We start from the raw sequence: 53,367 nt of genomic DNA on the forward strand, positions 1-53,367 counted from the left end.
TGCCGTCGACCTGGCGGAGGTCGGAGACCGACCGGAAGCCGCCGTGCTGGTCGCGGTGGTCGAGGATCCGCTGGGCGAGCACCGGGCCCACGCCGGGCAGCGCGTCGAGCTGGGCCAGGGTGGCGGTGTTCAGGTTGACCGGACCGCTTCCCGGTGCCGCGCCGCCGGCCGCGGGTCCGCCACCGCCGGCGGCCGGGGCGCCCTGGCCGGGTGGGGCGGTGACGCCGACCAGGATCAGCTCGCCGTCGGTGACCTTGCGGGCCGGGTTGAGCAGGGCGACGTCGACGCCGGGCAGCGCGCCGCCGGCCGCCTCGATGGCGTCGGCCACCCGCGCGCCGGCCGGGAGGCGGACGAGGCCGGGACGGCGGACCTTGCCGGCCAGCGCGACCACCACCTGACCGGTGGAGCCGGTGGGCGCGGGCGCGGAGGACTCCGGTGCGCTGACCGCCGCGACCGGACGGACCGGCTCGGCGTGCGGCCGGGACCGCCAGGCCCACACTCCCGCGACCAGGACCACCACGGCCGCCACCACCGCGAGGGCCCGGACACCACGCCGGCCGGGGTCGAAGGCGCCCGGACCGGGCAGCCGGGACGCCAGGGAGGGCCTTGGGTCAGCGGCATTGTCGGGCGCGGCAGGCGGGGCCTCGTCGACCCGGCTCGCCGCCGGCCACCGCTCGCCGGCTTCGGGGTCCACCCGATCCGACTCCGCCGCAGAGCCGGAGGCACGCTCGGGAATCGGCCCCGGGAACGATCCGACTGGCGGCGAATCAGGAGCGGAGACAGCCCGGCTGCGCGGCGGCAGGTCCGGGTCGAGACCCGGACCGGGCCGGATGACCGGCGGCATGGCGGCACGCTCGGGCGGGGCGAGAACGTCGACCGGCTCGAACAGCCGGGCCAGCCGCCGCCGTACCGTCGTCTCCTCGTCGTCTGACACGGCTGGAAGCTACGGCGTCACCCGGGCCCGGGGCCGGCATCAGCGCTCGCCTGTGGACGACGGGCTGCCCTGTGGACGACCCTCCAGATCACCTCCACCTGTGCTACGCCCTGTCGCGGAGGACTTGCCGACGTGGGTCCGGTGGGGCTCACGTCGAGCCGTCGCGGCGGGACATCGTGACCGCCCCGGCTCGTCGATAATGATCGCCATGACGATCCGGTACGCCGAGGTGCTCAGCCCGCTGCGTGCGGCGTACGACTCGCACGCGGCGTGGCGTGACGCGCTCACCAAGGAGCCGTGGAAGGTAGCGGAACGGCAGGCGTTCCGTGACCGGCTGGCACCGGGCGCGCGGCTGCTGGAGATTGGTGCCGGCACCGGACAGGACAGCGCCTGGTTCCAGCAGGAGGGCTTCGCCGTCGTCGCGGCTGACCTCTCGCCGGTGATGGTCGAGCACTGCCGGGCCAAGGGCATCGAGGCCCACGTCATGGACTTCCTGCAGCTGGACTTCCCGGCCAGCTCGTTCGACGCGGTGTTCGCGATGAACTGCCTGCTGCACGTGCCCAACCACGACCTGCCCGCGGTCCTGGCGGCGATCCGGGTGGTCCTGCGCCCCGGCGGGTTGTTCTTCGTCGGCGTGTACGGAGGCAACGAGAGCGCCGAAGGTCCCATCAGCGGCGACGATCACAAGCCACCGCGCTTCTTCTCGTTCCGCACCGACGAGCAACTGCTCGCCTTCGCCGCCGCGTCGTTCGACGTCGTGGACTTCCATTCCGTGGACGTCGGCGGCGGCCACCGGTTCCAGTCGCTGACGCTGCGCCGCCCAGACCTCGACTAGCGGGGAGCCGGCGACCTGCCTGGCTCACCGCCGCGAACGACCTGCTAGCGGGCCGGGGACAGCTCCCAGGCGAAGCGGAGTACGGCGTCGGTGACCGCGACCGGGTTGTCGAAGTTGGCCAGGTGCGCGGCGCCCGGGATCAGCTCGATGCGGGTGCCGGGGCGGGCGGCGGCGAACTCCCGCTCCCCCGAGCGGAACAGCCGGTCCCGCTCCCCGTTGAGGATGAGCACCGGGGCGCGCACCGCCGCCAGGCTCGACGCGTCAAACCGGCCCATGACGTCGCGCCAGGCGACCGGGAGGGTGTGGAAGGCGTACCCGTCGGCGATGGTGGCGTCGACGACCTCGGGTGGGTAGAGGCGGCGCAGCAGCCGGTCGTTCCAGCGGGTGAGCCGTGCGGCCGGCAGCCGGGCGACCAGCGACGCCACCAGCCGGTACGGCACGGCCAGCGGTCCGGTGGTGGCCACGCTCGCACCCATCAGCACCAACCCGGCCAGCAGATCCGGGTGCCGGCGGGCGAAGTGCAGCGAGACGTACCCGCCGAGGGAGTGCCCCACCACCATGGCCGGGCCGGCGTCGAGGTCGCGGACCGCCTCCGCCACGACGTCGGCGGCCCGGTCGAGGCTCCAGGGTTCGGCCGCGCGGCGGCCGTGCCCGGGCAGGTCGACGGCCGCGACCGGGAACTCGGCGGCGAGGGCGGGCAGTTGCGGCTGCCACTGGCCGCTGGCGAAGCGGGTGCCGTGCACCAGGACGATGGCGGGCCGATCCACAGTGCTCATTCTGCCTCCGGGTCCCGGGCCGAGCGCCGCCGGGCCTCACCCGGTCGACCGTGCCTCCGGGTCCGGGCCGAGCGCCGCCCGACCCCCGTCCACCGGCAGGGTCACGCCGTTGACGAAGGCCGCCCCCGCCGACAGCAGGAAGGCCACCACCTCGGCGACCTCCCCGGTACGCCCGATCCGGCCCACCGGGTGCAGCCGGGCCAGTTCCGCCTCGACCCGGTCCGCCTCGACGGGGTCGAGGCCGGCCAGGAAGGCGGCGTGCCGTTCGGTGTGGATCGAGCCGAGCGCGACGGCGTTGGTGCGAATCCCCCGGCCGCCGTAGTCCACGGCGAGGGCCCGGGTCAGCCCCTCGACGGCGGCCTTGGCGGTGGCGTACGGCAGGGCGCCCGGCACCGCCCGGCGGGCCTGGTGGGAGGAGACGTTGACGATCGCACCGCCGGTGCCGGCGGCCAGGAACCGGCGTACGGCCGTGCCGGCGCCGACCACGGCGGGGCGCAGGTTGGCGGCGATCAGGTCGAACACCTCCCCCGCCGGCGCGCGGTGCAGGGCGGCGTCCCGGAACACGGCGGCGTTGTTGACCCACCCGGCCAGTGGGGCGGCCGCCTCGGCGAGGTCGGCGGCCCGCCCGGTGACCTGCTCGTCGGCGGCGTCGCCGGCCACGGGGCGCAGCCGGTCGGCGGCCGGGTGCCCGGCCAACCAGTGCAGCGCGGCCTCGTCCCGCTCGACCACGACTACGGTGCCCCCGTCGATCACGAGCCGCTCGACGACGGCCCGCCCGACACCCCGGCCGCCCCCGGTGACCACGTAGGACCGAGCGTTCATCCGACCACCCGCGGCCCGGCGATCTTGGCGAGTTGCCGTTCGACAGGAACGGAAACTCTCCAAGATCGGACCAGCCGAGGCCGGCCGACCAGGGCGGCGGCCACGGCAGCGACCGCGACGACCACGCTGACCGCGCCGACCAGGTCAGCGGTCACCGCAGCGACCGCGACGACCACGCTGACCGGGACAGCGGCCACGGCAGCGAACGCGATCATGAGCGGCGGTGGACGACCACGCAGGCCAGGCCGGGGCCGGCGTGCGCGGCGATCACCGCGCCGGCCTCGGTGACGTACGTGTCGTGCAGCCGGTCGCCCAGCCGCTCGGTGAGCGCGGTCAGCAACTGTTCGGCGCGCTGCGGAGCGGCCAGGTGGTGCACGGCGAGGTCGACCTCGGCATCGCCGGCCGCTTCGACCGCGAGGTCGATGAGGCGCGCCACGCCCCGGCTGGCGGTGCGGACCTTGTCCCGCACCACGATCGTGCCGTCCGGCATGTGCATGATCGGCTTGACCGACAGGGCGGTGCCGAGCAGCGCCTCGGCCGCGTTGATCCGACCGCCCCGGCGCAGGAACTCCAGGGTGTCGACGTAGAAGAAGATGGTGGTCCGGCCGACGGCGTCGAGCGCCGCTTGGCGTACCCCGTCAAGGTCCGCGCCCCCGGCGGCGGCCGCGGCGGCGGCGAGCACCGGGAAGCCCAGGCCCATGCCCGTGGAGCGGCTGTCGACCACGGTGACCCGGTCGTCGCCGACCTCGGCGGCGGCCAGTCGGGCGGCCTCGACGGTGCCGGACAGTTCGGCTGAGAGGTGCACCGAGACGACGCCCTCGGCGCCGTCGGCGAGCAGCTGCCGGTAGACCTGCGCGAACTGTTCCGGGGCCGGCCGGGAGGTGCTGACCGTGACGCGCCGGCCGCTCAGTACGCGGGTGGCTTCCTCCGGGAACGTCTCGACGCCTTCCAGCCCTTCGGCCCCGTTGAGCACGACGGTCAGCGGGACGACGGTGAGCCGGTGCGCGCGGACCAGCTCAGGCGGCAGGTAGGCGGTGGAGTCGGTGACGACCGCGACGGGCATGCCCGGCACGCTAGCCGATGTCACGGCGGCGCGCCGGGGCCGAACGGCTCAGACCGCGTCGGTGAGTGCGGGCTGGGTGATCAGCCCGACGTTGTGCGCCCGCAGGTGCCAGCCCCGGACGTCGTCGTGACGCAGCTCGGTCCAGTGGCAGTTGGCCAGCGACCCGAGGCTGCGCAGCACGGCGTGGTCCCAGCCGAGCAGGTGGCCGACGCCCTGCCGGGCGCCGCCGCCGTGCGTGGTGACCACCACGGTGCCGCCGGCGGCCAGGTCGGCCGCCTCCTGGAACGCGGTGCCGAGCCGCTTGCCCAGGTCGTCGAGGCTCTCGATGCCGGCGCCGGGGTCGGGGTCGCCGGCCCGCCAGCGGGTGTACTCGTCGGGGAAGCGCTCGGCGACCTCGGTGAGGGCCAGGCCCTGCCACTGGCCGAAGTACCGTTCGCGCAGCCGGGCGTCGGAGCGGACCGGCAGCCCGGTCAGCGCGGCGAGCGCGGCGGCGGTGTCGGCGGCCCGGCGCAGGTCGCTGGCGACGATGGCGTCCGGGCGCAGCGCGGCCAGCACCGGCGCGGCGGTCCGGGCCTGCTCGCGGCCGAGGTCGTTGAGCGGCACGTCGGTCTGCCCCTGGACCCGGCCGGCGGCGTTCCAGTCGGTGTTGCCGTGCCGCCAGATGATCAGGCGGGTCATTCGGCGGTGGCGCTGCCGGCGGCCGAGTCGGCGAGGTCCCGGTCCACGAACGGAATCTGCGGGCAGTCCTTCCAGAGCCGGTCGAGGGCGTAGAACTCGCGCTCCTCGGTGTGCTGCACGTGGACCACGATGTCGACGTAGTCGAGCAGCACCCAGCGGCCACCCCGCTCGCCCTCGCGGCGGACCGGCTTGGCCTTCTCCGGCAGCTCCAGCAGGCGCTCCTCGATGGCGTCGACGATGGCGAGCACCTGACGCTCGTTCGGAGCGGCGGCCAGCAGGAACGCGTCGGTGATCGCGAGCTGGTCGCCCACGTCGATGATGACGATGTCCTGTGCCTTCTTGTCGGCCGCGGCCTGGGCGGCGGCCATCGCCAGCTCGTGCGCGCGTTCGGAAACTGTCACCGTTCTCCTTCGATCAACCGTGCGACCCTCCAAGCCTCTCACACCCGGCGGCGCGACGACTTGTCAGTTCTGGTCGATTACGCGGACAAACGCTCACGTTCCGGGCGGAATCACCGCTGGTAGAGCCGCCGTTTGGCGATGTACTGCACCACACCGTCCGGGATGAGGTACCAGACCGGCTCACCCCGGGCGACCCGGGCACGGCAGTCGGTCGAGGAGATCGCCATCGCGGGCACCTGCACCAGGCTGACCGAGTCGGCGGGCAGGTGCTTGTCGGAAAGCTCGAAGCCGGGGCGGGTCACCCCGATGAAGTGGGCCAGTTCGAGGACCTCGTCCAGGTCCTTCCACGAGAGGATGCGCTCCAGGGCGTCCGCGCCCGTGATGAAGAAGAGCTGCACCTTCGGGCCGTACTCGGCCTGGAGGTCGCGCAGCGTGTCGACCGTGTAGGTGGGGCCGCCCCGGTCGATGTCGACCCGGCTGACCTGGAATCGGGGGTTGGACGCGGTGGCGATCACCGTCATGAGGTAGCGGTCCTCGGCCGGGCTGACCGGTTCGTCCGCCTTCTGCCACGGCTGCCCGGTGGGCACGAAGACCACCTCGTCCAGGCCGAACCGGTCCGCCACCTCGCTGGCCGCCACCAGGTGCCCGTGGTGGATGGGGTCGAAGGTGCCGCCCATGATCCCGATCCGCCGGATGTCTTCCTCCACCCCGCGATCGTAGGCCGGGGCCCGGCGAGCGGCCGCCGGGGCCGCCGGGCCGTCCCACGGACCGCGCCGGGCAGGGGTACGCCCCGCCCGGCGCGGTCGCCACGTCAGGCGCCCGCGGCGGCCACCGCCGTCCGGGCGACCAGGGCGCGGCGCAGGTCGTCGTCGAGGTCGACGACCCGCCGGCGCAGCCCCGGCGTGAGGTCGTCGCGGGCCAGCAGCGCCGCGGCCAGTTCCCGGGTGGGCTGGGCCACGGCGTAGCGGGGGAAGGCCAGGGTGGCGACCCGGTCCGCCGTCCACGGGGTACGCAGCCGCGCCGCCGCCGGCATGTCGGCGAAGTACCGCTCGACGTAGCCGGCCGTCAGCTCGGCCTGCTCGGGCTGCCAGAAGCCCTCCGCGGTCGCCTCGACGAGGCGGTTGGAGAGGTCGGTGTTGCTTGTCACGATCTCCCAGGCGGCCCGCTTGGCCTCGGCGTCGGGCAGCGCGGCCCGGCAGCTCGCGGCCCGCTCCGCCCCGGTGGCGCTGCGGTCGGCCGCCGCCTCGGCGGCGATCTCCGGCTCGCCGGCCGCGCCGAGCACCACGAGCCGGTGCAGCAGCGCCCAGCGCAGGTCGGCGTCGACCGCCAGCCCTTCCGGCACGCCCTCGCCGCCCAGCCAGCCGGCGAGCAGCCCGGTGTCGGTGGTGGCCCCGATCAGCCCGCGGGCCGCGGCGAGTTGCAGCGAGCCGCCGGCCGGGGCGCCGGCCAGCAGGGTGGCGCAGGCCCCGGCGATCCGGAGCAGGGCCGCGTCCCGGGCCAGCGGGTCGAGGTAGCGGTCGACCAGGTTGCGACTGAGGCTGAGCACGTCCTCCGCGATGATCACCTCGGTCTCGGCCGGCAGTGCCGCGGCGATGAGGGAGACCAGCGAGGTCACCGGCCGTTCGCCGTCGGTGGCCGCGTCCAGGGCCTCGCCCCAGAGCAGCGCCCGGGCCAGCGGGTCGGCCAGCCCCGGGAGCACCATGGGCACCGCGTCCGCCGAAGCGGGGTCGAGCCGGATCTTGGCGAAGGTGAGGTCACCGGCGTTGGGCAGCAGCAGGCCGGTGGCCGGCTGCCCGACCAGCTCGGCCAGCACCGTGCGGCCCTGGTCGGCGGCCGGGTCGAGGTCAACCTCGAAGTGGCGGGCCGGGGCGTCGGGGGCGTGGCGGGCCACGCCGATGCGGTGCGGGCGCAGCACCGGGTACGCCTCCGGCGCGGTCTGCACCACCGCCGCCTCCGCCCACCGGCCGTCGGCGTTCACCGCGGTCTCCATCCGCAGCGTGTTGACCTGCGGGCGGCGCAGCCAGCGCTCGGCCCAGTCGGCCAGGTCCCGCCCGCTGGCGGCGCTCAGGCTCTCCAGCAGGTCGGTGAGGGTGGCGTTGCCGAACCGGTGCTTGGCGAAGTGCGCGTTCAGGCCGGCCAGGAAGGGCTCGTCGCCCACCCAGGCGACCAGCTGGCGCAGGACACTGGCGCCCTTGGCGTAGGAGATGCCGTCGAAGTTCAGCAGCGCCTGGGCCGCGTCGGTGACCTCCTCGGGGGCCACCGGGTGGGTGGAGGGCCGCTGGTCGGCCGCGTAGCCCCAGGCCTTGCGGCGCATGGCGAAGGTGGTCCACGCCTGGGTGAAACGGGTGGCCTCGGCGGTGACCCGGGTGCCCAGGTACTCCGCGAAGGACTCGTTCAGCCAGAGGTCGTCCCACCAGCGCATGGTGACCAGGTCGCCGAACCACATGTGCGCCATCTCGTGCGCGATGGTGGTGGCCCGCAGCTCCCGCTGGGTGTCGGTGACCGCCGAGCGGAAGACGTAGTCGTCGCGCAGGGTCACCAGGCCCGGATTCTCCATGGCGCCGGCGTTGAACTCGGGGACGAACGCCTGGTCGTACTTGCCGAACGGGTAGCGCTCGGCGAAGAGCTGGTGGAACCGGTCGAGGCACTGCTTGGTGACGGTGAAGATCTCCTCGGCGTCGGCGTCCAGGTGCGCGGCGAGGGACTTCCGGCAGTAGACGGCGAGCGGGATGCCGTCGTGCTCGTCCTCCCGGACGTGCCAGGGGCCGGCGATCAGCGTGACGAAGTACGTGGCCAGCGGCGCGGTGGGCGCGAACTCCCAGCGCCCCGGCGCCGGCCGGTCGGCGACCTGGCCGTTGGCCGCCACCGTCCACTCCGGCGGGGCGGTGACCGCGAGGGTCACCGGGGCCTTGAGGTCGGGCTGGTCGAACGCGGCGAAGATGCGCTGCACGTCGTCGAGGAAGGACATGGCGTAGAGGTAGGTCTCGCCGTCGGCCGGGTCGACGAAGCGGTGCACCCCCTCACCGGTGTTGGAGTAGGCCATCTCGGCGCTGACGGTCAGCGTGTTGGTCGCGGCCAGCCCGGTCAGCGGCAGGCGGTTGTCGTCCAGCAGCGCCGGGTCGAGGTCGCGGTCGTTGAGGCGTACCCCGAGGAGTCGGTGGGGTTTGACCTCGGCGAAGGTCTCGGCGCCGGGGGTCGCCCGGAACCGGATGGTGACGGTGGAGCGGAACCGCTCGGCGTCGCCGGTCAGGTCGAGGTCCACCTGGTAGGACTCGACGGTAATCAACGCGCCACGCGCGGTCGCCTCTACACGGCTCAGGCTCGGCATCCGCTTATCCTGCCCGATGGGGTCCGAGTGGGCTCCCCCGTTACCCCTGGCAATGGAGGAACAACGATGGGTCAGCACCCCAAGGGCGACTTCGACCTGTCCCGGGCGGTCTGGCAGCGGGCCGATGGCGACACGTCCGACAGCGCGGTCGAGGTGGCGTTCGTCGACGACTTGATCGGGATGCGCAACTCGGCCGAGCCGGACGGGCCGGTGCTGGTCTTCACGCAGGACGAGTGGGACGCGTTCGTGGCGGGCGCCCAGGACGGCGAGTTCGACCTGAGCTGAGCCCGGGCGCTCAGTCACCGTCGCCCCAGCCGAGCCCGCCGGGGCCGGGCGCGTGGTGGAAGCCCGGATGGCCCGCCACGTCCGCGCAGCGCTCGCCGTCGGGGCCGACCGCCCCGCAGAAGAGCCGCTGCGCGCGGTGCCAGGCGTCGGCCGGGGAGAGCGCCGCCGCGCCGAGCGCCAGCTCCGGGCGGAGCAGGCCGAGCGCCTCGGCGTACGCGACGGCCAGCTCCCGCGCGATGGCGGTGTCGGCCGCCTCGAAGCCGAGGTGCACGGTGAAGTGCCGGGGCGGCCGGGCCCCGGCGCGCCGGGACGGCGCGATCAGCGGCTCCTCCCGGTCGCCGTGCCGCAGCCCGGTCACCGCCCGCCGGTGCCGCCGGTGTGCCGCTCTGTCGTTCCGCATCCGTCCTCCCCGTCGCCGATGGCCGCCCCGCCGGGGTCCTGCCGGCGGGGGCGGGACCGGCCGCCGCCGGCCCCGCCTCGAAGACAACCAGCTTTTCCGCGCCCTGGGAGGGGCCAGCTTCCGCGCTCTCCGCCGGCCCCTCCCCCGGCGCCCGCCGCCACGACCGCCGAACCACGAGGCCACGAGGCACGGGACGTGGACCCGGGACCGCCGGCGGCGCGGACGCGCGGGGCAGCGCCCGGGTGATGCGGGACCGCCGGCGGCGCGGACGCGCGGGGCCGCCGGCGGCGCGGACGCGCGGGGCCGCGCCGAGGATTTGGGTGCGCCGGCCGGGGTAGGTAGCGCAGCGACCGTGCAGGGCCGCCGAGCCGCGTCAGGAGCAGCTGATGAGCACCATCCCGAGCGACCGCAGCCCGGAGAACACGCTGGCGTTCCTCCGCGAGGGCTACCGGTTCGTCGGCGCGCGGTGCGACCGCCTCGGCAGCGACATCTTCCAGACCCGGCTGCTGCTGGAGCCGACCATCTGCCTGCGCGGCCGCCCGGCCGCCGAGCTGTTCTACGACAACGAGCGCTTCGTCCGGCGCGGCGCCATGCCGATGCGCGGGCAGCGCACCCTGACCGGGGTCGGCGGCGTGCAGGGCCTCGACGGCGCGGTGCACCGGGACCGCAAGGCGATGTTCATGTCGATCATGACGCCGGCGGCGATCCGCCACCTCGGGCAGCTCTTCGACGACGAGTGGCGGGCCCGGATCCCGGCGTGGGCCGAGTCGGGACCGGTGGTGCTCTACGACGAGGTGGCCCGGATGCTGACCCGGGCGGTCTGGGCCTGGGCCGGGGTGCCGCTGGCCGACGCCGACGTGCCGCGCCGGACCGCCGGTATGCACGCGATGATCGAGGGTCCGGCCGCGGTCGGGCGCCGGTACTGGCGGGGCCTGCTCGGCCGCCGCCGCGCGGAACGGTGGGCCGGCGACGTGATCGAGCGGGTGCGCTCCGGCGCGCTGCCCGCGCCGGAGGGCAGCGCGCTGCGGGTGATCGCCGGGCACCGGGACCGGCAGGGCATCCTGCTGCCCCGCCGGATCGCCGCGGTGGAACTGCTCAACGTGCTCCGCCCCACCGTCGCGGTGGACCGCTTCGTGGTCTTCGCCGGGCTGGCGCTGCACGACCACCCGCACTGGCGGGACCGGGTGCGCGGCGACGACGCGGCGACCGAGAGCTTCGTGCAGGAGGTCCGCCGCTACTACCCGTTCTTCCCCCTGGCCGCGGCCCGGGTCCGGCGCTCGTTCGAGTGGCAGGGGTACGCCTTCCCGCAGGGCCGGCGGGTGCTGCTCGACCTCTACGGCACCAACCACCACCCGCGGCTCTGGCCGGAGCCGGAGCAGTTCCGGCCGGAGCGGTTCGACGGCTGGCGGGACGACCCGCACGGGCTGGTGCCGCAGGGCGGCGGCGACCACCTCACCGGCCACCGCTGCGCCGGCGAGTGGATCACGATCGAGCTGATGAAACGGGCGGTCGGCAACCTGACCGGGTCGATGAGCTACCGGGTGCCGCCGCAGAACCTGGCGCTGGACCTGGGGCGGATGCCCGCCCTGCCGCCCAGCGGCCTGGTCATCGACGGGGTACGCCGGACCGCGTGATCAGCGCAGCACGGAGACCGGCCCGGACCAGCCGGCGCCGGTCTCACCCGGGGGTGTGACAGGCGGTCACCCGGCGACCACGAGCGCCTGCGGGGCGGCCTGCTTCATCCGGGTACGGAGCCACTTGAGCTGGATCGACGTCTCCTGCTCGCACGCCTTGACCACGCCGAGCAGGTCCTCGTCACGGGCCCCGTACGCGGCCTGCCCGACCACGGTCCAGCAGATGTCGCACTCGGCGGCCATCAGGTAGAGGTCCTGGAGGTCGCGGAGCAGCCCGATCGGCCCGGTCCGGGTGCCGGAGAACAGCTCGGAGTGCAGCCGGTCCGGCTCGGCCGGGGCCTCCTCGGCGTACCGGCGGGCGAAGGGGGCCAGCTTCTCCGCGTGCCCGCGGCACTGGGTGGCCAGCTTCTCGCAGGTGTGGAAGACGTCCGGCTCGTCCGCGTGCGCCTTCCCCACCTCGGTGAACGCGTCACCGAGGCGCTCCTGGGCCTTGTGCAGCAGGCCGAGATAGTGGGCCAGGTGCATGTCACTCCCCCCTCGACGGCGCCTCGGCGGCCGGGCCGCCGACCGTGGCCGGGATCCCGGAGCCCTCCGGCGGGGCGGAACCGCCCACCGTCGGCGCGGGTGAGGGCCGGCCGCCGGAGTCGGCCTCCTTCACCACCCGCACCGCCGCCACCTTGAAGATCGGCTGCTTGGAGACCGGGTCCCAGGCGGTGATGGTCAGCTCGTTGGCCGCCCGGTCGTGCCGCCCCTCGCCCGGGGCGGCCCCGTCGGCCGCGTCCCAGTAGCCGTAGTGGAAGGGGAGGAAGACCACGCCGCGGCGTACCCCGCAGATGCGGGCCCGGGCGCGGACGACGCCGCGCGGCGACTCGATCCGCACCAGGTCCCCCTCGCCGACGCCGAGCGGTTCGGCGTCGGCCGGGTTGAGCTCCACCCACGACTCGGGGGCGGCGTGCACGAGCTGGGCGGCCCGGCCGGTCTTGGTCCGGGTGTGGAACTGGTAGACGGTCCGCCCGGTGGTGAGCAGCAGCGGGAATTCTCCGCTCGGCACCTCCGGGGACGGCTGGTACGCCGCGGCGTGCAGGAACGCGCGCCCGCCGGGCTGTTTGGCGCGGTACTCCTCGGGCAGCAGCTCGGCCCCGGTGGCCAGGTCGTGGCCGTACGACTCGCAGTAGTCCGGGTCGGTGTTGAACACCCCGTCGGTGTAGAGCCGCTCGGTGCCGTCCGGGTGCTCGTCGGTGCACGGCCACTGGATGCCGCCGGTGCGCAGCTTGTCGTAGGTGATCGCGGTGTAGTCGCAGGGCCGGCCGCGCGAGCACTCCTTCCACGCCTCGAACACCTCCTCCGGCCCGGTCCAGGTGATCAGCGGGTTCCCGTCGGAGTCCCGGAAGTCCATCCGGCGCGCGTAGTCGAGGAAGATGTCCAGGTCGGGCCGGGCCTCGCCGGGCGGCTCGACCGCCTTGTCGGAGATGTGCACGGTCCGGTCGACGCTGGTGAAGGTGCCGGTCTTCTCACCCCAGGTGGCGGCCGGCAGCACCACGTCGGCCAGCTCGGCGGTCTCGGTCAGGAAGAGGTCCTGCACCACCACGAACAGCTCGGGGTTCGCCAGGATCCGGCGGATCCGGGCCAGGTCGGGCAGGGAGACCGCCGGGTTGGTGGCCGAGATCCAGAGCAGCTTGATCGAGCCCTGCTCGGCGTACCGGAAGATCTGCATGGCGTGCGTCGGCGGCGCCCAGTGGGGGATCCGGTCGACCTCGACGTTCCACAGCCGGGCCAGCTCGGCGATGTGTTCCTCGTTGGCCCAGTTGCGCAGGCCGGGCAGGTCGCCGTCGGCGCCGCACTCGCGGTTGTTCTGCGCGGTGGGCTGCCCGTTCATCTGGTAGAGCCCGGCGCCGGGTCGCCCCAGCATGCCGCGGATGAGGTGCAGGTTGTTCACCTGGCAGGACGCCGCGGTGGCCTGGTTGGACTGGTAGAAGCCCTGGAGGACGGTGGAGAGCAGCCGCTCCGAGCGCCCGAGCAGCTCGGCGGCGCGCTCGATGTCCGCGGCCCGCAGGTCGCAGATCTCGGCCACCTTGGCGACCGGGTAGTCCTCCACCACCTGGCACAGCTCCTCGAAGCCGAGCGTGTGGGCCTCGACGTACGCCTCGTCGTACCAGCCGCGGTGGATCACCTCCCGGAGCAGGCCGTTGAGCAGCGCCTGGTTGGTGCCGTTGCGCAGCGCCAGGTGCACGTCGGCCTCCCGGGCCACCGGGGTGGCGCGCGGGTCGACGGCGAGCATCGCCGGCGGGTTCGGCCCGCGCCGCCGGTCCAGCATGCGCATCCAGAGCACCGTCTGGGTCTCCGCGACGTTGTGCCCCCACAGCGCGATCGCGTCGCAGTGGTCCACGTCGGTGTACGAGCCGGGCTGCCCGTCGGTGCCGAAGGACGCCTTGAGCGCCGCTGCGGCGGTGGCGGTGCAGAGCCGGGTGTTGCCGTCCATGTGCGGGGTGCCGAGCCCGGCCTTCCCGATCACGCTGAGCGTGTAGTACTCCTCCAGGAAGAGCTGCCCGCTGGTGTAGAAGCCGAAGTGGCCCCAGCCGCCCGGGCCGTCCAGCAGCTCCCGGGACCGGGCCACGATCCGGCCCATGGCGGTGTCCCAGTCGGTCTCGACGAGCCGGTCCCCCTCCCGGACCAGCGGCCGGCGCAGCCGGTCCGGGCTGTGGTTGGCCTGCCAGCCGTAGAGGTCCTTCGGGTCGACCCGGCCGTGGTTGACGCGGTCGCCGGAGCGGCCGCGGACGCCGACGATCCGGTCGTCCGCCACGGCGATGTCCATGGCGTCGCCGTTGGAGTGCAGGATGGAGGCGCTCGGCACCCAGCGCTGCACGTCGGCCTCGGTGTGCCCGTCGGCCAGGAAGGTGTCCACCCGCACCGGCCAGCGCTCCCCCGGCCCGTACGGCGTGCGCGGCCCCCAGGGGTCGGCGATCCGGTCCACCATCGCTCATCCCTCCCTCGGCGCCGCCCAGAGCGGCATCGGTCGGCCGGCCGCCCGGTTGAACAGCAGGTCCACCACGGTCACCAGCAGTACGGCGGCGAAGGCGACGACGAGCTGGCCGGGGGTGTGCAGGAGGCCGAGGCTCACGATCAGTGTGGTGGCGCCGGCCGGCGGGTGCGCGGCCTTCAGCAGCACCAGCACCGCGGCGGTGACCGCGAGCGAGCCGGCCGCGGCCACGATCCGCGCCCCGGACACTCCCTCCTGGAGTGCCGACGGATGATCGGCGAGGCCGGTGGCCAGCAGGAACGCGTACCCGGCGAGCAACGCCACGAGGTGCCCGAGGACGGTGTTGCGGGGCGAGGACTCCGGCTTGCCGGGCTGCTCGACGTGCAGCATGATCGCCGGCCCGAGGCTGGGGAACAGCCACGGCTGCCGGGTCAGCAGGGCCACCGCGCCGGCCACCACCACGGCGACCGCGCTGCCGGCGAAGGCCCGCGCGGCGGGCCGGGACGGCGTCTCATCGATCTCGGCGGGCATGTGGACGCTGTACCCCGCCCCGGGATTTCGAATCGACGCACGTCCCGGCGATCCCGCGCCGGTCAGGCCGCCTGCGGGTGCAGCACGGTGCGCAGGCAGCCGTCCTCCTTCTTCTGGAAGATCTCGTAGCCCCGGGCGCCCTCCTCCAGCGACATCGGGTGGGTGGCCAGGTAGCCCGGGTCGATCTCGCCGATGGCGACCCGGTCCAGCAGCATCGGGATGTAGCGCTGGGCGTGCATCTGCCCCATCCGCAGCACGAGCGCCTTGTTCATGGCCGCGCCGAGCGGGAACTTGTCGACCAGGCCGCCGTACACCCCGACGATGCTCACCGTGCCGCCCTTGCGGCACGCCATGATGGCCTGCCGGACCGAGGTCGGCCGGTCGGACTGGAGCCGGGCGCTCTGCTTCGCCTTGTCGTACGCGTAGGCCGGCCCGACGTCGTGCGACTCCATGCCGACCGCCTCGATGCAGGCGTCCGGCCCGCGCCCGGCGGTCATCTCGCGCAGCGCCTCCAGCACGTCGGTCTCCGCGTAGTTGATCGTCTCCACGCCGAGTCGCTGCGTCGCGGTGGCCAGCCGTTCCGGCAGCCGGTCGATGACGATGACCCGCTCGGCGCCGAGGATCTGCGCAGACCGGGCGGCCATCTGCCCCACCCCGCCGGCGCCCCAGACGGCGACCACCTCGCCGCCCTTGAGGCCGCAGAAGTCGGCCGCCATCCAGCCGGTCGGCATGGCGTCGGAGGCGAACACCACCGAGTCGTCCGGCACCCCGTCGGGCACGGTGAACGCGCCGACGTCGCCGAACGGCACCCGGATGTACTCGGCGTGGCTGCCGGAGTAGCCGCCGGCCGCGTGCGAGTAGCCGAGGATGCCGGCCGGGGAGTGACCCCACAGCTTCTCGGTGAAGACCGGCTGCGGGTTGGAGTTGTCGCAGAGCGAGTACTGCTCGGTGCGGCAGTACCAGCAGCCGCCGCAGGCCACCACCGAGCCCACCACCACCCGGTCGCCGACCTTGATGCGTTGCACGTCCGGGCCGGTCTCCACCACCTCGCCCATGAACTCGTGGCCGAGGATGTCCCCCTCCCGCATCGCCGGCAGGTACCCGTTGATCAGGTGCAGGTCGGAGCCGCAGACACTGCTGGCCCGTACCTTGACGATGATGTCGCCGGCCGACCGGATGGTCGGGTCCGGCACGTCGCGTACGGCCAGCCTGCCGACGCCCTCCCAGCACAGTGCCCTCACGGCCGCCCTCCCACCATCAGCTTCTCCCGGATCCGGTCGGTCGCCTCCTCCTGCTTCGGGCTGCGCCCCGACGGGTCGTGCCGCGTGTCCAGCACCTGGCCGGTCTCGATCAGCGACTTGATCCGGCGCAGGGCGGTGCGCAGGGCGAGGTCCGGGTCGTCCCCGCCGGCCAGGCCGAGCGCCCGGCGGATCGGGCCGGACCGCCAGCGCAGCTCGGCGCGGATCTCGGTGCCCCGGTCCTGCGGCGCGGGCGCCAGCTCGACCCGCCCCTCCTGGGCCACCGGTCCCTCGGTGACCCGCCAGCTCAGCCGGCCCGGGCCGTCGACGGTGATCTCGGCCCGCCACTCGGTGCCCCCGCCGGCCGGGTCGCTCGCCACGCAGCGCCAGCGGTTGTCGTCGAGCTGCTCCAGGGTCGCCCACTCGGCGAGCCCCCGGTCGAGCCGTTCCCGGTCGGTCCAGAAGCCGATCACCGCCGGCATCGGCCGGTCCACGGTGATCCCCCGGTGGACGACGTACCAGCCGTCCGCCCGGTCGGGTTGGTGCCGGCGCCGGCGCCGGGCCACCACCCGGCCGACCCCGAGCGCGGTCATCGTGGCGGCGCCGGCCAGCGCCCACCTCGTCGCGTTGCTGCTCATCACGTCTCCTCCACCGGGGCGTCTCGGACCGCCCGCATCCCGCAGCGCTACCCGGCCCGACCGGGTCGAAACGGCGAAACGGTTTGATCACCGAAATTTCGGGCACGCTGCCGGCCACCCTGCCAGACCGTAGAGGGGCACGCGTGGCCTTTGACCGCGAGGAGCACGGCCGGCGGATCCCGGCCGCGGACGACGCGCCGTTCGTCCACCTCGACCACGGCGCGGCGCCCGCGCCGGACCGGCTCCCCATGGCGTACGTCCTGCCGCTGCGCGTGGCCGCCGACACCGGCCTCGCCGAGCTGACCGCCTACCTGCGCGAGCTGAACCGGTGGGTGGACGTGATCGTGGTCGACGGGTCGCCGCCGGAGTTGTTCGCGCGGCACACCGCCGCCTGGCGGGGCCTGGTCCGGCACGTCCCACCCGATCCCGCGCTGACCGGGCGCAACGGCACGGCGCTCGGCGTGCTGACCGGGGTCGCCCTGGCCCGCCACGAGCACGTGGTGATCGCCGGCGCCGACGTCCGGTACGACCGCGCGGCGCTGTGCGCCGTGCACGGGCTGCTCGACCGGGTGGACCTGGTCCGGCCGCAGCACCACTTCGACCCGCTGCCCTGGCCGGCGTGGTGGGACACCGGCCGGATGCTGCTCCACCGGGCGCTCGGCGGGGACCGGCCGGGCAGCCTCGCGGTGCGCCGGAGCACCTTCCTGGCCATGGGCGGCTACGACCCGGACGTGCTCTTCGGGAGCCTGGAGCTGGTCCGGACGGTCCGCGCGTACGGCGCCGCCACGGCGGCCCCCGCCTGGCTGTACGTGCGCCGGCGCCCGCCCACCGTGGCGCGGTTCCGCCGGCAGCGGGTCCGGCAGGCGTACGACGAACTGGCCCGGCCCGGGTGGCTGGTCGCCGCGCTGGCGGTGCTGCCGGCCGCGGCGGCCGCGCTCGCCGCCCGCCGGCCCGGACTGCTGCTGCGGGCCGGGGTGGCGACGGTGGCCGTGGCGGAGCTGGGCCGGCGACGGGCCGGCGGCGCCCGGGTCTTCCCGGCGCACACCGTGCTCGCGGCACCGGTCTGGCTACTCGAACGCGGGGTCTGCGCCTGGCTCGCCGTGGGCCGGCGGCTGCGCGACGGCGGGCCCGGTGCGGACGCCCGCCCGGTCGCGCACTCCACCCGGGCGTTGCGCCGGCGGCTGACCGAACGCCGCCCCGACGACCTGGTGCTCTGGGTGGAGACCGGCGCCGCGCCGGCCCCGGTCCGGGCGGACCGGCTGGCGCGCTGAGCGGTCACCCCGCACGCGAACAGCTCGCGGCCACTCCCCGGCGTGCTGCCGGGAGTGGCCGCGAGCTGCGGCGTACGGGCGTCCTGGTCAGTACCGCACCTGGTCGCGGGACTGCTGCGCGGTGTCCTTGACGTCCTGCGCGGCGGTCTTCGTGTCGTCCTTGACCGCGTGCACGGCGTCCTGCGCGGTGGCCTTCACCGACTCGGTGGCGTGCTGCGCCGGCTCGCGCAGCTCGTCCTTCAGCTCACCGGCGACCTCGCTCAGCTTCTCCTTGACGACGCCGCCGTGCTCGGCGGCCTTCTCCTTGACCTGCGCGGCGACCTGCTGCTCGCGGCGCGTGGCCGGGATCAGCGAGGACACCAGCATGCCGACGCCGAAGGCGATCACGCCGGCGGCGATCGGGTTGCCCTCGGACTTCTCCCGCAGCACGTGCGGCGCCCGCTGGGCGGCGTCGCCGACGGTCGAGGCGGCGGCGTGCGCCTTGTCGCCGACCGTGGACGCCGCCGAGGAGGCGTGGTCGCCCACCGAGTGGGCGGCGTGGCCGGTGCTGTGGCCGAGATCCGATGCGGTTCCCATCACCTTGTCCTTCACATTCGTCAGCGCGCTGCGGACGCGCTGCTTGCGGTCGTCGACGATGCGGCTCGGGCTGACCTTGTACGCCAGGGCGTCCACGTCCGAGCTCAGGTTGGTGCGAGTGGCTTCGATCTCCCGGCGGATCTGGTCGGGGTCGGTGCTCATCGGGTGACTCCCTCCGGGTGCGGCTTGAGCGCGTCAGGGATGCGCTGCACGCTGTCGTTGGTCTGCTTGAGGCCGCGGATCCGCTCGGCGTTCTTCTTCGCCATCGAGTAGAGGACCCCGGCGATCACGGCCCAGAGAACAGCCACGATCAGCGCGGCCAGGCCCGAATCCATCACGTTGTCCAGGAACTGCCACAGCGCGATGGAGACGAAGAGCGCCACCATGTAGCCGCCGAAGCCCGCGCCGCCGAAGAGGCCGGCGGCCTTGCCCGCCTTCTTCCCCTCCTGGCGGATCTCGGCCTTGGCCAGCTCGACCTCCTGGCGCATCAGCGTGGAGAGGTCGGTGGTGACCTGGCGCATCAGCTCGCCGATGGAGCTGCCCCGGACCTCGTCCGCGGTGGGCGGCGCGCCCGCCGCCTGGTAGCCGGAGTCCAGTCCGGACCCCTGCGTCGGCATGCTCATGCCGTCGCCTCCCTTCTGCCGGTCAGGCCGTTCACGGACGGTTGACGCCGCTCGACGGCACGCCCGGCAGCGGGTCGGTCCGGCTCGGCGGGGGCAGCGGCTGGCCGGTGCCACCCTCCGGGTCGGCCCAGGTGTTCGGAGCGCCGCCGCCCGGGTAGGTCGCGCCCGGCGTGGAGTAGCCCGGGTCCGGCTCGGCGTACGTGCCGGGGGTCGGGTCGAGGTAGCCGCCCGGCGGGACCTGCTCCGGCACCGCCCGGGAGGTGGGGATGACCGCGGTCCGGTCCGGGTCGTAGGACGGCCGGACACCGTCGGCGCCGTCACCGATCGCCGCGATGTTCCGGGTCAGCCGGCCGGCGACCACGCCGAGCAGGGCGGCGCCGAGCAGGAAGGTGCCCGGGTTGCGGCGGGCGTAGGTCTTCACCTCGTTGAGCAGGTCACCCGGCTCGCGCTGCTCCAGCCAGCCGGCCACGCCGTGCACCCGGTCGGCGGCCTGGTGGGCCAGCTCGGTGACCGGGCCGCCGCTGCCGCCGTTCTGCGCCATCGAGCGCACCTCCTCGGCCAGCGACCGCAGCCCGCTCGCCGCGCGCTGCTGCTGCTGGCTGGTCTGGGCGGTGACCTGGTTCCGGGCCTCGCCGTAGAGGTTGCGGGCCTGGCGCTTCGCCTCGCCGACGACCTCCTGGCCCTGCTCCTTGGCGGTCTGGGCGACCGCGCCGCCCGCGTTGGCGGCCTCGTTGCCGACCTGGCGGGCCTGGTCACGGACCCCGCCGCCGTTGGTCGACTCGTACGTGCTGGACGTGGATGAGAGATCGTAGGTCATGATGTCCCTTCCGCTCGGAATTCGTAGCGGTTGTGCTCGGGGGATCACGCCGACGTTCCTGTCGGCGTGTCGAATTCCCTACCCCCGGTTGCCGGGTCCATGCCTGATTCGTCATTTCTCTGCGGAAGCGACCCGCGCCGGTCACACAATGGAGGGTCTGCCCGCCCGGGCGGCGGTGAGCTCCACGGAGGTGACAGCGATGGCACGTGCCGTGCGCGGACGCGCCCCGGCCCGGCCCCGGCCGACGATCCAGAAGGTCGCCCTCGCGGTGGCCGCCGTCTTCCTGCTGATCGGCGTGCTCGGCTTCGTCCCCGGCTTCACCACCCACTACGGCGACCTGAAGTTCGCCGGCCACCACTCGGAGGCCAAGCTGATCGGCCTGTTCCAGGTGTCGATCCTGCACAACCTGCTGCACCTGCTCTTCGGCCTGGCCGGCCTCGTGCTGGCTCGCCGGATCGCCGGGGCGCGGCTGTTCCTGGCCGGCGGCGGCGCCGCCTACCTGGGCCTCTGGCTGTACGGCTTCGCCATCGACCGGGAGACCGCGGCGAACTTCGTGCCGTTCAACGACGCCGACAACTGGCTGCACCTCTTCCTCGGCTTCGGCATGCTCGCCCTGGGCCTGCTGCTCAACAACGAGGTGGGCACCGGCGGGCGGCCGGACAGCCCTCTCGACCGGCCCTGACCAGCACCGTCACCCGTTCGGGCGGCGTCGCCCGGGACACACCGGGTACGGGTTTGCCCGATCAGCGCCCGGGGCACGAGGACCACCACGGGGAGTGATCCCGGCGGGACGAGGAGGTCCGGCGATGCCACGGTGGTTGCGGGAGAACGCGCTCACGGTCGCCATGCTCGGCGCGTTCGTGGTCTTCCTGCTGTTGCAGAGCGTGTTCGGCTGGCAGGTGCACAACGAGGAGCTGGCCGAGTACGGCGCCGCGCCGCTGAGCTGGTGGGCGTACCTGGGCACCGGGCACTTCGCCGAGGCGGTCTTCGAGAACTGGGAGTCGGAGTTCCTCCAGATGGGCGGCTACGTGCTGCTCACCGCGTACCTGGTGCAGAAGGGCTCGGCCGAGTCGAAACCGGAGGGCCAGACGGACCGGCCCGAGGACGACCCGCGGCGCCGGACCCCGGACTCCCCCTGGCCGGTGCGGGCCGGTGGCCTGCCGCTGGTGGTCTACCGGAACAGCCTCTCCATCGCGTTGCTGATGATCTTCGGCGGGGCGTTCCTCGGCCACCTCTTCGGCGGCGTGGCCGCGTACAACGAGGAGCAGGCGTTGCAGAGCGGGGCCGCCCCGATCAGCGCCTGGCAGTTCCTCGGCACCAGCGACTTCTGGTTCCAGTCGATGCAGAACTGGCAGAGCGAGTTCCTCGCCGTGGGCGTACTGATCCTGCTCAGCATCGTGCTGCGCCAGCACGCCAGCCCCGAGTCCAAGCCGGTCACCGCGGCGCACGCCCAGACCGGCGCGTAGCGTCCGCTCAGGCGGCGACCGGCAGGCGCTTGGCGAAGCAGACGCTGTACGGGTTGTCGACGTACTCCCCGTACACGGGCACGGGCCGGTAGCCGCAGGAGCGGTAGAGGCCGATGGCGGCCGGGAGGTAGGTGCCGGTCTCCAGGCAGACGGTGGTGTGCCCCTGCCGGAAGGCCAACTCCTCCAGGGCGGCCAGCAACTGCCGGGCGATCCCCCGCCCCCGGTACGCCGGCCGGACGTACATCCGCTTCAGCTCGCCGGTGTCGGCGTCGAGGGCCTGGAGCCCGCCGCAGGCGACCGCCCGCCCGCCGTCGACCACGGCCAGGTAGCGGATGTCGTCGTGGGTGATCGTCGCCTGCCCGTCCAGGCCGCCGTCGGCCTCGCGCAGCTCACGCTGCTGTGCGGCGACCAGGGCGGCGATCTCCGGATCGGTGGCGGGGCGGGACTCGATCAGCATTCCGTCACGGTAGGTCGGCCGGATTTCGCGGAGGTTTCCGGCCAACATCCCGAACACGGACGGAGCGGAACTACTCCCAGTCCTCGTCGTCGGCGTCGTCCTGCGCGGCGGCCGCCACCTCGTCCTCGGAACGCACCCGGCGCGCCTTGCGGGCGGCCAGCCGCTCCGCGGCGGACACGCGGGTCGACTTGTCCTCCAGCCGGACGTCGGTGCCCCGGTTGCCGGGGACGAAGTCGACGCCGGCGTAGAGGGTGGGCTGCCAGTCGAACTCCCGGTCGCCGATCCGGACCAGGTCGCCCGCCTGGGCGCCGGCCTTGGCCAGCTTCTCCTCGACGCCGAGGCGGGCCAGCCGGTCGGCCAGGAAGCCCACCGCCTCGTCGTTGTCGAAGTTCGTCTGCTTGACCCAGCGCTCCGGACGGCTGCCCCGGACGGTGTAGGAGCCGTCCTCCTCCGCCTCGACGGTGAAGCCGGCGTCGTCGACCGCCTTCGGTCGGATCACGATCCGGGTCGGCTCGGCCGGCGGCGCGGCCCGGCGGGCCTGGTCGACCAGCTCGGCCATCGCGTACATCAGCTCCCGCAGCCCTTCCCGGGTGGCGGTCGAGATGTCGAACACCCGGAAGCCGCGGGCCTCCAGGTCGGGCCGGACGATGTCGGCGAGGTCCCGCCCGTCCGGCACGTCGATCTTGTTGAGCGCGACCAGGCGGGGACGGTCGGTCAGACCGCCGTACTGGGTCAGCTCGGACTCGATGGCGTCGATGTCGGCGAGCGGGTCACGGCCCGGCTCCAGCGTCGCCGTGTCGACCACGTGCACCAGCACGGCGCAGCGCTCGACGTGGCGGAGGAACTCCAGGCCCAACCCCTTGCCGGTGGCCGCGCCCGGGATCAGCCCCGGCACGTCGGCGACGGTGAAGGTGTGGTTGTCCACCCGGACGACGCCCAGGTTGGGCACCAGGGTGGTGAACGGGTAGTCGGCGATCTTCGGCTTGGCGGCGGAGATCACCGAGATCAGCGACGACTTGCCGGCGGAGGGGAAGCCCACCAGGCCGACGTCGGCGACGCTCTTCAGCTCCAGCACCACGTCGAGCCGGTCGCCGGGCTCGCCCAGTTCGGCGAAGCCGGGGGCCTTCCGCCGGGCGTTCGCCAGCGAGGCGTTGCCTCGGCCGCCGCGCCCGCCCCGGGCCGCCTCGAAGGTGGTGCCCGGGCCGACCAGGTCGGCGAGCACCTTGCCGTCGAGGGTCTGCACCACGGTGCCGTTCGGCACCTTGATGATCAGGTCGTGGCCGTTGGCCCCGTCCCGGTTCGAGCCGGCCCCGCCCTTGCCGTTCTCGGCCTTCATGTGCGGGCGGAAGTGGAAGTCGAGCAGCGTGGTCACCTGCGGGTCGACGACCAGCGAGACGCTGCCGCCGTGCCCACCGTTGCCGCCGTCGGGGCCGCCGAACGGCTTGAACTTCTCCCGGTGGATGGAGACACAGCCGTGCCCGCCGTCGCCGGCCTGCATGTGCAGGACGACCCGGTCAACGAACGTCGTCACGACGCCAATCCTTCCAGCGGGACCCACCCCGCACCTGAAAAAGCGAAGCGGGCCGGGACCCGAGGTCCACGGCCCGCGACGCCTGCGAATTACTGCTGCGGCACGATGCTGACGGTCTTGCGACCGCGCTTGGTGCCGAACTGGACCGAGCCGGCGGCCAGCGCGAACAGCGTGTCGTCGCCGCCACGGCCGACCAGGTCACCGGGGTGGAACTTGGTGCCACGCTGACGGATGAGGATCTCACCCGCGCTGACGACCTGACCACCGAAGCGCTTCACGCCGAGCCGCTGGGCCGCGGAATCGCGACCGTTACGCGAGCTGGACGCACCCTTTTTGTGAGCCATTGGAGGACGACCTACTTCCCGCTGGAGATGCCGGTCACCTTGACCTGGGTCAGCGGCTGGCGGTGACCCTGGCGCTTGTGGTAGCCGGTCTTGTTCTTGAACTTGTGGATCCGGATCTTCGGGCCCTTGGTGTGCGCGGCGATCTCGCCGGACACCGCGACATTGGCAAGCTTCGTCGCGTCGGTCACCAGGTCGTCACCGTCGACGAGGAGCACCGCGGTGAGCTTCACCGCGTCGCCGGGGGCACCGGCGAGCTTCTCGACCTCGATCACGTCGCCCTCGGCGACCTTGTACTGCTTGCCGCCGGTCTTGACGATCGCGTACATCGGAGGCGGACTCCCTGTCGTTGAGGCTGCTGGCGGTCGTTCCCACGGCGTCTCGCCGGGAGCCGTGACACCGGCAGCGCGGGCACGCGGGAACTCGGCACACCAAAGTGCGCCGCAGGCAAGCGTACGCCATACCCGGCCCGCCACCCAAACCGGGCCACCCGTTCAGCGTGGTGGTGAGGCGGAGCACACCGTGAAGCGGTCCACGCGGGGTCGACGGAGACGGCAGAGCCCCCGCCCCGGACTCTGTGGCCGGGGCAGGGGCCCTGTCGAACGCGTACGGGTCAGCGGCTCACGGCCGGGTACGCCGCCGGGCGCCGCCACGCCGGGACCTACGGCGGGCGGTGCCGGTGTCGGCGCCCTCCTCGTCCCCGTCGCCGAGGGCGTCCGGGTCGTCCGCGGCGGCCAGCCGGGCCGAGTCGCCCTCCTGGCTGTCCGTGACCGCCGGGGCGGCGGCCGTCTGGGTCTCGAACCGGGACAGGTCGTAGCCCTGGGTGTCGTAGTAGTCGTCGTCCGAGCTCTCGACCACCTCGGCGACGGCCTTCTCCGGCGCGGCCGGGGCGGGCTGCTCCGCGACCTCCGCGGCGGGCTTCTCCGGGGCGGCCTTGCGGCCCCGGCGCCGGCCCTTCTCCTCGCCCGCGGGGGCGGTGACGGCCGAGGCGACCGCCTTGACCTTCTCCCCCGCGCCGCCGCGCGGCTTCTCCGGCACCGGCTCGGTGTGGATGATCACGCCCCGGCCCTTGCAGCACTCGCAGGTCTCGCTGAACGCCTCCAGCAGGCCGGCGCCGATCCGCTTGCGGGTCATCTGCACCAGGCCGAGCGAGGTGATCTCGGTGACCTGGTGCTTGGTGCGGTCCCGGCCCAGGCACTCGGTGAGCCGGCGCAGCACCAGCTCCCGGTTCGACTCCAGCACCATGTCGATGAAGTCGATCACCACGATGCCGCCGAGGTCGCGCAGCCGGAGCTGGCGCACGATCTCCTCGGCCGCCTCCAGGTTGTTCCGGGTGACCGTCTCCTCCAGGTTGCCGCCGGAGCCGGTGTACTTGCCGGTGTTGACGTCGATGACGGTCATGGCCTCGGTCCGGTCGATCACCAGCGAACCGCCGGAGGGGAGGAAGACCTTCCGGTCCAGCCCCTTGAGGATCTGCTCGTCGATCCGGTACTCGGCGAAGACGTCCGTGGTGCCGGCGTGCCGGCGCAGCCGCGCCACCAGGTCCGGCGAGACGTGCGACAGGTAGGACTCGACCAGGTCGTACGCCGACTCGCCCTCGATGACCAGCTCGCGGAAGTCCTCGTTGAACAGGTCCCGGACCACCCGGATGACCAGGTCGGGCTCCTCGTAGAGCAGCACCGGGGCGCCGCCCTCGGCCGCCTTGGCCTGGATCTCCTCCCACTGCGCCTGGAGCCGCTTGACGTCCCGGGCCAGCTCGTCCTCGCTGGCGCCCTCGGCGGCCGTCCGGACGATCACGCCGGCGCCGTCCGGCACCAACTTCTTGAGGATGTCCCGCAGCCGCTTGCGCTCGGTGTCCGGCAGCTTCCGGCTGATGCCCGAGGCGTTGCCGTTCGGCACGTAGACCAGGTGCCGGCCGGAGAGCGCGATGTGGCTGGTGAGCCGGGCGCCCTTGTGCCCGATCGGGTCCTTGGTGACCTGCACCAGCACCGAGTCGCCGGACCTGAGCGCCTGCTCGATCGAGCGGGCCCGGCCCTCCAGGCCGGTGGTGTCCCAGTTGACCTCGCCGGCGTAGAGCACGGCGTTGCGGCCGCGCCCGATGTCGACGAAGGCCGCCTCCATGCTGGGCAGGACGTTCTGCACCTTGCCCAGGTAGACGTTGCCGGCCATGGTGCCGGACGAGTTGCGGGTCACGTAGTGCTCGACCAGCACGCCGTCCTCGAGGACCGCGATCTGGGTCCGGTCGCCCCGCTGGCGCACGGCCATCACCCGGTCGACCGCCTCCCGGCGGGCCAGGAACTCCGACTCGCTGAGGATCGGCGGGCGGGTACGCCGCTGCTCGCGGCCGTCCCGGCGGCGCTGCCGCTTGGCCTCCAGCCGGGTCGAGCCGGAGACGCCCTGCACCTCGTCGACGGCCTTGCGCGGCTCGCGGATCTTGACAACCGTGGGCACGCCGTCCTCGGCGGCGGTCTCCGCCTCGCCCGCGCCCCGGCGGCGGCGCCGACGGCGACGACGGGTCATCCCCTCGCCCTCGGCCTCCTCCTCGTCCTCGGTCTCCTCGGCCTCGGCTTCGGCGGCCTCGGCCCGGACGGCCTCCTCGGCCTCCTCGTCCTCGGCCTCCTCGGCGCCCCGACCGCGGCCCCGGCCCCGGCGGCCCCGACGGCGACGGCGACGCATGGCCGCCTCGTCCTCGTCCTCCTCCGCCTCGGCGATCTCCTCGGCCTCGGCGGTCGGCTCCTCCTCGACCTCGACCTCGACCTCGACCGGCTCGGCCTCGCGGCGGCCGCGCCGGCGGCGCCGGCCGGTCTCCGCCGGCTCCTCGACCGGCTCCTCGGCGACCGGGTAGGTGACCCGGACGACCGGGGCCTCCTCGGGCTGGGGAGGCATGAACAGGACGGCCGGCGCGGAGAGCGCGGCCCGACGCCGACGGGTGGTCGGGGCGGGCTCCTCGGGGGCCCCCGGCACGGCGGCGCCCGGCGACACCTCACCGGTCCGGTCCTCCGGACCACCGGCGCGGGCCAGGCGGGCCTCGTCGGCGGCCGGGCCGCCCCGGGTCGGCTCGTCCTCGGCGTCCTCGCCGACCGCGTCCTCGTCCTCGGGCTCGCCCTCGGCGGTCACCGGTGCGGCGGGCGGCTCCGCGTCGGCCTGCGGCTCGGCGACCGCGTGCGGCTCGACCGTCGGCCCGGCGGCCTCGGCGGGCGCCTCGGTCGGCGACTCGTCCGCCGGGGCCTCGACGGGCGCCGGGGTGGTCTTGCGACGGCGGGTACGGGTCACCTTGACCGGCGGCACCACCTCGTCGGAGGCGGCCTCCGCCCCGGCCGCGGCCACCGGCTCCTCGACCGCCTTGGCGGGGGTCGCCTTGCGCCGCCGCCGGGTCTTCGGCGCGGCCTCCAGTTCCCCGGCGACCGGGGCGAACACCTCGGCCTGCGGGGACTCGCCGCTGCCGGTCGCCGCCGTCGACGCCTCCACCGGCGCGTCGGTCTGCTCCGGCTGGTTAAGCGGCGCGGTCTTGCGGCGGCTGGCCCGCTTGCGGGCCGGCGGCTTCGCCTCGGTGGTGCTGTCGGTGTTGCTGGTAGCGGTCGCCTCGGCCGGCTCTGCGCCGGTCCGTTCGCCGCCCTCGGGCTCGTTCTCGAGCATGGACGTTCTCCAGTTCTGGCTGCCCCGGGCGCGGGTGAGCGCTGCCACGCAGGGTCGCCGCAAAAGGTGTTTCCGCCGGGCGCGCAGGTGCGCGACCGCCGAAGTCTGCCTGCCAGAACGCTGACCGTCGGTCAGCGTTCTCCGATGGCTGCCCCGTCGCGATCCGCGTCCAACGGATCCACGATCTCGCCCTGCGCGGTCAGCGTGCCCTGCGCCAGCCGGATCACCCTCGGGGAGACCGGCGGCTCCAGGTCGGCCACCACGCGGAGGCCGGAAAGGACGTCATCGGGTCGCACGGACGGGGTGACCTGCCGCACGACCAGTTCGAGTATCGCACACGGTACGGCCGTCGCCCCGGAAGGCGTCTCGGACGGCGGCAGCGTATCGATGGCGATGACGGCGGCACGGGCGTCGAAGGTGCGCCGCCCCTGCTTGGTCATCCGCTCGACCTGGATCTCCTCGGCGGCGGTGAACGCGCTCACCGCCCGCTCCAGCACGGCCGGGTCGACCTCGGGCAGCTCGATCCGCCAGCGGGACGCCTCGATCCGGTCGGCCAGGCTGCCGCCGGCGGCCTCCACCGCGTCCAGCACGTCGAGCCCGGGCGACAGGGCGGCGTCCAGGGCCGCCCGCAGCTGCGCCGGGTCGACCGGCTCGCGCAGGCCGATCTCCAGGTACTCCGCCTCGCTGGCCACCCCGGTCGGGGCGGCGGAGGCGTACGAGATCTTCGGGTGCGGGGTGAAACCCTGGGAGAAGGCGATCGGTACGCCGGCCCGGCGCAGCGCGCGCTCGAAGGCCCGGGCGAAGTCCCGGTGCGAGGTGAACCGCAGCGGTCCACGCTTGGCGTACCGGATCCGGACCCGCTGGACGACCGGCGCCTGGCCGCCCTCGGGTTGAGGCTTTCTGGCGATCGTGAGCTCCTCGGCTGTACCTGCGTGTCCGTCCCATCCTGGCGCAGCGGCCGGCGCGGCCCGCAGCCGGGGCGGTGCGAGCCGCCGGACGAACCGGCCGGAACCGGTCAGCGGGGGCTTCCCGCCCCGCCCGAAGACGACGGTGGCCGGCCGGTGACGCGCAGGTCAGCCGGCCGGCCACCACGGTTCAGGACCGGTTCCCGCCCGGTGGCGGGTAGGACCCCGGTGGCGGCGGAACGTGACCCGGCGGCGGAGCGTACGGGTTGGCGCCCGGCGCGACGTGACCGCCCGGCGGGCCCGGCGGGGCGTGGTAGCCGGCCGGGACGGGCGGGGTGCCGTAACCGCCCCCGGCGCCCTGGTCGAGCAGTTCGTCCGGTACGTCGGCCGCCCGGGCCGCCTCGCGGCGGTAGCGGCGCCGGTTCCAGATCAGGAAGACCACGAGCGCCACCAGCACCACCAGCGCCACCGCGATGCCGATGCCGATGATCATGACCTGCTGGTCGGTGGGGCCGCCGCGGTCGCCGTGCTCGGTGACGTCGAAGTCGTCGTCCTCGGCCGCCTGCGGCGGGGCCGGGCTGGCCGCGGCCGGGGCGAGCAGCGGGTTCGCCGAGACCGCCGGCACCTTGGCGGTCAGCGCCGCCACCGGGTCGACGCGGCCGAAGCCGTACTGCGGGTCGCGGCCGGGCGGGCCGGCGTCCCGGGCGGTGCGGATGATCCGGTTGATCACGTTGGGCGCGGAGAGGTCCGGGTACTTCGACCGGATGAGCGCCGCGATGCCGGAGACGATCGCGGTGGCGTCGGAGGTTCCGTCACCCCAGCCGTAGCCGTGGTCCGGGCCGGCGTTGTAGATGCCGTCGGCCGGGGCCGACACCACGGCCTCGGGTCCCTGGGTCGAGCCGGACCAGAACCGCCCACCCTTGGTGGTGCCGGTCACCGCGATCACCCCAGGGACGTTGGCCGGGCTGATCACCTGGCTGTGCCCCTTGGCGGTGTTGCCCGCACCGGCCACCACGACCACGTCCCGGTCCAGGGCGTACCTGATCGCGGCCTCTTCGTCGTCGGACGCCACTCCCAGGGCGCCGTAGGACAGGTTGACGACCTTGGCGCCGCCGTCGACGGCCATCCGGATGCCCTGGGCCGACGCCGCCTGGCTGATCTCCCCGTCGCCCGGCTTCGTCTTGATCGGCAGGATCCGCACGCCCGGCGCGATGCCGGTCACCCCGTCCGGACCGGCGTTGCGCGCCGCGATGATTCCGGCCATGTGGGTGCCGTGACCGTCCGAGTCGGAGCGCCCGTCGCCGGCGGCGCCGTAGCTGCGGCGACCGGGAAGCACCTGGCCGGCGAGCTCCGGGTGGCTGGCGTCGACACCGCTGTCCACCACCGCGACGGTCACGCCGCGCCCGGTGGAGAGCCGGTGCGCCTGGTCGATCCGCAGCTCGTCCAGGTACCACTGCTCGGCCCGGCGCGGGGCGGCGGCCGCCGGTTGGGCGGCCCCCAGCACCATGAGACCGGCCAGCAGGCCGGCCGCGACCGGCCGGAGCGAGCCCGCGTGCAACCTCATCCGTCCGTCCTCAGCGCAGGATGCCCGGGGACGCGGCGTCACCGCTGCCCCACGGATCGTCGTCCTCAGTCAACCACGACGAGTGCTCGGTGCCGCTGCCGCCGTGCCCGGCGCCGCCGTGCCCGCCGCCCATCATGCCGCCGCCCATCATGCCGGCGCCGCCGCGCATGCCACCCGCGCCCGCGCCGGTCGCGTTGCGCAGGGCGCTGGCCGCGCTGGTCATCGGGGGCACCTTGCCGTTGCCGCCGCCGACCATGCCGGGGATGCCGCCCATCCCGACCGCGCCGGCCGCGCCGAGACCGCCGCCGCCGATGCCGCCGGCCGAGCCGAGGCCGGCCCCGCCGCCGCCGAAGCCGCCGCCACCACCGCCGAGCCCCGCCGAGCTGATGCCGCCACCGAGACCGCCGGTGCCGCCGCCGATGGTGCTCGGCCCGCCGGCGCCGGCGAGGCCGCTGCCGTAGTCGTGGCCGCCGGTGCCCGGGTAGCCGGCGCCGGTGGACGGCGGGGTGTGCGAGCCGGCGCCGCCGCCGGTGTGCCCGCCGCCGAAGTCGGGGCCGCCGGTGGTGGGCGGGGGCGTCATCGATCCGCCGCCGCCGAAGGAACCCCCGCCCCCGCCGCCGATGCCGGTGCTGCCGAGGGAGGGCCCGCCGCCGTAGCCGCCGCCCGCGCCACCGCCACCGACGCCGCCACCACCGCCGGGCAGGCCGGACGGCGGCTTGCGGTCGTCGGGGCGGTAGTCGTCGACGCCGGAGTTCGGGGTCGGCACCACCAGCTTGGGCCGCTCCGTCTGCACCGCGGTGGGCAGCGGCGACATCGCCGAGTTGGCCGCCTGCTGGTTGTCCCGGTACCAGTTGTCCAGGTGCGACTTGGTGTCCCACCAGCCGCCGCGCTTGTTGTCGTCGGCGTTCCCGTCGACCTTCATGGTCGCCTCGAGGTCGTCGGCCTTGTCGCGGAACGCGCCGTCGGCGTACGAGGCGGGGTTGCTCTGGTAGTCCTTGCGCAGCGCGGCCAGGAAGCCCGAGGAGCTCTCGCCGTCGCGGGCGTCGTCGAGCTCGGTGCCGTTGGGCAGGCTCCACTCGTTCCAGCCGAAGTCGTCCATCAGCGGGATCGGGATGCTCGCCACCGACTTGCGGATGTCACCCTCGATCCGCGACAGCGCGCCGCTGACGTTGCTGGCGTGGGTGATCAGATCCTCGATCTCCTTGCCGATCTCGCCCAGGTGCTCGCGGTACGCGTCGCCGCCGCTGCCCTTCCAGCCGGCGAGCAGGCCGGGCAGGCCGCCGCTGTGCGGGCGCTCCTGACCGGGCGCGATCGGGCCGACGAAGGACCGCCCGACGAGCGCGTCGCGCAGGTAGCCCAGGCCGGTGGCGAGGCTGGTCCACCCCACGCCGACCGAGCCGACCGTCTCCGGGTCCGCCGACAGCGTCACCTCGCGGACGCACCGCTCCCAGGTTCCTCCAGCCATGACCGTCTCCCCCTCAGGCCGTGTACGGGTAGGTGGGCTGCTGGCCCGTCGGCGGCGGCGGGGCGGCGGACTCCAGCATCCGCTCGATCTCCTTGCCGTTGGCGGCGTTGCGGGCCTCGGTGTCCCGGAACGCCTTGGCGATGTCCTCGGTGCCCTGCTTCAGGGTGGCCAGCTTGGTGGAGAGCGCCTTGAGGTGGCCCTCCATGTTCGCCGTCGACTTCGTCAGCGCCTGCCACTGCATGCGGGCGTCCTCGTACGCGCCGAACGGCGTGCCGTTGGGCACGGTCTGCGCGTTGTTGCTGTCGCCCTTCATCCGCTCCTTGATGCGTTCCATCTCGTAGCCGATGGTGTCGTCGACGTACTGCTTGAGGCGCTCGACGTACTCCGCCGCGGCGTCCAGGTCCTCGACGCTGACGTGCAGATCGCCGGTGTCCGGCGGCCTGATGTCACCCATGCTGCTGCCCTCCCCGCTGCCGACCCCCGGTCGGTCCAATACGGACGCAGCGTATCGAGCCACGGCCAGTCGAGGCACCCCCACCCCGCGTCACGGGACATCGACGGGCGAGGAGTCCCGGAATGTGACGGAGCGCGGGAGCCCCGTGGGGATCCCGCGCTCCGGTCCGCGTCGGTGGTGCTAGTGCTGGGCGCCGGTGGGCAGCTTCAGCCCGTTGACCGGGGTCAACGGCAGCAGCTTCCTGCCGGTCGGGCCGATCTGGATCTCGGTGTCCATGGACGGGCAGACGCCGCAGTCGAAGCAGGGCGTCCAACGGCAGTCGTCCTGCTCGTACTCGGCGAGGGAGTCCTGCCAGTCCTGCCAGAGCCAGTCCTTGTCCAGGCCGGAGTCGAGGTGGTCCCAGGGCAGGACCTCCAGCTCGTCGCGCTCCCGGGTGGTGAACCAGTCCAGGTCCACGCCGAAGGACGGCAGCACCTCGGCCGCCGCGTCCACCCAGCGCTGGTAGGAGAAGTGCTCGCTCCAGCCGTCGAACCGGCCGCCGTTCTCCCAGACCTTGCGGATCACCGCGCCGACCCGCCGGTCGCCCCGGGACAGCAGGCCCTCGATCAGCGACGGCTCGCCGTCGTGGTAGCGGAAGCCGATCGCCCGGCCCAGCGAACGGTCGCTGTTGATGGCCTGCTTGAGCAGCTTCAGCCGGCCGTCGATGACCTCCGGCCGCTCCATGGCGGCCCACTGGAACGGGGTGTGCGGCTTCGGTACGAAGCCACCGATCGAGACGGTGCAGCGGATGTCCTTGGACCCGGTCGCCGCCCGGCCGGCCCGGATGACCTCGTGCGCCATGTCCGCGATCTCGAGGACGTCCTCGTCGGTCTCGGTGGGCAGGCCGCACATGAAGTAGAGCTTCACCTGCCGCCAGCCGTTCGTGTACGCGGTGACGACGGTGCGGATGAGGTCTTCCTTCGACACCATCTTGTTGATGACCTTGCGGATCCGCTCCGACCCGCCCTCCGGGGCGAAGGTCAGGCCGGTCCGCCGGCCGTTGCGGGACAGCTCCTGAGCCAGGTCGATGTTGAAGGCGTCCACCCGCGTCGACGGCAGCGAGAGCGAGACGTTGGTGCCCGCGTACTGCTCGGCGAGGCCGGAGCACATGTCGCCGATCTCGGAGTGGTCGGCCGACGACAGCGACAGCAGGCCCACCTCGTGGAAGCCGGAGAACTCCAGCCCCTGCTGCACCATCTGGCCGACGGTGGTGATCGAGCGCTCCCGCACCGGGCGGGTGATCATGCCGGCCTGGCAGAACCGGCAGCCCCGGGTGCAGCCGCGGAAGATCTCCACCGCGTACCGCTCGTGGACCGTCTCGGCCAGCGGCACGAGCGGCTTCTTCGGGTACGGCCAGGCGTCCAGGTCCATGGTCGTGCGCTTGTGCACCCGGAACGGCACGTCGGGGCGGTTCGGCACGACCCGCTGGATCCGGCCGTCGGGCAGGTAGTCCACGTCGTAGAAGCGCGGCACGTAGATGCTCTCGGTGCGGGCCAGCCGCAGCAGCAGCTCGTCCCGGCCACCCGGGCAGCCCTCGGCCTTCCAGTCCCGGACGATCGCGGTGATCTCCAGCACCGCCTCCTCGCCGTCGCCGAGCACGGCGGCGTCGATGAAGTCGGCGATCGGCTCCGGGTTGAACGCGGCGTGCCCGCCGGCCACGATCACCGGGTCGGCCTCGGTGCGGTCGGCGGCCAGCAGCGGGATGCCGGCCAGGTCGATCGCGGTGAGCAGGTTCGTGTAGCCCAGCTCGGTGGAGAAGGAGACGCCGAACACGTCGAAGTCGCGCACCGCCCGGTGCGCGTCGACGGTGAACTGCGGCACGCCGTGGGCGCGCATCAGCCGCTCCAGGTCCGGCCAGACCGCGTACGTCCGCTCGGCGAGCACGTCGGGCAGCTCGTTGAGCACCTCGTAGAGGATCTGCACGCCCTGGTTGGGCAGGCCCACCTCGTACGCGTCGGGGTACATCAGCGCCCACCGGACGGTCGCCGCGTCCCAGTCCTTGACCACCGCACCCAACTCGCCACCGACGTACTGGATGGGCTTGGTCACCTGGGGCAGCAGCGGCTCCAGCCGGGGCCACACGGAATTGGCCGCGACCGGGCGCGGCGTCGTCGACGGGGCACTCATGATGCCCAAGCGTACGCGCTGCTCCCCCACCCACCACGCCGCACCGCCACCTGCCCACCGGGCCCTCCGACCCGTTGACCAAGAGGTTTGCGTCAGGATCCGCGGCCGTTCCGACGCAAACCTCTTGATCGACAGGGGCGGGGGGTGGGCGGGGGCGGTGGCCGTGGATTCGTCGGGGGTTGTGGGGCGGTATTAACCTCGCTAGCGGCGCGAGAGGAGATTGCCGCGATGTCGCAGCCGCAGCCGGGGGCGGACCGGCCGGCCGACGGGGGCACCCCGGCCACCGGTCGGGACGGGGATCCGGCGGTCGTCGGGCCGCCGGCCGACGTGCCGCCGCAGGCCGTCCCCACGCCCCCGACCACGACGGACGCATCATCCGCGCCGGAGTCCGGGCCGGAGGCCACGACGCCGGAGTCCGCCACGCGGGAGTCCGCCACGCGGGAGTCCGGCACGCCGGACGCCGAGGCCCGGCCCACCGCACCGAACCCGCAGGCCCGGCCCGCCGTACAGGTGGAGGGCACCTCGCAAGCCGAACCCGCCCCACCGGCGCAGACCGAACCGGCCCGGGCGGCGGAGGGCACCCCACAAGCCGAACCCGCACCACAGGCGGAGGCCACCCCGCAGGCCGAACCGGCCCCGCAGGCGGACGCCACCCCACAAGCCGACCCCGCACCACAGGCGGAGGCCGCCCCGCAGGCCGAACCGGCCCCGCACGCGCAGGGCACCCCGCAGGCCGAGCCCGCCGCGCAGGCGGAGGCCGCGCCCGCCGCGGAGGCCGGACCGGAGACGAAGGCCGAGCCCGACGCCCAGGCGGCACGGGACACCGAAACCGAGCCCGGAACGCAGGCCGAACCCGACGCCCAGGCCGCGCGAGACGCCGAGGCCGTCACCGCGGCGCAACCCGAGCCCCCGGCCGCCGCGGACCCCGACCCCACCCCGGTCTCGCCGGCCCATCCCGCCCGCGGTTCCGCCGCCGTCCCCGGACCCGCCCGCGCCGCGGTCCCCGGCCCCGCGCGCGCCGCCGGCTCGGCCCCGGTCGCGCCCCGACCCGACCCCACCCGGGTGGAGCAGCGACCCGACCCGACCCGGGTCGAGGACCGGGCGGACTCCACCCCGGCCGAGCCTCCCGCGCCCCGCTGGAGCGGCTCGGCCGCCGTACCGCCCCCGCCGCCGCGCAAGCGCGCGTGGGGCGAGTCGGCCGAGCCCACGCCGCTGCCGCCGGCCGACTCGCCGGAGCACCAGGTCCCCGTCGACCCGTGGGCGGGCGTGGACACCACCGGCTGGGACCTGCACTCCGCCGACTTCCCGGCGCTGCCGCCGACGCTCCCCTACACGGCGCCCTACCCGGTGCCGCACCCGCCGCCGGCGCACACCCCGCCGCACCCGCCGCCGGCGCACACCCCGTCGTACCCGGCCCCGCCGGTCGCGTCGGCGCCCCCGCCGCCCGTCGCCCGCCCGGTCCCGGGCCCGGCGGTCGCCCGGCCGGTGTCGCCGCCGGTCTCGCCGCCCCGGCCCGCGCCGCCGAAGCAGCGCCGCGGGAAGACCCCGCCGGCGGTGACCGCGCCGCCCGGGTGGCAGCCACCCAAGGGGTACGTGGCCGTGCCGGTCCGCCGCCGGCGCCGCTGGCCGTGGGTGCTGCTGCTGAGCGTCGCCTGCTGCTGCGGCGTGCCGCTCTGGTGGGCCCAGCCGCTGTCCGCCCAGTACCCGGCCCGCGCGAGCCTGCCCGACCAGCTCGGCTCGCTGCGGCTGCGGCAGGACGAGCGCAGCCAGGCCGCCGCCGAGGAGCTGAAGTCACAGGTACGCCAGTCGCACCTGCTCGCCGAGGACACCTTCGCCGGCATCTACACCACGACCGACGGCAAGCGGGTCACCCTCTTCGGCGGCACCGGGTTCCGGCTGAGCCCGGAGTCCGACGCGGAGGCCGAGCTGGACCGCCTCACCGACCGGTACGCCCTCAAGCCGCCGGTGCCGGTGGAGACCGGCGTCCGGGGCCGGTACGAGCGCTGCGCGGTCGGCCGGGCCGACGGCGACACGGTGGTGGTGTGCACCTCGGTCGATCACGGCAGCCTGGCCACCGGCGTCTTCACCCGGCTGTCGCTGGACGACAGCGGCCGCCTGCTGAACGACCTGCGCGAGCAGGTCGTGGTCCCCGAGCAGACCTGAGCCGTCGTCACCGTTCGCAACGTATCGAACACGTAAAGGTTCCGTCTTGCTTCCGGGCCGGATCGGCGCGAGGGGCGACAATCGGGACATGTCGCGGCGTTGGCTCTTCGCTGACCAGCTGGGGCCGCACTTCCTCGACGAGCGGAAGCAGCCGGTTCTCCTCATCGAGTCCAAGGCGGTCTTCCGGCGCCGGGTCTACCACCGGCAGAAGGCCCACCTGATCCTCTCCGCGCTCCGGCACCGCGCCGCCGAGCTGGGCGACCAGGCGATCTTCCTGCGCGGCGAGACGTACGGGCAGGCGCTGAGCCGGGTCCGCGAGCCGCTGGAGGTCTGCCACCCGACGTCGCGGCGGGCGCTGGAGTTCGTCCGCGAGCTGGACCGGGTCACCGTGCTGCCGGCCCGGGGTTACGTGACCAGCCTGGAGGACTTCGCCGACTGGGCCGACGGCCGGCGGGGCGCGCTGCGGATGGAGGCGTTCTACCGGTTCGCCCGGGAGCACCACGGGGTGCTGCTGGACGGCCGCGACCCGGCCGGCGGCCGGTGGAGCTTCGACACGGAGAACCGCGAGCCGCCGCCGAAGGACGGGCGGCTCGACGTGCCGGCCCCGCCGATGCCGAAGGAGGACGACATCGACGCGGAGGTCCGGGCCGACCTGGACCGGTGGGCGCGGGAGGGCATCCGGTTCACCGGGCGGGACGGGCCGCGCCGCTTCCCGGCCACCGCCCGGGAGGCCACGGCCCGGCTGCGGCACTTCCTCCGGTACCGGCTCCCCGCGTTCGGCCGGTACGAGGACGCCATGCTCTCCACCGACCCGTGGCTGGCGCACAGCCTGCTGTCGTCCTCGTTCAACCTGGGCCTGCTGGACCCCTTGGAGGCGGTCCGGGGCGCCGAGCGGGCGTACCGGCGGCAGGGCGCGCCGCTGGCCGCCGTGGAGGGCTTCGTCCGGCAGGTGATGGGCTGGCGGGACTACATCTGGCACACCTACTGGTACTTCGGGAAGGGCTGGCGGGACAGCAACGAGCTGGGCGCCCGGCGCTCCCTGCCGGACTGGTGGCGCGACCTGGACGCGGACGCGGTCGACGCGCGCTGCCTCCGGGACGCGCTCACCGGCGTCCGCGACCGGGCCTGGGTGCACCACATCCCGCGGCTCATGGTGCTCGGCAACTACGCCCTTCAGCGCGGCTGGCGCCCGGCGGAGCTGGTCGAGTGGTTCCACACCCGGTTCGTGGACGGCTACGAGTGGGTGATGACCGGCAACGTGGTCGGCATGAGCCAGTACGCCGACCTGGGCCGGATGACCACCAAGCCGTACGTCGCCGGGGGCGCGTACATCAACCGGATGAGCGACTACTGCGGCGGCTGCCGCTACGACCCGCGCCAGCGGCTCGGCGAGGACGCCTGCCCGTTCACCGCCGGCTACTGGGCCTTTCTGGCCCGCAACCGCGGCCGGCTCCCGGCGAACGCCCGGATGGCGCGGACCATGAAGCAGCTGAGCCGTCTCAGCGACCTGGACGCGGTGGTGGCCCAGGAGACGCGGCGCGGCAGCGACCCGCCGTGACGCCTCAGGCGGTCGGGTCGGCGGTGGGCTCGACGCGCTTCGGCGCGTAGCGCGGCACGTACTCCTGGCCGGTGAGCTTCTGGATCTCGGCCATCATCTCGTCGGTCATCTCCCGCAGCGACGTCCGGTCGTCCGACCGACCGGTGAAGTCCAGCGGCTTGCCGAACCGGATGGTGATCTCCGCCCGGCCCGGCCGGGGCACCCGCGTGCCGATCGGCTGGGCCTTGTCGGTACCGGTCACGCCCACCGGGATGATCGGCACGCCGGCCGCCACCGCGAGCCGCGCGGCGCCGGTCCGCCCCCGGTAGAGCCGGCCGTCGGGCGAACGGGTCCCCTCCGGGTAGACGGCCACCAGGTCGCCGGCCTTGAGGACCGGGATGGCGGCGTCGAACGCGGACAGCGCCGCCCGGCCACCGGCGCGCTCGACCGGGATGGCGCCCAGCCCGGTGAGCACGAACTTGGAGATCGCGCCCTTCACGCCGGTGCCCTTGAAGTACTCCGACTTGGCCCAGAAGGCCAGGTGCCGGGGCACCACCGTGCCGAGCAGCAGCTCGTCGGCCACGGAGAGGTGGTTGCCCGCGAAGATCGCGCCGCCGGTCGCCGGGATGTGCTCCAACCCCTCCACGTGCGGACGGAAGGCCAACCGGAGCGCGGGCGCCACGGTGAGCTTGCCGATGGTGTAGAGCAGGGGCACGGGTCCTCCGGCGGTCGTACGTGAACAGGCGCTGTCACGGTAGCGGACGGGTCCGCATCCGGCGGATCGGGTGGTCAGCGGTCCGCGGGGTGGTCCGGCGGCGCGAACGCCGCCGGACCCGCCGTCACGACCTCATACCCGCCGGACGGCCACCGTCACCCGCTCGCCCTCGCCGACCTCGCCGGCGAAGCCGTCGACGCCCTCGGCGAAGTCGACCGTGTCGGCCAGCACCTCCCGGGCCACGAAGTCGGTGTACGCGGCGACCGCCGCGCGTACCTCCTCCGAGGCGGAGACGGCCACCACGATCCGGTCCGAGACGTCCAGGTCGGCGTCCCGGCGGGCCTGCTGCACCACGCGGACCACGTCCCGGGCCAGCCCCTCGGCGGCCAGCTCCGGGGTGACCTCGGTGTCCAGCACGACGACGCCCTCGCCGCCGGGCAGCGGCGCGGAGTGCTCGGCGTCGGCCGCGACCAGGCGCAGCTCGTACTCGCCCTCGGCGAGGGTGATCCCGGCGGCGACCGGGGCGCCGTCGACCAGCTCCCACTCCCCCGCCTTGACCGCCTTGATCACCTGCTGGACCGACTTGCCGACCCGCGGGCCGAGCGCCCGGGGCACCACGGTCAGCACCTGCTGGCAGTAGGCGGACACCTCGTCGGTGATGTCCACCGCCTTCACGTTGACCTCGTCGGCGACCAGGTCGGCGAAGGGCCGCAGCTGGGCCGCGACCGGGGAGGCCACGGTCAGCTTCGACAGCGGCAGCCGGACCCGCAGCCCCTTGGCCTTGCGCAGCGACAGCGCCGCCGAGGCGACCGCCCGGACGTTGTCCATGGCGGCCACCAGGTCGTGGTCGGCCGGGAACTCGTCCGCCGTCGGCCAGTCGGTCAGGTGCACCGACCGCTCGCCGGTGAGGCCACGCCAGATCTCCTCCGCGGTCAGCGGCGCCAGCGGCGCCACCACCCGGCAGAGCGTCTCCAGCACCGTCCAGAGCGTGTCGAACGCGTCCGCGTCGCCCGCCCAGAACCGGTCCCGGGACCGGCGCACGTACCAGTTGGTCAGCGCGTCCAGGTAGGACCGGACGGTGGCGCAGGCACCCGAGATGTCGTACGCGTCGAACTGCGCCTGGGCCGTCGACACCAACTCGTTCGTCTTCGCCAGCACGTACCGGTCGAGCAGGTGCGTCGAGTCGGTCCGCCGGCGGGCGGTGTACCCGTCCGCGTTGGCGTAGAGCGAGAAGAAGTACCAGACGTTCCACAGCGGCAGCAGCACCTGGCGCACCGAGTCGCGGATGTTCCCCTCGGTCACCGCCATGTCGCCGCCGCGAAGCACCGGCGAGGACATCAGCATCCAGCGCATCGCGTCCGACCCGTACGAGTCGAAGACGTGGTAGACGTCCGGGTAGTTGCGCAGGCTCTTGGACATCTTGCGTCCGTCGGAGCCGAGCAGGATGCCGTGGCTCAGGCAGTTGCGGAACGCCGGCCGGTCGAACAGCGCGGTGGCCAGCACGTGCATGGTGTAGAACCAGCCGCGGGTCTGTCCGATGTACTCGACGATGAAGTCACCCGGGTAGTGGTGCTCGAACCACTCGCGGTTCTCGAACGGGTAGTGCACCTGGGCGAACGGCATCGAGCCGGACTCGAACCAGCAGTCCAGCACCTCGGGCACCCGGCGCATCATCGACTTCCCGGTCGGGTCGTCCGGGTTGGGGCGGACCAGGTCGTCCACCGCCGGCCGGTGCAGGTCGGTCAGGCGTACGCCGAAGTCCCGCTCCAGCTCGTCCAGCGAGCCGTACACGTCGACCCGCGGGTAGTTCGGGTCGTCGGACTTCCACACCGGGATCGGCGAGCCCCAGAAGCGGTTCCGGCTGATCGACCAGTCCCGGGCGTTGGCCAGCCACTTGCCGAACGAGCCGTCCTTGATGTGCCCCGGGGTCCAGTTGATCTGCTGGTTCAGCTCGACCATCCGGTCCTTGAACCGGGTGACCGCGACGAACCAGGAGGAGACCGCCTTGTAGACCAGCGGCGTGTCGCAGCGCCAGCAGTGCGGGTAGGAGTGGGTGTAGGTGTCCTGCCGCAGCACCACCCCCCGCTCCTTCAGCTCCCGGATCACCGGCTTGTTCACGTCGAAGACCTGCTCGCCCTGGTACGGCGGGACCAGCCCGGTGAACCGGGTGTGGTCGTCGACCGTGACGACGGTCGGGATCCCGGCCGCGTTGCAGGTGTTCTGGTCGTCCTCACCGAAGGCCGGGGCCAGGTGGACGATCCCGGTGCCGTCCTCGGTGGTGACGAACTCCGCACCGAGCACCTGGTAGGCGTTCTCGCCGGCCTGCTCGACGAGGAAGTCGTAGAGCGGGGTGTAGCGGCGCCCGACCAGGTCCCGGCCGTACACCGTGCCGACCTGCTCGTACCCCTCGAGCTCCTTGGCGTACGCGCCGAGCCGCGCCGCGCCGACGACGTGGCGCTGCCCGTCGCGCTCCAGCACCGCGTACTCGATGTCGGGGCCGACGGCGAGCGCGAGGTTCGACGGCAGCGTCCACGGCGTGGTGGTCCAGACGCCGAGCCGCACCGGGCCGCGCACCGGCTCGGGGGCCGACTCGTCCGCGGTCAGCTCGAACCACACGGTCAGCGTGGGGTCGTGCCGGTCCTTGTAGACGTCGTCCATCCGGGTCTCGGTGTTCGACAGCGGGGTCTCGCACCGCCAGCAGTACGCCAGCACCCGGAAGCCCTCGTAGACCAGACCCTTGTCGTGCAGGGTCCGGAAGGCCCACATGACGCTTTCCATGTAGTCCAGGTCGAGCGTCTTGTAGTCGTTGGCGAAGTCGACCCAGCGGGCCTGCCGGGTGACGTACCGCTCCCAGTCCTGGGTGAACTCCAGCACGGAGGTGCGGCAGGCCTCGTTGAACCGGGCCACGCCGAGGTCGAGGATCTCCGCCTTGGTGGTGATGCCGAGCTGCTTCTCGGCCACCACCTCGGCCGGCAGGCCGTGGCAGTCCCAGCCGAACCGGCGCTCGACGTGCCGCCCGCGCATGGTCTGGTAGCGCGGCACCACGTCCTTCACGTATCCGGTGAAGAGGTGGCCGTAGTGCGGCAGGCCGTTGGCGAAGGGCGGGCCGTCGTAGAAGACGTACTCGTTCTTGCCGTCCGCCCCGGCGGGGCGGGCCTCGACCGACGCCTCGAAGGTCTTGTCGGCCGTCCAGTGCTCCAGGACCCGGCGCTCGACCGCGGGCAGGTCCGGGCTCGCCGGGACGCCGGCGGCGGTCGGGTCGTGCAACGGATAGGCCATCGGGGGTCGCTCTCCTCGCGCAGCTCACTCGTCAGTGGGTCTGCGAGGACGAGCTTCTCCGGGTACGCCGTGTCGGCGCCCCGGGTGGCCCGCGGTACCACCCCGCTTGACGGTCGAGGTGCGACCGCCCGCTCGTTGGCCGGCTGTGACGGGCCGTCCCGTCCGGTTCTACTGAGCCGGTCACCCGGCCGTTCTTCCGGAGGCTCACCGGTGATGGCCGGGTCGTCGCCTGTGCCCACAAGCGTACTCGACCCACCCCCGGTCCCGCCCCCGAGTATCGCCCCGCCCGGTGATCATGAGGTTGGCGGCGACATCCGAGATCGTCATCGCCGCCAACCTCATGATCGACGCATCGGTGGCGGGGATCAGCGGGTGGGGGACGGGAGGGTGGTGGTCCAGAGGGAGGTGCCGTCGCGGTCGCGGAGGTGGACGGTCAGGGCGGCCGTCTCGCCGTCGATGGCGACCTCGCCGAAGTGCTGGAAGCCCTCGGCGGGGGAGGTGTTGGCGCGGGTTGGGGCGTGGACGAAGACGGCCCGGGGGCCGAAGGTGCCGTCCAGGGCGTTCGGGCCGAACGCGCCGGCGTGGGCCGGGCCGGAGACGAACTCCCAGAACGGGGTGAACTCGCCGAACGCCGCCCGGGCCGGGTCGTAGTGGTGGGCGGCGGTGTAGTGCACGTCGGCCGTGAGAAAGACGAGGCCGGTCACCCCGGCCCGGTGCACGGCCCGCAGCACCTCGGCGAACTCCCGCTCGCGGCCGGCCGGCGCGCCCGGGTCGCCCTGCGCGACACCCTCCTGCGCGCCCGGGCCGTCCGGCACCACGAGGCCGATCGGCAGGTCGTTGGCGATCACCTTCCAGGTCGCCGTCGACCGGGTCAGCTCGCGGACCAGCCACTCCCGCTGCTCCCGCCCGAGCAGGCCGCGCCCCGGGTCGGCGTAGGTGTTGCCGTCGTTCGGGTCCTTGTAGGTGCGCATGTCGAGGACGAAGACGTCCAGCAGCGGCCCGTACGACAGCCGGCGGTACAGCGGGCCGTCGGCGGCGACCGGCAGCCACTCGTGGAACGCCTGCCGGGCCCGGGCGGCGAGCACGTCGACCCGCTTCTCGGCGTACCGGTCGTCGGTGAGGATCTCCCCCGGGTACCAGTTGTTCAGCACCTCGTGGTCGTCCCACTGGTTGACCTGGGGCACCTCGGCGGCGAACGCCCGCAGGTGCTCGTCGAGCAGGTTGTACGCGAACTGCCCGCGGTACTCGGCCAGGGTCTCGGCGACCTTGCTCTTCTCCGGGGTGACCAGGTTGCGCCAGACCCGGCCGTCGGGCAGCGTGACGCTCTCGGTGAGCGGGCCGTCGGCGTACACGGTGTCGCCGCTGCACAGGAAGAAGTCGGGGTGGCGCTCGCGCATCGACCGGAAGATGGCCATGCCGTCGAAGTCGGGGCTGATCCCCCAGCCCTGCCCGACGATGTCCCCGGTCCACACGAACCGCACGTCCCGGCGCTGGTGCCGTCCCGGGGCGGTGGCGAACGAGCCGGCCAGCGGCTCGCTGCACAGGCCGGGCCGGTCCAGGCTCTCCACCCGGACCCGGTAGTACAGCCGCTCGCCGGTCGGCAGGCCGCGCAGCCGGACCCGGCCGGTGAAGTCGCCGGTCGGGTCGAGCACCGGGCCGCGCACCACGCGCGCCCCGCGCAGGTCGGGCCGGCGGCTCAGCTCCACCAGCATCCGGCCGGGCCGGTCGGCGCGGGTCCAGACCAGCGCCGAGTCGGCGGTCACGTCGCCGCTCTGCACGCCGTGGGTGAGCAGCGGCCGCCCGGCCGGCCGCCAGGCCGGGGCGGCGAGCGCGCCGGGCGCGCCGAGCAGCGCGCCGCCGGCGACGCCGGCCCCGGCCACCAGGCCGGCGCGCAGCAGCGTACGTCGGTCGAGTTGGGTCATGGATCCTCCCGGTTCAGAAGTCGCCAGCCCGGTCTACCGGCCGGACATGACCGGGGGCGCCGACCGAGGTGGCCGGCACCTCAACGACGGCTGTCGAAAGCCGCCACCGGTGCGGGTAGCCTCGCGGCGTGATCCGGATCCACCTGGACGACAGGACCGTGGCCCACACCCGGATCGCGGTCAGTCCGCTGTGGGAGATCCAGGCCGGCTTCTGGCTCCTGCACCGCAACCCCGACGAGCTGCCCTGGCCCTACACCGACTGGGCCCGGCACGCCCGCCGGGTGCTGGCCGGGCTGCCCGCCTCGGCGCCGCTGCGGGTCTACCTGGACGCCGGGGCGAACATGCCGGACTTCCTCAGCCCGATCCCGCCAACCGCCGCGCCGAGCCTGGCCGAGGAGACCGCCGCGCTGCGGGACACCCCGGCGGAACTGGTCGCCGAGCAGCTCGCCCGGCACTGGCCGGACGGCGTCCCGGACTGGCTGCGCCCGTACGCGACCGACCCGCGCGGCGCCCTCGACCGGGTCGCCGACGACCTGCTCAGCTGGTGGGAGGCGGCGCTCGCGCCCTGGTGGCCGGCGATGCGGGCGGCGCTGGACGAGGAGGTGCTGCACCGGGCCCGGGCGCTGGCCGCCGACGGGCCGGACGTGCTCCTGGCCGACCTGCACGAACAGGCCCGGTGGGAGCGGCCGGTGCTGACCGTGGTGAAGCCGTGGGAGCAGGAGGTCCGGGCCGCCGACCAGCGGCTGCTCCTCATTCCGCTGATCTTCTCCGGTGGTGGGCTGGCCTGCTCCACCGACCACCCGAACGTGGTGGCGGTCTCCTACCCGGCCCGGGGCGCGGCGCTGCTGGCGGCCGGGCCGGCCGGGCAGCCGGATCCCGGCACCGACCGCCTGGCGCTGCTGCTCGGCCGGGGCCGGGCCACGGTGCTGCGGGCACTGACCCGCCCGGCCACCACCGCCGGGCTGGCCGCCGCCCTCGGGCTGGCGCCGAGCACCGTCTCCGAGCACCTGTCCGCGCTGCTCGCCGCCGGGGTGGTGCACCGCCGGCGGGTCGGCCGGCGGGTGCTCTACGGGCTGGAGCCCGCGGGCGCCGCCCTGCTGGGCCTGCTCTCCGGCGAGCCGGTCCGCGGCACCGGCTGAGGATTCGGTCCGGCCCGAATCCATGGCGCCGCCGACCGCCCGCGCCTAGCGTGACCCGCGCAACGCCGGCCGTCCCGGTGGTCGCTTCGCGTCCGCCCGGGTCACTCGGCCGACGCCGCGGGGCGGGGAGCGGTCCGCAGCGTCGGCCGGGGGTCGACACGGGGAGTTGTCCGGCCCGATCCCCCAGGCGGCGCCGGGCAGCTCCCCCATGACCACCGTCACACCCTCGCACCGTCACACCACGCCGGCCCGGATCCGTCGTGTGGGCGTACCGACGAGACGAGGGAGACGGCGATGAGCCGAATGAACGTGGCAGCGGTGGCCCCGGAGGCGTACCAGGCGGTGCTCGGCCTGGAGAAGTACCTCCGGACGAACGTCGACCACACCGTGCTGGAACTGGTCAAGCTGCGCGCGTCGATGATGAACGGCTGCGCGTTCTGCGTCGACATGCACAGCCGGGAGGCGCTGGCGGCCGGCGAGTCCAGCCGGCGGCTGTTCGCGGTGGCGGCGTGGCGCGAGGCGCCCTTCTTCGACGAGCGGGAGCGGGCCGCGCTGGCGCTCACCGAGGCGGTGACCCGGCTCGGCGAGCACGGCGTGCCGGACGACGTGTGGGACGCCGCCGCGAAGGTCTGGTCGGAGAAGGAACTGGCCGACCTGCTCGTCGCGATCGCCACAATCAACGTGTGGAACCGGATCTCAGTGAGCACCCGCACCGAGCCGCCGGTCGAGGTGTGACCTCACCCTCGGTGGCGGCGCAGGCGGCCGGTGCGCTCACCGCGCACCGGCCGATGCTGCTCGGGCTGGCGTACCGGCTGCTCGGCAGCCTCCACGACGCCGAGGACGTGCTCCAGGAGGCGTACCTGCGCTGGCTGGCCGTCGACCGGGACAGCGTGGCCGAGCCGCGCCGCTACCTGTCCCGGGTGGTCACCCGGCTCGCCCTGGACCGGCTGCGGGCCCGGCAGGCGGCCCGCGAGACGTACGTCGGGCCGTGGCTGCCCGAGCCGGTGCCGACCGACCCGTCGCCGTTCGGCCCGCTGGACACCGTCGAGCAGCGGGAGACGCTCTCCACCGCGCTGCTGCACCTGCTGGAACGGCTCACCCCGCCCGAGCGCGCGGTGTACGTGCTGCACACCGCCTTCGCCCTGCCGTACGCCGAGATCGGCGACCTGCTGGACCGGTCCGCGGCGGACTGCCGGCAGCTGCACCACCGCGCGGTCACGCGGATCGCCGACGGCCGGCGGCGGTTCACCGCCGGAGCGGCGGAGCAGCGGCGGCTGCTCGACGCGTTCCTGGCCGCGGCGCGCGACGGCGACCTGGCCCGGCTGACCGGTCTGGTCGCCGCCGACGCCACCGCCTGGAACGACGGTGGCGGCCGGGTCTCGGCCGCCCGCAACCCGGTCCTCGGCGCGGAGCGGATCGCCCGCTTCTTCACCGGCCTGTACCACCGCCGCCACCCGGGCGTCCGGGGCGCCCCGATCGAGCTCAACGGCGCGCCGGCGCTGCTGCTGCACCTGCCGTCCGGCTCCCGCTACACGCTCTCCGTGGCCGCCGCTGACGGCCGGATCACCGGCTTCTACCTGATCGGCAACCCGGACAAGCTGACCCGCCTGCCCGGCTGAGCACGTGCCACGGCCCCGGCCCGCGGGCGCGGGACCGGGGCCGTGGCGAAGCCGGGTCAGCCCAGCTCGGGGAACCAGAGGCCGATCTCGCGCTTGGCGCTGTCGACCGAGTCGGAGGCGTGCACCAGGTTCTCCCGGTTGGAGAGGGAGAAGTCGCCGCGGATGGTGCCGGCGGCGGCCTTGCGGCCGTCGGTGCTGCCGATCATCCCGCGGACCACCTCGATCACCTGGTCACCGGAGAGCACCAGGGCGACCAGCGGGCCGCCGGTCATGAACGCCTTCAGCGGCGGGTAGAACGGCTTGTCCACGTGCTCGGCGTAGTGCTGGTCGGCGAAGTCGCCGTCCATGGTGCGGGTCACCAGCGCGTCGATCCGCAGGCCCTTGCGCTCGAAACGGGCGAGGATCTCCCCCACCAGACCGCGGCGGACCGCGTCGGGCTTGATCAGTACGAGCGTGCGCTCGTCCGGGCTGCTGCTGGACACGCTGGTTTCCTCCTGTGCGCGGAACCGGGTCGGGCTCGGTACGGTCAGCGTAGCGACCCGGTCCCGGCGCCGGCGCGGCGGCTGCTCCTTCCCTGGGTCGTCGCGGCGGCCTAGCCTGGCCCTGGAACCCCTGGGAGGTCCACTGTGGCGAATGGCGGGAACCGACCCATCGCGCCGGTGCGCAAGCTGATCGGCGCCGTGCTGGGCACCCTGGCCACGTTCGTGATCCTGTTCGGGCTGGGCATGACGAGCTGGGCCATCGTGGCGCTCGGTTTCGCCCTGCTGGTGCTGGCGATCGCCCTGGCCACGGTCCGCGGCGGCGGCCGCACCTGGGTGGTCGGGCTGGGTCACGTGCACAGCGCCTCCGAGCCACCCACCCAGTACGCCTTCGGCCGCTGCGAGCTGCAACTGGTGATCGACGCGCCCGGCCTGCCGCCCCGGTCCAAGAAGATCATCGAGCCGCGGGTCCCGGTCGCCAAGTGGCCGTCGCTGGGCCAGGCGCTGCCGGTCCGGGTCGCCCTGGACGACCAGCGGCACGTCCGCGTCCTCTGGGACGAGGTGCCCACCCACGCCGAGACCGCCGCCGCGGTGGCCGACCTCCCGCCCGAGTACGCCGACCCGGACCCGGTCGACGAGGTGCTGATCGGGCAGGAGGCCCCGCCGTGGGCCGACCGGGCCCCGGAGGACGACTTCCGCGACGACTTCCCGCCCGCGCCGGACCCCCTCCTCGACGACCTCACCGTGCTGCCCGAGGAGCGGGAGCCCGTGGTGCTGCACCAGCGCCCCGGCGGCGGGGTGGTGCTGGAGGGGCAGCTGGTCGAGCCGGCCACGGGCGGCCCGCTCCCCCGTCGGGCCCCGGCGCCCCGCCCGCCCGCCGAGGAGCGGTTCGACACGGTGCCGGTGGACCCGATCGACGTGCCGCTGGACGAGCCGGCCGGCGAGGCGCCGCCCACCCCGGAGGAGCTGGACGAGGCCATCTTCGGCCCGGCCGGCGACGACGAGCCGGCCGAGGTGGCGAGCCCGATCAGCGGGGTCGGCATCACCCTGCTCGTCACCGACCTCGACCGGTCCCTGGACTTCTACCGGGACCTCGGCTTCGACGAGCTGGACCGGGGCGAGGGCAACGCCGTCCTCGCCTCCGGGCCGACCCGCCTGGTGCTGCGCCGGGTGACCGGGGCCGCCCCGATCAGCCGCCGGCTGGTCCACGTCAACCTCGAGGTCGACGACATCCAGGCGGCGTACCAGCGGCTGCGCGGGTCGGGTGTCCGGTTCACGTACGCCCCGCGGGTGGTCAACCGCGGCACGAAGCTGGAGGTGTGGGCGGCCGCCTTCCGCGACCCGGACGGGCACGGCGTCGCGCTCACCCAGTGGCGCACCCTCGCCGACGCCTGAGCCCTGCCGCGGAGCCGGCGGCGGGGCCCCGGCTCAGCCGAGGATGACCCGCCGCACGTGCAGCGCGTACGCCCACACCAGCCCGAACATGACGCCGAGCACGAACAGCGACCAGTGCAGCAGCCCGGCGAGCAGCAGCAGGCCCTGGAGCACCGTGCCGGCGTGCCAGGCCCAGGACCGCTTCATCTGGCCGGCGAGCAGCACGCAGGCGACCGCCAGCGCGACGATCGCGGCGATGGCCGCGCCGCTCAGGTCGCCGCCGACCACCCGGATCGGCTGGATGGCCAGCAGCAGCACGAGCGCCTCCAGCGCCAGCGTGCCGGCGCCGAGGCCGCGGACCGCCTTGTCGGGGTTACGCAGCCCCGACCGCCGCTGCCCGGCGCCCCCGGTCGGAGCGCCCTCGGCCGGGGCGCCCTCCGGCTGACCGCCCTCGGTCGGGACGCTCTCGGTCTGACCGCCCTCGCCGGGGCGCTCGTCCACCGGGCCGGTCATCGCTTGAGCAGCCGGCGAGCATCGGCCACGGTCATCACCGATCCGGTGATCAGCACGCCCACCCCGGCCAGCTCGCCCGGCACGTCGGACTCGGCCTCGGCGACGGCCGCCTCGATGGCGTCCGGCATCTCCTCGGTCACCTGCACCCGGTCCGGCCCGAAGACCTCCCGGGCCAGCGCGGCCAGCTCGTCGACGGGCATCGTCCGGGGCGAGCTGTTCTCGGTCACCACGATCGAGTCCAGCACCGGCTCCAGCAGCTCCAGCAGGCTGGCCGCGTCCTTGTCGCCGAGCACGGCGAGCACGCCGACCAGCTTGCTGAACGCGAACTCCTCCTGGAGCGCCGTGACGGTGGCGGCCATCCCGTGCGGGTTGTGCGCGCCGTCGAGCAGGATCGTCGGGGCGGTACGCACCTTCTCCAGCCGACCCGGCGAGCTGCTCGCGGCGAAGCCCTCCCGGACCGCCTCGATGTCGAGCTGACGCCGCGCGCCCGCGCCGAGGAACGCCTCCACCGCGGCCAGCGCCACGGCGGCGTTCTGCGCCTGGTGGGCGCCGTGCAGCGGGATGAAGATCTCCTCGTACACCCCGCCCAGGCCCTGGATGGTGAGCACCTGTCCGCCGACGGCCACCGCGCGGCGCAGCACGCCGAACTCGGCGCCCTCGCGGGCGACGGTGGCGCCCACCTCGGCGCAGCGCTCCAGGATCGGCCGGGCGGCCTCCTCCTCCTGGGCCGCCGCGATCACGGTGGCGCCGGAGTGGATGATGCCCGCCTTGTGCAGCGCGATGTCCTCGATGGTGTCGCCCAGCCACTCGGTGTGGTCCAGCCCGATCGGGGTGATCACCGCGACCCCGGCCTGGATCACGTTGGTGGCGTCCTCGGCGCCGCCGAGCCCCACCTCCACCACGGCGACGTCCACCGGGGCGTCGGCGAAGGTGGCGAAGGCCAGCGCGGTGGTCAGGTCGAAGTAGGTCAGCGGCTCGGCCGAGCGCTGGTCGACCAGCTCCGCCAGTGGCGCCACCTCGCGGTACGTGGCCACGAAGCGGTCCTCGCTGACCGGCTCGCCGTCCAGGCTGATCCGCTCCCGGACGGTCTCCAGGTGCGGGCTGGTGTAGCGGCCGGTGTGCAGCCCGAACGCCCGCAGCAGCGAGTCGATCATCCGGGCCGTCGAGGTCTTGCCGTTGGTCCCGGTCAGGTGGATCGACGGGTACGCCCGCTGCGGGCTGCCGAGCAGGTCGAGCAGGCTCTCGATCTTCTCCAGCTCGAAGTGCATGCGGGTGAAGCCGCGCGCGTTGAGCGCGGCCTCCACCTCGGCGAATTCGGTGCGGTCGGTCACGACGGGAGCGCCTCCAGGGCGGCGTCGATCCGGACCAGATCCGCCTCGGCCACCGCCAGCCGTTCGCGGATCTTGGCGACCACGTGCTCGGGGGCCTTGCCGATGAACGCCGGGTTGTCCAGCTTCGCCCGCGCCTGCGCGACCTCCTTCTCGGCCGCCGCCCGGTCCTTGGTCAGTCGGGCCCGCTCGGCGGCCACGTCGATCGAACCCCGGGTGTCCAGCGCGACGCTGACCTCGCCCGGCATGGCGAGGGTGGCGCTGGCCTGGAAGTCGTCGCCGGGCGCGTCGAGCCGGACCAGCGAGCGGACCAGCGGTTCGTGCGCCGCGATGCCCGCGCCGGCCAGGCCGTCGAGCCGGGCCGCCACCCGCTGCGTCGGCCGCAGCCCCTGGTCGGAACGGAACCGCCGGATCTCGGTCACCACCCGCTGGAGGGTGCCGACCTCGACCTCCGCGGCGTCGTCGATGCCGGTACGGTCGGCCGCCGGCCAGGCGGCGGTCATCACCGTCTCGCCGCCGGTCAGCGCGGTCCACAGCTCGTCGGTGACGAAGGGGATCACCGGGTGCAGCAGGCGCAGCAGCTGGTCCAGCACGTGCCCGAGCACCCGACGGGTGGCGTCGGCGGCCGGCCCGCCCTCGGCGAGCACCGGCTTGCTCAGCTCCACGTACCAGTCGCAGACGTCGTCCCAGGCGAAGTGGTAGAGCAGGTCACAGACCTTCGCGAACTCGTACGCCTCGAACTGCTCGTCCACCTCGGCCGTGACGTGCGCCAGCCGGGAGAGGATCCACCGGTCGACGGTCGACAGCTCCGCCGGGGCCGGCAGCGGCCCGTCGGTGTGCGCGCCGTTCAGCAGCGCGAACCGGGTGGCGTTCCAGAGCTTGTTGCAGAAGTTCCGGGAGCCCTGGCACCACTCCTCGCTGACCGGCACGTCCTGACCGGGGTTGGCACCCCGGGCCAGCGTGAACCGGGTGGCGTCGGCGCCGAACCGGTCGATCCAGTCCAGCGGGTCCACCACGTTGCCGAACGACTTCGACATCTTCTTGCCGTGCTCGTCGCGGACCATGCCGTGCAGGGCGACCACGTCGAACGGCTGCACGCCGTCCATGGCGTAGAGGCCGAACATCATCATCCGGGCGACCCAGAAGAAGAGGATGTCGTAGCCGGTGACCAGCACGCTGGTCGGGTAGAACTTCGCCAGGTCGGGGGTGCGCTCCGGCCAGCCGAGGGTGGAGAACGGCCAGAGGCCGCTGGAGAACCAGGTGTCCAGGACGTCCTCGTCCTGCCGCCAACTGTCGCCGGTCGGCGGCTCCTCGTCGGGTCCGACGCAGACGATCTCGCCGTCCGGGCCGTACCAGACCGGGATGCGGTGACCCCACCAGAGCTGCCGGGAGATGCACCAGTCGTGCATGTTGTCGACCCAGGCGAAGTAGCGCTTGGCCAGCTCGGCCGGCTCGATCTTCACCCGGCCGTCGCGCACCGCGTCGCCGGCCGCCTTGGCCAGCGGGGCGGTGTTGACGAACCACTGGAGCGACAGCCGCGGCTCGACCGTGGTCTTGCACCGGGAGCAGTGCCCCACGGCGTGCACGTACGGCCGCTTCTCGGCCACGATCAGGCCCTGCTCGCGCAGCGCCGCCACGATCGCCGGGCGGGCCTCGTAGCGGTCCAGCCCCTGGAACGGGCCCGGCGCGGTGATGATGCCGCGCTCGTCCATGATCGTGAGCTGCGGCAGGTCGTGCCGCTGGCCGATCTCGAAGTCGTTCGGGTCGTGCGCCGGGGTCACCTTGACCATGCCGGTGCCGAAGCTCGGGTCGACGTGCTCGTCGGCCACGATCGGGATCCGCCGGTCGGTGAGCGGCAGGGCCACCTCGGTGCCGATCAGGTGCCGGTAGCGCTCGTCGTCCGGGTGCACCGCGACCGCGGTGTCGCCGAGCATGGTCTCGGCCCGGGTGGTGGCCACCACGACCTCGTCGCTGTAGCGGATCGAGATGAGCTCGCCCTCGTCGTCGGTGTGCTCGACCTCGATGTCGGAGAGCGCGGTGAGGCAGCGCGGGCACCAGTTGATGATCCGGTTCGCCCGGTAGATGAGCCCGTCGTCGAAGAGCTTCTTGAACATGGTCTGGACGGCCCGGGACAGGCCCTCGTCCATGGTGAAGCGCTCGCGGTCCCAGTCGACCGCGTCGCCGAGCCGGCGCATCTGGCCCAGGATGGCGCCGCCGGACTCGGCCTTCCACTGCCAGACCCGCTCGACGAACTTCTCCCGGCCCAGGTCGTGCCGGGACAGTCCCTCGCCGGCGAGCTGCCGCTCGACCAGGTTCTGGGTGGCGATGCCGGCGTGGTCCATGCCGGGCAGCCAGAGCGCCTCGTAGCCCTGCATCCGCTTACGCCGGTTCAACGCGTCCATGAGCGTGTGCTCGAACGCGTGGCCCATGTGCAGCGAGCCGGTGACGTTCGGCGGCGGGATGACGATGGTGAAGGGCGGCTTGTCGCTGTCCGCCGACGCCCGGAAGTGGCCGGCGGCTACCCACTGCTCGTACCGTCGCTGCTCTACCTCGCCGGGCTGGTACTGGCCGGCAAGGGTCGGGGCGTCGGGGCGTCGGGCATCCAGTCTCTCGGTCACCCTGAAAGTCTACGGAGCGCTTTCGGAGACCCGACGTGCGCCACCTGTTAGTTCGCGTACGGTGGCGGACATGTCCGACGCGCACCTCACCGAACGTCCGGTCGACGACGGCCGCGAGCCGGTCGACCTGACCGACGAGCCGATCCGGCTGAGCCGCCGCGACCCCGCGCTGGAGCCGGAGCGACGCCCCGCCTCGCGGCGGCGGAAGATCGCGCTCACGGCCGCGCTGGTGGTCGGGCTGGCCGGCGCCGGGGCGCTCGGCCTCGGCGGCTGGCGGGTGCTGGCGGAGAAGGACACCCAGCTGAGCACGCCGCCCACCGTTGCGGGGTTCACCCGGGACGACAGCGACCGCGCCCGCAGCACCGCCGACTACCTGCGCGACGGCTTCGCCGCCGACATCGAGCTGGACCGCAGCTTCGGCACCGTCTACACCGACCCGGCGGACGCCAAGCGGTCGGTGCTGCTCTTCGGCGGCACCACCCTGCTGTGGCAGCCGGAGCGGGACCTGGACAGCCTCTTCGGGCTGATGGCCGACGAGACCGGCAAGGTGACGGGCCTGCGCGAGGTGGACGCCGGCCGCCTGGGCGGCGTCATGAAGTGCGGTACGACCAGCGGCGACGGCGGCGACTTCGCGGTCTGCGGCTGGGCCGACCACGGCAGCGTGGCGATGGGGATGTTCCCGGGCCGGTCGGTGAACGATTCCGCGGCGCTGTTCCGCCAGCTCCGCGAGGGCATCCAGCACCGCTGAGCGGCCGGCGCCCCTCGGGGCGCCATAACCTCTGCAAAACGCAGTCAGGGCCACCCCGAAGGGTGGCCCTGACTGGAAGATTGTCCGGCGGTGTCCTACTCTCCCACACCCTCCCGAGTGC

General features: G+C 74.0%; 48 protein-coding genes (1 of these 48 running past the window's edge). 13 read left to right on the forward strand and 35 right to left on the reverse strand.

Annotation, left to right across the window (positions count from 1 at the left end; translation table 11 throughout):
* Nucleotides 1-934: the 5' portion of a ComEA family DNA-binding protein gene (locus IEY96_RS29520; RefSeq protein ID WP_229791966.1), read on the reverse strand. Its footprint begins 47 nt before the window's first position; 934 of the gene's 981 nt are visible here — the first part of the coding sequence; its start codon is at nt 932-934; its stop codon lies off the left edge, out of view.
* A gap of 208 nt (nt 935-1,142) precedes the next feature.
* On the opposite strand from IEY96_RS29520, the gene IEY96_RS29525 reads away from it, so the two are divergent.
* Nucleotides 1,143-1,769 carry a class I SAM-dependent methyltransferase gene (locus IEY96_RS29525; RefSeq protein WP_373293670.1) on the forward strand — a complete coding sequence of 209 codons (627 nt, stop codon included), beginning with the start codon at nt 1,143-1,145 and terminating at the stop codon, nt 1,767-1,769.
* A gap of 44 nt (nt 1,770-1,813) precedes the next feature.
* Here IEY96_RS29525 and IEY96_RS29530 read toward each other — a convergent pair whose 3' ends face one another.
* The 8 genes from IEY96_RS29530 to pepN form a co-directional block, all read right to left on the reverse strand.
* Nucleotides 1,814-2,545 carry an alpha/beta fold hydrolase gene (locus IEY96_RS29530; RefSeq protein WP_189198077.1) on the reverse strand — a complete coding sequence of 244 codons (732 nt, stop codon included), beginning with the start codon at nt 2,543-2,545 and terminating at the stop codon, nt 1,814-1,816.
* A gap of 36 nt (nt 2,546-2,581) precedes the next feature.
* The gene (locus IEY96_RS29535) at nt 2,582-3,367 is read right to left on the reverse strand and encodes an SDR family NAD(P)-dependent oxidoreductase (RefSeq protein ID WP_189198078.1); all 786 of its coding nucleotides are present in this window, start codon (nt 3,365-3,367) and stop codon (nt 2,582-2,584) included.
* Nucleotides 3,364-3,582: a hypothetical protein gene (locus IEY96_RS29540; protein ID WP_189198079.1), complete on the reverse strand. Its 219-nt coding sequence runs from the start codon at nt 3,580-3,582 to the stop codon at nt 3,364-3,366. The genes IEY96_RS29535 and IEY96_RS29540 overlap by 4 nt, the downstream gene beginning before the upstream one ends.
* Complete coding sequence (locus tag IEY96_RS29545; protein WP_189198080.1) at nt 3,579-4,430, reverse strand: DegV family protein; 852 nt, start codon at nt 4,428-4,430, stop codon at nt 3,579-3,581. Before IEY96_RS29545 ends, IEY96_RS29540 begins: the two co-directional genes overlap by 4 nt.
* 48 nt (nt 4,431-4,478) lie before the next feature.
* Nucleotides 4,479-5,108, reverse strand: a complete 630-nt coding sequence (locus IEY96_RS29550) for a histidine phosphatase family protein (RefSeq protein WP_189198081.1) — start codon at nt 5,106-5,108, stop codon at nt 4,479-4,481.
* On the reverse strand, nt 5,105-5,509 hold the full coding sequence (rsfS, locus tag IEY96_RS29555) for a ribosome silencing factor (RefSeq protein ID WP_189198082.1): 405 nt from the start codon (nt 5,507-5,509) through the stop codon (nt 5,105-5,107). The genes IEY96_RS29550 and rsfS overlap by 4 nt, the downstream gene beginning before the upstream one ends.
* A 110-nt stretch (nt 5,510-5,619) precedes the next feature.
* Nucleotides 5,620-6,216: a nicotinate-nucleotide adenylyltransferase gene (nadD, locus tag IEY96_RS29560; protein WP_189198083.1), complete on the reverse strand. Its 597-nt coding sequence runs from the start codon at nt 6,214-6,216 to the stop codon at nt 5,620-5,622.
* A gap of 104 nt (nt 6,217-6,320) precedes the next feature.
* Complete coding sequence (gene pepN, locus IEY96_RS29565; RefSeq protein WP_189198084.1) at nt 6,321-8,837, reverse strand: aminopeptidase N; 2,517 nt, start codon at nt 8,835-8,837, stop codon at nt 6,321-6,323.
* A gap of 66 nt (nt 8,838-8,903) precedes the next feature.
* On the opposite strand from pepN, the gene IEY96_RS29570 reads away from it, so the two are divergent.
* Nucleotides 8,904-9,122: a DUF397 domain-containing protein gene (locus IEY96_RS29570; RefSeq protein ID WP_091319205.1), complete on the forward strand. Its 219-nt coding sequence runs from the start codon at nt 8,904-8,906 to the stop codon at nt 9,120-9,122.
* Nucleotides 9,123-9,132: 10 nt separating this feature from the next.
* On the opposite strand, the gene IEY96_RS29575 is transcribed toward IEY96_RS29570, so the two are convergent.
* Nucleotides 9,133-9,522, reverse strand: coding sequence for a hypothetical protein (locus IEY96_RS29575; protein WP_189198085.1), 390 nt, complete (start codon nt 9,520-9,522; stop codon nt 9,133-9,135).
* Between the two features lie 386 nt (nt 9,523-9,908).
* On the opposite strand from IEY96_RS29575, the gene IEY96_RS29580 reads away from it, so the two are divergent.
* Nucleotides 9,909-11,156, forward strand: a complete 1,248-nt coding sequence (locus tag IEY96_RS29580; protein WP_189198086.1) for a cytochrome P450 — start codon at nt 9,909-9,911, stop codon at nt 11,154-11,156.
* A gap of 66 nt (nt 11,157-11,222) precedes the next feature.
* Here IEY96_RS29580 and IEY96_RS29585 read toward each other — a convergent pair whose 3' ends face one another.
* The 5 genes from IEY96_RS29585 to IEY96_RS29605 all read right to left on the reverse strand — a co-directional run bounded on the left by IEY96_RS29585 (nt 11,223) and on the right by IEY96_RS29605 (nt 16,540).
* Complete coding sequence (locus IEY96_RS29585; RefSeq protein ID WP_189198087.1) at nt 11,223-11,681, reverse strand: hypothetical protein; 459 nt, start codon at nt 11,679-11,681, stop codon at nt 11,223-11,225.
* Between the two features lies 1 nt (nt 11,682).
* Nucleotides 11,683-14,130: a molybdopterin oxidoreductase family protein gene (locus tag IEY96_RS29590; RefSeq protein ID WP_189198088.1), complete on the reverse strand. Its 2,448-nt coding sequence runs from the start codon at nt 14,128-14,130 to the stop codon at nt 11,683-11,685.
* A gap of 3 nt (nt 14,131-14,133) precedes the next feature.
* Nucleotides 14,134-14,664 carry an HPP family protein gene (locus IEY96_RS29595; RefSeq protein WP_189198089.1) on the reverse strand — a complete coding sequence of 177 codons (531 nt, stop codon included), beginning with the start codon at nt 14,662-14,664 and terminating at the stop codon, nt 14,134-14,136.
* A 62-nt stretch (nt 14,665-14,726) separates the two neighbouring features.
* A complete protein-coding gene (locus tag IEY96_RS29600; protein WP_189198090.1) occupies nt 14,727-15,905 on the reverse strand; it encodes a zinc-dependent alcohol dehydrogenase in 1,179 nt (392 codons plus the stop codon).
* Complete coding sequence (locus IEY96_RS29605; protein ID WP_189198091.1) at nt 15,902-16,540, reverse strand: SRPBCC family protein; 639 nt, start codon at nt 16,538-16,540, stop codon at nt 15,902-15,904. The genes IEY96_RS29600 and IEY96_RS29605 overlap by 4 nt, the downstream gene beginning before the upstream one ends.
* Nucleotides 16,541-16,683: 143 nt before the next feature.
* Here IEY96_RS29605 and IEY96_RS29610 point away from each other — a divergent pair, with 143 nt between their 5' ends.
* Entirely contained in the window at nt 16,684-17,811 is a 1,128-nt protein-coding gene (locus IEY96_RS29610; RefSeq protein WP_229791967.1) for a glycosyltransferase family 2 protein, read from the forward strand.
* 87 nt (nt 17,812-17,898) lie between these two features.
* On the opposite strand, the gene IEY96_RS29615 is transcribed toward IEY96_RS29610, so the two are convergent.
* The 3 genes from IEY96_RS29615 to IEY96_RS29625 are packed head-to-tail and all read right to left on the reverse strand — an operon-like array spanning nt 17,899 to nt 19,827.
* Nucleotides 17,899-18,549 carry a DUF3618 domain-containing protein gene (locus IEY96_RS29615; protein WP_189198092.1) on the reverse strand — a complete coding sequence of 217 codons (651 nt, stop codon included), beginning with the start codon at nt 18,547-18,549 and terminating at the stop codon, nt 17,899-17,901.
* The gene (locus IEY96_RS29620; protein WP_189198093.1) at nt 18,546-19,010 is read right to left on the reverse strand and encodes a phage holin family protein; all 465 of its coding nucleotides are present in this window, start codon (nt 19,008-19,010) and stop codon (nt 18,546-18,548) included. The genes IEY96_RS29615 and IEY96_RS29620 overlap by 4 nt, the downstream gene beginning before the upstream one ends.
* Before the next feature lie 31 nt (nt 19,011-19,041).
* Nucleotides 19,042-19,827 carry a F0F1 ATP synthase subunit B family protein gene (locus IEY96_RS29625; RefSeq protein ID WP_189198094.1) on the reverse strand — a complete coding sequence of 262 codons (786 nt, stop codon included), beginning with the start codon at nt 19,825-19,827 and terminating at the stop codon, nt 19,042-19,044.
* Nucleotides 19,828-20,026: 199 nt separating this feature from the next.
* Here IEY96_RS29625 and IEY96_RS29630 point away from each other — a divergent pair, with 199 nt between their 5' ends.
* Together IEY96_RS29630 and IEY96_RS29635 are read left to right on the forward strand one after the other, a co-directional pair.
* Entirely contained in the window at nt 20,027-20,509 is a 483-nt protein-coding gene (locus tag IEY96_RS29630) for a DUF4383 domain-containing protein (RefSeq protein ID WP_189198095.1), read from the forward strand.
* A 124-nt stretch (nt 20,510-20,633) separates the two neighbouring features.
* Nucleotides 20,634-21,293 (forward strand): DUF6766 family protein, encoded by a 660-nt coding sequence (locus IEY96_RS29635; RefSeq protein WP_189198096.1) that lies wholly within the window; start codon nt 20,634-20,636, stop codon nt 21,291-21,293.
* 7 nt (nt 21,294-21,300) lie between these two features.
* Here the strand turns inward: IEY96_RS29635 and IEY96_RS29640 are convergent, their stop codons facing one another.
* The 10 genes from IEY96_RS29640 to IEY96_RS29685 form a co-directional block, all read right to left on the reverse strand.
* A complete protein-coding gene (locus IEY96_RS29640; protein WP_189198097.1) occupies nt 21,301-21,750 on the reverse strand; it encodes a GNAT family N-acetyltransferase in 450 nt (149 codons plus the stop codon).
* Between the two features lie 70 nt (nt 21,751-21,820).
* On the reverse strand, nt 21,821-23,281 hold the full coding sequence (gene obgE, locus IEY96_RS29645; RefSeq protein ID WP_189198098.1) for a GTPase ObgE: 1,461 nt from the start codon (nt 23,279-23,281) through the stop codon (nt 21,821-21,823).
* Between the two features lie 89 nt (nt 23,282-23,370).
* Nucleotides 23,371-23,625: a 50S ribosomal protein L27 gene (gene rpmA / locus IEY96_RS29650; protein ID WP_013288010.1), complete on the reverse strand. Its 255-nt coding sequence runs from the start codon at nt 23,623-23,625 to the stop codon at nt 23,371-23,373.
* Nucleotides 23,626-23,636: 11 nt separating this feature from the next.
* Nucleotides 23,637-23,951: a 50S ribosomal protein L21 gene (rplU, locus tag IEY96_RS29655; protein WP_107078949.1), complete on the reverse strand. Its 315-nt coding sequence runs from the start codon at nt 23,949-23,951 to the stop codon at nt 23,637-23,639.
* A gap of 292 nt (nt 23,952-24,243) precedes the next feature.
* Nucleotides 24,244-27,258, reverse strand: a complete 3,015-nt coding sequence (locus tag IEY96_RS29660) for a ribonuclease E/G (protein WP_189198099.1) — start codon at nt 27,256-27,258, stop codon at nt 24,244-24,246.
* 131 nt (nt 27,259-27,389) lie between these two features.
* The gene (locus IEY96_RS29665) at nt 27,390-28,109 is read right to left on the reverse strand and encodes a TIGR03936 family radical SAM-associated protein (protein WP_189198123.1); all 720 of its coding nucleotides are present in this window, start codon (nt 28,107-28,109) and stop codon (nt 27,390-27,392) included.
* A gap of 244 nt (nt 28,110-28,353) precedes the next feature.
* Nucleotides 28,354-29,727 carry a type VII secretion-associated serine protease mycosin gene (mycP, locus tag IEY96_RS29670; protein ID WP_189198100.1) on the reverse strand — a complete coding sequence of 458 codons (1,374 nt, stop codon included), beginning with the start codon at nt 29,725-29,727 and terminating at the stop codon, nt 28,354-28,356.
* Between the two features lie 10 nt (nt 29,728-29,737).
* Nucleotides 29,738-31,192: a hypothetical protein gene (locus tag IEY96_RS29675; RefSeq protein ID WP_189198101.1), complete on the reverse strand. Its 1,455-nt coding sequence runs from the start codon at nt 31,190-31,192 to the stop codon at nt 29,738-29,740.
* 13 nt (nt 31,193-31,205) lie between these two features.
* Complete coding sequence (locus tag IEY96_RS29680) at nt 31,206-31,646, reverse strand: hypothetical protein (RefSeq protein ID WP_189198102.1); 441 nt, start codon at nt 31,644-31,646, stop codon at nt 31,206-31,208.
* A gap of 180 nt (nt 31,647-31,826) precedes the next feature.
* Complete coding sequence (locus IEY96_RS29685) at nt 31,827-33,812, reverse strand: TIGR03960 family B12-binding radical SAM protein (protein WP_189198103.1); 1,986 nt, start codon at nt 33,810-33,812, stop codon at nt 31,827-31,829.
* A 228-nt stretch (nt 33,813-34,040) separates the two neighbouring features.
* On the opposite strand from IEY96_RS29685, the gene IEY96_RS32990 reads away from it, so the two are divergent.
* Together IEY96_RS32990 and IEY96_RS29695 are read left to right on the forward strand one after the other, a co-directional pair.
* Nucleotides 34,041-35,975, forward strand: a complete 1,935-nt coding sequence (locus IEY96_RS32990; protein ID WP_229791968.1) for a hypothetical protein — start codon at nt 34,041-34,043, stop codon at nt 35,973-35,975.
* 88 nt (nt 35,976-36,063) lie between these two features.
* On the forward strand, nt 36,064-37,533 hold the full coding sequence (locus tag IEY96_RS29695) for a cryptochrome/photolyase family protein (RefSeq protein WP_189198104.1): 1,470 nt from the start codon (nt 36,064-36,066) through the stop codon (nt 37,531-37,533).
* 4 nt (nt 37,534-37,537) lie between these two features.
* Here the strand turns inward: IEY96_RS29695 and IEY96_RS29700 are convergent, their stop codons facing one another.
* The 3 genes from IEY96_RS29700 to IEY96_RS29710 form a co-directional block, all read right to left on the reverse strand.
* On the reverse strand, nt 37,538-38,227 hold the full coding sequence (locus tag IEY96_RS29700) for a lysophospholipid acyltransferase family protein (RefSeq protein WP_189198105.1): 690 nt from the start codon (nt 38,225-38,227) through the stop codon (nt 37,538-37,540).
* A 132-nt stretch (nt 38,228-38,359) separates the two neighbouring features.
* On the reverse strand, nt 38,360-41,506 hold the full coding sequence (gene ileS, locus IEY96_RS29705) for an isoleucine--tRNA ligase (RefSeq protein ID WP_189198106.1): 3,147 nt from the start codon (nt 41,504-41,506) through the stop codon (nt 38,360-38,362).
* A 365-nt stretch (nt 41,507-41,871) separates the two neighbouring features.
* Nucleotides 41,872-43,428, reverse strand: coding sequence for an alkaline phosphatase D family protein (locus tag IEY96_RS29710; protein WP_189198107.1), 1,557 nt, complete (start codon nt 43,426-43,428; stop codon nt 41,872-41,874).
* Nucleotides 43,429-43,556: 128 nt separating this feature from the next.
* Between IEY96_RS29710 and IEY96_RS29715 the strand changes: the two genes are divergently transcribed.
* From IEY96_RS29715 to sigJ, 3 genes are all read left to right on the forward strand, one after another.
* Nucleotides 43,557-44,567, forward strand: coding sequence for an ArsR family transcriptional regulator (locus IEY96_RS29715; RefSeq protein WP_189198108.1), 1,011 nt, complete (start codon nt 43,557-43,559; stop codon nt 44,565-44,567).
* 294 nt (nt 44,568-44,861) lie between these two features.
* Nucleotides 44,862-45,302, forward strand: a complete 441-nt coding sequence (locus IEY96_RS29720; protein ID WP_189198109.1) for a carboxymuconolactone decarboxylase family protein — start codon at nt 44,862-44,864, stop codon at nt 45,300-45,302.
* Nucleotides 45,299-46,186: an RNA polymerase sigma factor SigJ gene (sigJ, locus tag IEY96_RS29725; protein WP_229791969.1), complete on the forward strand. Its 888-nt coding sequence runs from the start codon at nt 45,299-45,301 to the stop codon at nt 46,184-46,186. Before IEY96_RS29720 ends, sigJ begins: the two co-directional genes overlap by 4 nt.
* Nucleotides 46,187-46,242: 56 nt before the next feature.
* Here sigJ and ndk read toward each other — a convergent pair whose 3' ends face one another.
* A complete protein-coding gene (ndk, locus tag IEY96_RS29730; protein WP_091319140.1) occupies nt 46,243-46,668 on the reverse strand; it encodes a nucleoside-diphosphate kinase in 426 nt (141 codons plus the stop codon).
* A 144-nt stretch (nt 46,669-46,812) separates the two neighbouring features.
* Between ndk and IEY96_RS29735 the strand changes: the two genes are divergently transcribed.
* Nucleotides 46,813-48,060: a VOC family protein gene (locus IEY96_RS29735; protein WP_189198110.1), complete on the forward strand. Its 1,248-nt coding sequence runs from the start codon at nt 46,813-46,815 to the stop codon at nt 48,058-48,060.
* Nucleotides 48,061-48,093: 33 nt separating this feature from the next.
* On the opposite strand, the gene IEY96_RS29740 is transcribed toward IEY96_RS29735, so the two are convergent.
* Genes IEY96_RS29740 through IEY96_RS29750 form a run of 3 tightly spaced genes read right to left on the reverse strand, consistent with a single transcriptional unit; the run spans nt 48,094 to nt 52,498 of the window.
* Nucleotides 48,094-48,552: a DUF4233 domain-containing protein gene (locus IEY96_RS29740; RefSeq protein ID WP_229791970.1), complete on the reverse strand. Its 459-nt coding sequence runs from the start codon at nt 48,550-48,552 to the stop codon at nt 48,094-48,096.
* Nucleotides 48,549-49,883, reverse strand: coding sequence for a bifunctional folylpolyglutamate synthase/dihydrofolate synthase (locus tag IEY96_RS29745; RefSeq protein WP_189198111.1), 1,335 nt, complete (start codon nt 49,881-49,883; stop codon nt 48,549-48,551). The genes IEY96_RS29740 and IEY96_RS29745 overlap by 4 nt, the downstream gene beginning before the upstream one ends.
* The gene (locus IEY96_RS29750; protein WP_189198112.1) at nt 49,880-52,498 is read right to left on the reverse strand and encodes a valine--tRNA ligase; all 2,619 of its coding nucleotides are present in this window, start codon (nt 52,496-52,498) and stop codon (nt 49,880-49,882) included. Before IEY96_RS29750 ends, IEY96_RS29745 begins: the two co-directional genes overlap by 4 nt.
* 70 nt (nt 52,499-52,568) lie before the next feature.
* Between IEY96_RS29750 and IEY96_RS29755 the strand changes: the two genes are divergently transcribed.
* A complete protein-coding gene (locus IEY96_RS29755; RefSeq protein ID WP_189198113.1) occupies nt 52,569-53,246 on the forward strand; it encodes a hypothetical protein in 678 nt (225 codons plus the stop codon).
* The last annotated feature ends 121 nt before the right edge of the window (nt 53,247-53,367 follow it).

Origin of the sequence: Micromonospora fulviviridis, from assembly GCF_014648395.1 — a bacterium.
GTDB lineage: Bacteria > Actinomycetota > Actinomycetes > Mycobacteriales > Micromonosporaceae > Micromonospora > Micromonospora fulviviridis.

Coding starts and splice junctions, on each gene's coding strand:
- IEY96_RS29525 (WP_373293670.1), top strand. CDS start 1,143: ATGACGATCCGGTACGCCGAGGTGCTCAGCCCGCTGCGTGCGGCGTAC.
- IEY96_RS29530 (WP_189198077.1), bottom strand. CDS start 2,545: ATGAGCACTGTGGATCGGCCCGCCATCGTCCTGGTGCACGGCACCCGC.
- IEY96_RS29535 (WP_189198078.1), bottom strand. CDS start 3,367: ATGAACGCTCGGTCCTACGTGGTCACCGGGGGCGGCCGGGGTGTCGGG.
- IEY96_RS29540 (WP_189198079.1), bottom strand. CDS start 3,582: ATGATCGCGTTCGCTGCCGTGGCCGCTGTCCCGGTCAGCGTGGTCGTC.
- IEY96_RS29545 (WP_189198080.1), bottom strand. CDS start 4,430: ATGCCCGTCGCGGTCGTCACCGACTCCACCGCCTACCTGCCGCCTGAG.
- IEY96_RS29550 (WP_189198081.1), bottom strand. CDS start 5,108: ATGACCCGCCTGATCATCTGGCGGCACGGCAACACCGACTGGAACGCC.
- pepN (WP_189198084.1), bottom strand. CDS start 8,837: ATGCCGAGCCTGAGCCGTGTAGAGGCGACCGCGCGTGGCGCGTTGATT.
- IEY96_RS29570 (WP_091319205.1), top strand. CDS start 8,904: ATGGGTCAGCACCCCAAGGGCGACTTCGACCTGTCCCGGGCGGTCTGG.
- IEY96_RS29575 (WP_189198085.1), bottom strand. CDS start 9,522: ATGCGGAACGACAGAGCGGCACACCGGCGGCACCGGCGGGCGGTGACC.
- IEY96_RS29580 (WP_189198086.1), top strand. CDS start 9,909: ATGAGCACCATCCCGAGCGACCGCAGCCCGGAGAACACGCTGGCGTTC.
- IEY96_RS29585 (WP_189198087.1), bottom strand. CDS start 11,681: ATGCACCTGGCCCACTATCTCGGCCTGCTGCACAAGGCCCAGGAGCGC.
- IEY96_RS29590 (WP_189198088.1), bottom strand. CDS start 14,130: ATGGTGGACCGGATCGCCGACCCCTGGGGGCCGCGCACGCCGTACGGG.
- IEY96_RS29595 (WP_189198089.1), bottom strand. CDS start 14,664: ATGCCCGCCGAGATCGATGAGACGCCGTCCCGGCCCGCCGCGCGGGCC.
- IEY96_RS29605 (WP_189198091.1), bottom strand. CDS start 16,540: ATGAGCAGCAACGCGACGAGGTGGGCGCTGGCCGGCGCCGCCACGATG.
- IEY96_RS29615 (WP_189198092.1), bottom strand. CDS start 18,549: ATGAGCACCGACCCCGACCAGATCCGCCGGGAGATCGAAGCCACTCGC.
- IEY96_RS29620 (WP_189198093.1), bottom strand. CDS start 19,010: ATGAGCATGCCGACGCAGGGGTCCGGACTGGACTCCGGCTACCAGGCG.
- IEY96_RS29625 (WP_189198094.1), bottom strand. CDS start 19,827: ATGACCTACGATCTCTCATCCACGTCCAGCACGTACGAGTCGACCAAC.
- IEY96_RS29630 (WP_189198095.1), top strand. CDS start 20,027: ATGGCACGTGCCGTGCGCGGACGCGCCCCGGCCCGGCCCCGGCCGACG.
- IEY96_RS29635 (WP_189198096.1), top strand. CDS start 20,634: ATGCCACGGTGGTTGCGGGAGAACGCGCTCACGGTCGCCATGCTCGGC.
- IEY96_RS29640 (WP_189198097.1), bottom strand. CDS start 21,750: ATGCTGATCGAGTCCCGCCCCGCCACCGATCCGGAGATCGCCGCCCTG.
- rpmA (WP_013288010.1), bottom strand. CDS start 23,625: ATGGCTCACAAAAAGGGTGCGTCCAGCTCGCGTAACGGTCGCGATTCC.
- rplU (WP_107078949.1), bottom strand. CDS start 23,951: ATGTACGCGATCGTCAAGACCGGCGGCAAGCAGTACAAGGTCGCCGAG.
- IEY96_RS29660 (WP_189198099.1), bottom strand. CDS start 27,258: ATGCTCGAGAACGAGCCCGAGGGCGGCGAACGGACCGGCGCAGAGCCG.
- mycP (WP_189198100.1), bottom strand. CDS start 29,727: ATGAGGTTGCACGCGGGCTCGCTCCGGCCGGTCGCGGCCGGCCTGCTG.
- IEY96_RS29675 (WP_189198101.1), bottom strand. CDS start 31,192: ATGGCTGGAGGAACCTGGGAGCGGTGCGTCCGCGAGGTGACGCTGTCG.
- IEY96_RS29680 (WP_189198102.1), bottom strand. CDS start 31,646: ATGGGTGACATCAGGCCGCCGGACACCGGCGATCTGCACGTCAGCGTC.
- IEY96_RS29685 (WP_189198103.1), bottom strand. CDS start 33,812: ATGAGTGCCCCGTCGACGACGCCGCGCCCGGTCGCGGCCAATTCCGTG.
- IEY96_RS32990 (WP_229791968.1), top strand. CDS start 34,041: ATGTCGCAGCCGCAGCCGGGGGCGGACCGGCCGGCCGACGGGGGCACC.
- IEY96_RS29695 (WP_189198104.1), top strand. CDS start 36,064: ATGTCGCGGCGTTGGCTCTTCGCTGACCAGCTGGGGCCGCACTTCCTC.
- ileS (WP_189198106.1), bottom strand. CDS start 41,506: ATGGCCTATCCGTTGCACGACCCGACCGCCGCCGGCGTCCCGGCGAGC.
- IEY96_RS29710 (WP_189198107.1), bottom strand. CDS start 43,428: ATGACCCAACTCGACCGACGTACGCTGCTGCGCGCCGGCCTGGTGGCC.
- IEY96_RS29720 (WP_189198109.1), top strand. CDS start 44,862: ATGAGCCGAATGAACGTGGCAGCGGTGGCCCCGGAGGCGTACCAGGCG.
- IEY96_RS29740 (WP_229791970.1), bottom strand. CDS start 48,552: ATGACCGGCCCGGTGGACGAGCGCCCCGGCGAGGGCGGTCAGACCGAG.
- IEY96_RS29755 (WP_189198113.1), top strand. CDS start 52,569: ATGTCCGACGCGCACCTCACCGAACGTCCGGTCGACGACGGCCGCGAG.